The organism is Paenibacillus puerhi (assembly GCF_009846885.1).
Taxonomy (GTDB): domain Bacteria; phylum Bacillota; class Bacilli; order Paenibacillales; family NBRC-103111; genus Paenibacillus_G; species Paenibacillus_G puerhi.
This window is the reverse complement of record NZ_WUWM01000035.1, coordinates 1-57,671: the sequence shown is the minus strand read 5'-3', so window position 1 is coordinate 57,671 and position 57,671 is coordinate 1. Positions and strand designations below refer to the sequence as shown.

54 protein-coding genes (1 of these 54 running past the window's edge) are annotated in these 57,671 nt (G+C 53.0%); 48 read left to right on the top strand and 6 right to left on the bottom strand.

Annotation, left to right across the window (positions count from 1 at the left end):
* The 8 genes from GSF01_RS24770 to GSF01_RS24735 form a co-directional block, all read left to right on the top strand.
* Positions 1 to 1,886, top strand: partial view of an FtsX-like permease family protein gene (locus GSF01_RS24770; RefSeq protein ID WP_159887952.1) — the 3' portion only. It extends 601 nt beyond the left edge of the window; 1,886 of the gene's 2,487 nt are visible here — the last part of the coding sequence; its start codon lies off the left edge, out of view; its stop codon occupies positions 1,884 to 1,886.
* Entirely contained in the window at positions 1,879 to 2,691 is an 813-nt protein-coding gene (locus GSF01_RS24765) for a hypothetical protein (protein ID WP_159887951.1), read from the top strand. The genes GSF01_RS24770 and GSF01_RS24765 overlap by 8 nt, the downstream gene beginning before the upstream one ends.
* Positions 2,692 to 2,780: 89 nt before the next feature.
* Positions 2,781 to 4,124 carry a DJ-1/PfpI family protein gene (locus GSF01_RS24760; protein ID WP_159887950.1) on the top strand — a complete coding sequence of 448 codons (1,344 nt, stop codon included), beginning with the start codon at positions 2,781 to 2,783 and terminating at the stop codon, positions 4,122 to 4,124.
* 198 nt (positions 4,125 to 4,322) lie between these two features.
* Positions 4,323 to 6,020: an efflux RND transporter periplasmic adaptor subunit gene (locus tag GSF01_RS24755; RefSeq protein WP_159887949.1), complete on the top strand. Its 1,698-nt coding sequence runs from the start codon at positions 4,323 to 4,325 to the stop codon at positions 6,018 to 6,020.
* 22 nt (positions 6,021 to 6,042) lie between these two features.
* Positions 6,043 to 6,762, top strand: a complete 720-nt coding sequence (locus tag GSF01_RS24750; protein ID WP_159887948.1) for an ABC transporter ATP-binding protein — start codon at positions 6,043 to 6,045, stop codon at positions 6,760 to 6,762.
* Positions 6,759 to 7,934 (top strand): ABC transporter permease, encoded by a 1,176-nt coding sequence (locus GSF01_RS24745; protein WP_159887947.1) that lies wholly within the window; start codon positions 6,759 to 6,761, stop codon positions 7,932 to 7,934. The genes GSF01_RS24750 and GSF01_RS24745 overlap by 4 nt, the downstream gene beginning before the upstream one ends.
* A gap of 43 nt (positions 7,935 to 7,977) precedes the next feature.
* A complete protein-coding gene (locus tag GSF01_RS24740) occupies positions 7,978 to 10,155 on the top strand; it encodes a hypothetical protein (protein ID WP_159887946.1) in 2,178 nt (725 codons plus the stop codon).
* Between the two features lie 194 nt (positions 10,156 to 10,349).
* Positions 10,350 to 10,745, top strand: coding sequence for a hypothetical protein (locus GSF01_RS24735; protein WP_159887945.1), 396 nt, complete (start codon positions 10,350 to 10,352; stop codon positions 10,743 to 10,745).
* A gap of 75 nt (positions 10,746 to 10,820) precedes the next feature.
* Here GSF01_RS24735 and GSF01_RS24730 read toward each other — a convergent pair whose 3' ends face one another.
* Complete coding sequence (locus GSF01_RS24730) at positions 10,821 to 11,417, bottom strand: GNAT family N-acetyltransferase (protein WP_159887944.1); 597 nt, start codon at positions 11,415 to 11,417, stop codon at positions 10,821 to 10,823.
* 276 nt (positions 11,418 to 11,693) lie between these two features.
* Here GSF01_RS24730 and GSF01_RS24725 point away from each other — a divergent pair, with 276 nt between their 5' ends.
* Together GSF01_RS24725 and GSF01_RS24720 are read left to right on the top strand one after the other, a co-directional pair.
* The gene (locus GSF01_RS24725; protein WP_235941723.1) at positions 11,694 to 12,197 is read left to right on the top strand and encodes a DUF2243 domain-containing protein; all 504 of its coding nucleotides are present in this window, start codon (positions 11,694 to 11,696) and stop codon (positions 12,195 to 12,197) included.
* A complete protein-coding gene (locus tag GSF01_RS24720) occupies positions 12,194 to 13,027 on the top strand; it encodes a cytochrome c oxidase assembly protein (RefSeq protein ID WP_159887942.1) in 834 nt (277 codons plus the stop codon). The genes GSF01_RS24725 and GSF01_RS24720 overlap by 4 nt, the downstream gene beginning before the upstream one ends.
* Here the strand turns inward: GSF01_RS24720 and uraA are convergent.
* A complete protein-coding gene (gene uraA, locus GSF01_RS24715) occupies positions 13,024 to 14,301 on the bottom strand; it encodes a uracil permease (RefSeq protein WP_159887941.1) in 1,278 nt (425 codons plus the stop codon). The two genes, GSF01_RS24720 and uraA, sit on opposite strands and share 4 nt — an antisense overlap.
* Before the next feature lie 215 nt (positions 14,302 to 14,516).
* On the opposite strand from uraA, the gene GSF01_RS24710 reads away from it, so the two are divergent.
* From GSF01_RS24710 to GSF01_RS24615, 20 genes are all read left to right on the top strand, one after another.
* Positions 14,517 to 16,232 carry a glycoside hydrolase family 13 protein gene (locus GSF01_RS24710; RefSeq protein ID WP_159887940.1) on the top strand — a complete coding sequence of 572 codons (1,716 nt, stop codon included), beginning with the start codon at positions 14,517 to 14,519 and terminating at the stop codon, positions 16,230 to 16,232.
* 102 nt (positions 16,233 to 16,334) lie between these two features.
* Entirely contained in the window at positions 16,335 to 17,504 is a 1,170-nt protein-coding gene (locus tag GSF01_RS24705) for an iron-containing alcohol dehydrogenase (protein ID WP_159887939.1), read from the top strand.
* A 12-nt stretch (positions 17,505 to 17,516) separates the two neighbouring features.
* Positions 17,517 to 18,719 carry an MFS transporter gene (locus GSF01_RS24700; protein WP_159887938.1) on the top strand — a complete coding sequence of 401 codons (1,203 nt, stop codon included), beginning with the start codon at positions 17,517 to 17,519 and terminating at the stop codon, positions 18,717 to 18,719.
* Between the two features lie 145 nt (positions 18,720 to 18,864).
* On the top strand, positions 18,865 to 19,164 hold the full coding sequence (locus GSF01_RS24695) for a hypothetical protein (RefSeq protein ID WP_159887937.1): 300 nt from the start codon (positions 18,865 to 18,867) through the stop codon (positions 19,162 to 19,164).
* Between the two features lie 334 nt (positions 19,165 to 19,498).
* A complete protein-coding gene (locus tag GSF01_RS24690) occupies positions 19,499 to 20,275 on the top strand; it encodes a hypothetical protein (protein ID WP_159887936.1) in 777 nt (258 codons plus the stop codon).
* Between the two features lie 115 nt (positions 20,276 to 20,390).
* Positions 20,391 to 21,206 (top strand): fascin domain-containing protein, encoded by an 816-nt coding sequence (locus GSF01_RS24685; protein ID WP_159887935.1) that lies wholly within the window; start codon positions 20,391 to 20,393, stop codon positions 21,204 to 21,206.
* Between the two features lie 492 nt (positions 21,207 to 21,698).
* Entirely contained in the window at positions 21,699 to 22,703 is a 1,005-nt protein-coding gene (locus tag GSF01_RS24680) for a 2-oxoacid:acceptor oxidoreductase family protein (protein ID WP_159887934.1), read from the top strand.
* A 34-nt stretch (positions 22,704 to 22,737) separates the two neighbouring features.
* Positions 22,738 to 25,041, top strand: a complete 2,304-nt coding sequence (locus GSF01_RS24675) for a thiamine pyrophosphate-dependent enzyme (RefSeq protein ID WP_159887933.1) — start codon at positions 22,738 to 22,740, stop codon at positions 25,039 to 25,041.
* Between the two features lie 116 nt (positions 25,042 to 25,157).
* Positions 25,158 to 25,445 carry a hypothetical protein gene (locus GSF01_RS24670; protein ID WP_159887932.1) on the top strand — a complete coding sequence of 96 codons (288 nt, stop codon included), beginning with the start codon at positions 25,158 to 25,160 and terminating at the stop codon, positions 25,443 to 25,445.
* Positions 25,446 to 25,488: 43 nt separating this feature from the next.
* A complete protein-coding gene (locus tag GSF01_RS24665) occupies positions 25,489 to 26,010 on the top strand; it encodes a hypothetical protein (RefSeq protein ID WP_159887931.1) in 522 nt (173 codons plus the stop codon).
* 228 nt (positions 26,011 to 26,238) lie between these two features.
* Positions 26,239 to 26,928: a response regulator transcription factor gene (locus GSF01_RS24660; RefSeq protein ID WP_159887930.1), complete on the top strand. Its 690-nt coding sequence runs from the start codon at positions 26,239 to 26,241 to the stop codon at positions 26,926 to 26,928.
* A gap of 14 nt (positions 26,929 to 26,942) precedes the next feature.
* Entirely contained in the window at positions 26,943 to 28,286 is a 1,344-nt protein-coding gene (locus GSF01_RS24655; RefSeq protein ID WP_159887929.1) for a sensor histidine kinase, read from the top strand.
* 136 nt (positions 28,287 to 28,422) lie between these two features.
* On the top strand, positions 28,423 to 28,905 hold the full coding sequence (locus GSF01_RS24650) for a C40 family peptidase (RefSeq protein WP_159887928.1): 483 nt from the start codon (positions 28,423 to 28,425) through the stop codon (positions 28,903 to 28,905).
* A gap of 184 nt (positions 28,906 to 29,089) precedes the next feature.
* The gene (locus GSF01_RS24645) at positions 29,090 to 29,926 is read left to right on the top strand and encodes a DegV family protein (RefSeq protein WP_159887927.1); all 837 of its coding nucleotides are present in this window, start codon (positions 29,090 to 29,092) and stop codon (positions 29,924 to 29,926) included.
* Positions 29,927 to 30,151: 225 nt separating this feature from the next.
* Positions 30,152 to 30,676: an ADP-heptose synthase gene (locus tag GSF01_RS24640; protein WP_159887926.1), complete on the top strand. Its 525-nt coding sequence runs from the start codon at positions 30,152 to 30,154 to the stop codon at positions 30,674 to 30,676.
* 92 nt (positions 30,677 to 30,768) lie between these two features.
* Positions 30,769 to 31,539: an SDR family NAD(P)-dependent oxidoreductase gene (locus GSF01_RS24635; RefSeq protein ID WP_159887925.1), complete on the top strand. Its 771-nt coding sequence runs from the start codon at positions 30,769 to 30,771 to the stop codon at positions 31,537 to 31,539.
* Positions 31,540 to 31,608: 69 nt separating this feature from the next.
* On the top strand, positions 31,609 to 32,160 hold the full coding sequence (locus tag GSF01_RS24630; protein ID WP_159887924.1) for a hypothetical protein: 552 nt from the start codon (positions 31,609 to 31,611) through the stop codon (positions 32,158 to 32,160).
* Between the two features lie 51 nt (positions 32,161 to 32,211).
* Positions 32,212 to 32,763, top strand: a complete 552-nt coding sequence (locus tag GSF01_RS24625; RefSeq protein WP_235941719.1) for a sigma-70 family RNA polymerase sigma factor — start codon at positions 32,212 to 32,214, stop codon at positions 32,761 to 32,763.
* Positions 32,760 to 33,707 (top strand): DUF4871 domain-containing protein, encoded by a 948-nt coding sequence (locus GSF01_RS24620; RefSeq protein WP_159887923.1) that lies wholly within the window; start codon positions 32,760 to 32,762, stop codon positions 33,705 to 33,707. The genes GSF01_RS24625 and GSF01_RS24620 overlap by 4 nt, the downstream gene beginning before the upstream one ends.
* Positions 33,708 to 33,855: 148 nt before the next feature.
* A complete protein-coding gene (locus tag GSF01_RS24615; protein WP_159887922.1) occupies positions 33,856 to 34,620 on the top strand; it encodes an NUDIX domain-containing protein in 765 nt (254 codons plus the stop codon).
* A 97-nt stretch (positions 34,621 to 34,717) separates the two neighbouring features.
* Here the strand turns inward: GSF01_RS24615 and GSF01_RS24610 are convergent, their stop codons facing one another.
* A complete protein-coding gene (locus GSF01_RS24610) occupies positions 34,718 to 34,978 on the bottom strand; it encodes a DUF2533 family protein (RefSeq protein ID WP_235941718.1) in 261 nt (86 codons plus the stop codon).
* Positions 34,979 to 35,063: 85 nt separating this feature from the next.
* Here GSF01_RS24610 and GSF01_RS24605 point away from each other — a divergent pair, with 85 nt between their 5' ends.
* Positions 35,064 to 35,999: a D-2-hydroxyacid dehydrogenase gene (locus GSF01_RS24605; RefSeq protein WP_159887921.1), complete on the top strand. Its 936-nt coding sequence runs from the start codon at positions 35,064 to 35,066 to the stop codon at positions 35,997 to 35,999.
* A gap of 28 nt (positions 36,000 to 36,027) precedes the next feature.
* Entirely contained in the window at positions 36,028 to 36,666 is a 639-nt protein-coding gene (locus tag GSF01_RS24600; RefSeq protein WP_159887920.1) for an NUDIX hydrolase, read from the top strand.
* Positions 36,667 to 36,859: 193 nt separating this feature from the next.
* Here the strand turns inward: GSF01_RS24600 and GSF01_RS24595 are convergent, their stop codons facing one another.
* Positions 36,860 to 37,804: an aldose epimerase family protein gene (locus GSF01_RS24595; RefSeq protein WP_235941717.1), complete on the bottom strand. Its 945-nt coding sequence runs from the start codon at positions 37,802 to 37,804 to the stop codon at positions 36,860 to 36,862.
* Between the two features lie 57 nt (positions 37,805 to 37,861).
* Between GSF01_RS24595 and GSF01_RS24590 the strand changes: the two genes are divergently transcribed.
* Positions 37,862 to 38,563: an SOS response-associated peptidase gene (locus tag GSF01_RS24590; protein ID WP_159887919.1), complete on the top strand. Its 702-nt coding sequence runs from the start codon at positions 37,862 to 37,864 to the stop codon at positions 38,561 to 38,563.
* A gap of 367 nt (positions 38,564 to 38,930) precedes the next feature.
* Positions 38,931 to 40,340, top strand: a complete 1,410-nt coding sequence (locus GSF01_RS24585) for a PASTA domain-containing protein (RefSeq protein WP_159887918.1) — start codon at positions 38,931 to 38,933, stop codon at positions 40,338 to 40,340.
* 47 nt (positions 40,341 to 40,387) lie between these two features.
* Here the strand turns inward: GSF01_RS24585 and xerS are convergent, their stop codons facing one another.
* Positions 40,388 to 41,482, bottom strand: a complete 1,095-nt coding sequence (xerS, locus tag GSF01_RS24580) for a tyrosine recombinase XerS (protein ID WP_159887917.1) — start codon at positions 41,480 to 41,482, stop codon at positions 40,388 to 40,390.
* A gap of 217 nt (positions 41,483 to 41,699) precedes the next feature.
* On the opposite strand from xerS, the gene GSF01_RS24575 reads away from it, so the two are divergent.
* From GSF01_RS24575 to GSF01_RS24525, 11 genes are all read left to right on the top strand, one after another.
* Complete coding sequence (locus GSF01_RS24575) at positions 41,700 to 42,452, top strand: DUF2087 domain-containing protein (protein WP_159887916.1); 753 nt, start codon at positions 41,700 to 41,702, stop codon at positions 42,450 to 42,452.
* 40 nt (positions 42,453 to 42,492) lie between these two features.
* On the top strand, positions 42,493 to 42,855 hold the full coding sequence (locus GSF01_RS24570; protein WP_159887915.1) for a GIY-YIG nuclease family protein: 363 nt from the start codon (positions 42,493 to 42,495) through the stop codon (positions 42,853 to 42,855).
* Positions 42,856 to 42,940: 85 nt separating this feature from the next.
* Positions 42,941 to 43,492, top strand: coding sequence for a GNAT family N-acetyltransferase (locus GSF01_RS24565; RefSeq protein WP_159887914.1), 552 nt, complete (start codon positions 42,941 to 42,943; stop codon positions 43,490 to 43,492).
* Between the two features lie 134 nt (positions 43,493 to 43,626).
* Positions 43,627 to 44,013 carry a FixH family protein gene (locus tag GSF01_RS24560; RefSeq protein WP_159887913.1) on the top strand — a complete coding sequence of 129 codons (387 nt, stop codon included), beginning with the start codon at positions 43,627 to 43,629 and terminating at the stop codon, positions 44,011 to 44,013.
* A 263-nt stretch (positions 44,014 to 44,276) separates the two neighbouring features.
* Positions 44,277 to 47,744, top strand: coding sequence for a PAS domain S-box protein (locus GSF01_RS24555; RefSeq protein ID WP_159887912.1), 3,468 nt, complete (start codon positions 44,277 to 44,279; stop codon positions 47,742 to 47,744).
* A 228-nt stretch (positions 47,745 to 47,972) separates the two neighbouring features.
* On the top strand, positions 47,973 to 49,106 hold the full coding sequence (locus tag GSF01_RS24550) for a glycoside hydrolase family 88/105 protein (protein WP_159887911.1): 1,134 nt from the start codon (positions 47,973 to 47,975) through the stop codon (positions 49,104 to 49,106).
* A 9-nt stretch (positions 49,107 to 49,115) separates the two neighbouring features.
* Complete coding sequence (locus GSF01_RS24545) at positions 49,116 to 49,727, top strand: alpha/beta hydrolase family protein (RefSeq protein WP_159887910.1); 612 nt, start codon at positions 49,116 to 49,118, stop codon at positions 49,725 to 49,727.
* 44 nt (positions 49,728 to 49,771) lie between these two features.
* Positions 49,772 to 50,683 carry a pectinesterase family protein gene (locus tag GSF01_RS24540; protein ID WP_159887909.1) on the top strand — a complete coding sequence of 304 codons (912 nt, stop codon included), beginning with the start codon at positions 49,772 to 49,774 and terminating at the stop codon, positions 50,681 to 50,683.
* Between the two features lie 141 nt (positions 50,684 to 50,824).
* Positions 50,825 to 51,049, top strand: coding sequence for a hypothetical protein (locus tag GSF01_RS29890; RefSeq protein WP_235941716.1), 225 nt, complete (start codon positions 50,825 to 50,827; stop codon positions 51,047 to 51,049).
* A 162-nt stretch (positions 51,050 to 51,211) separates the two neighbouring features.
* On the top strand, positions 51,212 to 51,814 hold the full coding sequence (locus GSF01_RS24530) for a TetR/AcrR family transcriptional regulator (protein WP_159887908.1): 603 nt from the start codon (positions 51,212 to 51,214) through the stop codon (positions 51,812 to 51,814).
* A gap of 64 nt (positions 51,815 to 51,878) precedes the next feature.
* Positions 51,879 to 52,868, top strand: a complete 990-nt coding sequence (locus tag GSF01_RS24525; protein WP_159887907.1) for a quinone oxidoreductase family protein — start codon at positions 51,879 to 51,881, stop codon at positions 52,866 to 52,868.
* Positions 52,869 to 52,930: 62 nt separating this feature from the next.
* Here the strand turns inward: GSF01_RS24525 and GSF01_RS24520 are convergent, their stop codons facing one another.
* Complete coding sequence (locus tag GSF01_RS24520) at positions 52,931 to 53,338, bottom strand: SET domain-containing protein (RefSeq protein WP_159887906.1); 408 nt, start codon at positions 53,336 to 53,338, stop codon at positions 52,931 to 52,933.
* 213 nt (positions 53,339 to 53,551) lie between these two features.
* On the opposite strand from GSF01_RS24520, the gene GSF01_RS24515 reads away from it, so the two are divergent.
* The 3 genes from GSF01_RS24515 to GSF01_RS24505 form a co-directional block, all read left to right on the top strand.
* The gene (locus GSF01_RS24515) at positions 53,552 to 54,145 is read left to right on the top strand and encodes a TetR/AcrR family transcriptional regulator (protein ID WP_159887905.1); all 594 of its coding nucleotides are present in this window, start codon (positions 53,552 to 53,554) and stop codon (positions 54,143 to 54,145) included.
* Positions 54,142 to 57,309, top strand: a complete 3,168-nt coding sequence (locus GSF01_RS24510; protein WP_159887904.1) for an efflux RND transporter permease subunit — start codon at positions 54,142 to 54,144, stop codon at positions 57,307 to 57,309. The genes GSF01_RS24515 and GSF01_RS24510 overlap by 4 nt, the downstream gene beginning before the upstream one ends.
* Positions 57,296 to 57,671: biotin/lipoyl-containing protein (locus tag GSF01_RS24505; RefSeq protein WP_159887903.1), on the top strand; the 376-nt coding region annotated here is incomplete at its 3' end. The genes GSF01_RS24510 and GSF01_RS24505, both read left to right, overlap by 14 nt.

Here is a 57,671-nt window from a genome sequence, read left to right as displayed (position 1 = left end):
AATGGTTCAATTTAAACGGCAAAATTGAGAGCATTCAATTGAAAGTTCTCCCTAATGAAGATACAGCAGCTGTGACCCAGCAGATCGATGGGTTGGCGAAGCGTTATGACAACATCTATATGCAGCCGGTCATTATGGATTTCGATACGCAGTTCAAAGATGCGGATACTTTTTTTCTAGCGTTGTATATTGCGGGCTTACTGGGTATCGCTCTAAGTGCCTTTGTTATCTTTAACTCGTTGTACGTCAGCATCAATGAGCGCAGGAAAGAGTTTGCTGCCATGAAGACGATCGGATATACGTCAGAGCAGATACGTACTTTCGTTCTTATGGAGGTGCTTTTGCTTGCCTCGGTAGGAACGGTCATCGGCTTGCTTATCGGGTTCGCGCTGGGGAATTTGCTGAAATTGGCCATATTCATGCTGTTCAGCGTTCATGAAGAAGGAGGAATGGTGCTATGGAAGGGGGTTAGCGTTTCAGTCCTGTCTGGCCTTTTGGTACCGATTCTCGCTTCGCTTTACCCGGTTCAACAGGCTGGCCGAGTTAGCGTGATTGCCGTACTGAAGGAGGTACGGGCAGAGAAGGCTTCTCTATCACCATGGCGGGGCATCCTAGGCGTGATGTTCATCCTCTCCGGATTCTTTATTAAACATTTGCTGGTGATTGTGCCGCTGCTAATCGGAGTTGCGCTTGTTTTCCCTTATTTGCTTAGACTTTGTATTAAAATCTTGCAGCCGGCTTACCGTTTCGTTTTCGGATTCACCGGTGAAGTTGCTGTACGCAATCTAACCAGGAACCTTAGCAGGACGTCGACGACTTCCGTTATCCTCTGTATGGGTATCGCGATGATTTTGCTAATGAGTTCGTTGAATTCCGCGCTTGTGCAGTCCTATGAGAAGGTGATCTATTCCTCATATGGCGGCCAACTGGATGTAATGTTTCACCATACGGAGAAAACGGACTTGGAAGAGCTCCAGCAGCTGGAAGGGGTAGCTGATGCTCAGACTTATGCCCTCCAAGCAGTGATATGGAATTTGGGCGGAGAAAAGCGCAAGCTCCCCGTGTTTGGCGTCGGCGAGGAATGGATCGACAAGTTCCCGCTGTTCACAACTAAGGGAGCCGCGCATAGCGAGTTGGTTAAACAGTTAGCTCATGACGAAATCATCATGGATAAGATTTCTTACGAGATATGGGGAGGCAGTGTTGGAGAGCAACTAACGCTGGAGACGCTGCAAGGAACGAAATCATTCAAAGTCGTTGCCGTTGTCGAGACGATGAAAAATAGCGGATATGGTGCTTTCCTAAAGATCAGCGATTTTCGTCATCATTTTGGGCTCAAATTTGAAAGAAATGCCTTAGTTCTGAAGGACCCAAATACCTCACCGCTGCAATTGAGAGAAACGATCTTCAACCAATTCGGCATAAGGATTGAGAAAATGTTCGGACCCGAAGATTTTGTGTCGGTTGTCGGCGCCAAGCTCACAGGCTCCTTCAGCGTCATTAACTTCCTAGTCGTATTGGCGATCCTGATCTCAGGGATGGGCATTACGAATACGCTGATGATGAACATTATGGAGCGGATCAGGGAGCTAGCTATGATGCGAGCGGTAGGAGTGACGCGAGGGCAACTGATCGGCATGATCATGCTGGAGGGTTTCGGGATGGGACTCACTGCGACAGCTATCGGTTGCGGGCTCGGTATCCTACTGATCTATCTAACTTCGACGTTTATGGAAGTGATCTCCTTGACTTACCAATTCGAAGTTTCCGGTCTCATCCTTTCCCTGGTCATCTTCTTCGGTCTTCTCATTAGCCTGATTTCCAGCTTTGCACCGGCTTCCAAGGCTGCCAAAATCCATTTAAGCGAGGCATTGCGCTATGAATAAACGGATCTTTTGTATACTGCTGCTTACCTTGTTAGTATCAGCTTGCGGTTCCAAACCGGCATGGGATACAGAGCAAGCGCCTGCGGCTAGCCAAAGTCAACGGCTCGCGGAGGAAAACGTGATGGTGTCCTGGAGCTTGTCAGACGCGGCATCCTTGGATGCAAACCTAAGGAAGAGAATTCGGCTAGAGGTGAAGAAGGCTGATGGTAATCCTGTCGAAGGGTTCCGGCTCAATCACGAGAAGCTGCTGCATCTGATCGTGATCAGCAGAGACCTTTCAACCTTCAGCCACATCCACCCTGAGCATAAGGGAAACGGCGTATTCGAGATAGAGAACTCCTTTCCAGCGGGCGGAGACTACCGGGTCATTGCCGACTTCATACCGGAGAATGGCGACCCCATGGCCAAAATGGAGTGGATTCAAGTGGAAGGGAAGCAGGTTGAGACTCAACAGGTAGTACCTGATGAGGAACTTGCTCAGGTTATTGACGGTAAGAGGGTAGCCCTCGCTATGGAAGGGCTCACGGCCAGGAATCCAGTGAAGCTGACCTTTACTCTGACGGATGAAAACACCAATCAGGAGCTAGCGGACCTGGAGCCTTATTTGGGAGCCATCGGTCATGTGGTGATCTTGTCGGAGGACGGAGAACGTTATGTGCATGTTCATGCGGAAGAAGGGCAAGGTACAGGGCCGGATGCTGTCTTCGAAGCGACCTTTCCGCGCAGCGGAGTGTATAAAATCTGGGGGCAGTTCCAGAGGAATAAACAAGTGTTTACCGCTGGTTTTGTTGTGAAGGTACCGTAATCGGACCTATCCCTTACCATCCCTAACGAAAGATGTTCACAATGGGAAGCACTAAGAACAAATAAAGCCGACGGTTAGGAGAAATTGCGATGAAGAGATGGATGACTCGAATAATTATTTACTTATGTAGTTTCCTTGTTATTGTAGGTGGAGTGGGACTTTGGGGAATGAACAGTTCTCAGAAAAATTTTTGGAATGCTATACGCCAAGAACCGGTACCTTCTCTGGAAGGATTGGATAGGCCGAAGCACGACCCTACTAAACCAACTGTTGCAGTATTGCTGGGCAATGAAATAACAGAGGGGTTGGATTTCACCATACCCTATGAGATTTTCTCTAGGGCTGGAGAATTTAATGTATATGCTGTAGCAGCTGACCATAATGTTAAATCTCTATCAGGTGGAGTTGATGTACTACCACACTATTCGTTCAAGGAATTAGATGAGCTGCTGGGTAAAAGCCCCGATATTATAGCAATCCCTTATATAACCATGTATAAGAGCGGGTCATTTGAACCGCTGCGGCAATGGATTTTACAGCATTCAAGCACTATGATCTTAAGCATTTGCGCAGGGTCAGGCAACCTCGCCGATACTGGTCTATTGGACGGCAAGTCGGCTGCCACACATTGGCAAACTTATTCTGCCCTAGGCAGGCAATATCCCAATGTGAACTGGGTTAATGGTCAGCGTTATGTGATATCAGATCAGAATATGGTTACGTCAGCAGGCATATCATCGGGAATTGATGCGGTACTATACGTGATCTCACGAAAAGTAGGCGAACCGATGGCAGAAAAAATAGCCGAAGAGCTAAAGTATCCGTCCTATTCATTCGTGAAAAACCCTACGGTCATGCCATTCTACAAGGATTGGAGATTTTTCTCTACATACTTATTAAATAACGCTTTTCAATGGAACAAGAAAAAAATTGGAGCGCTCTTATATAATGGAATGGAAGAAATGGCGCTTGCTTCCGTGTTCGATATTTATTCAGACAGCGGAACAACGAAAGTCTTCTCGTTCTCTGAAACAGATGCTCCTATCGTTACGAAGCATGGCTTAAGATTGTTGCCCAGATACACTCCTTTTAATGCTCCTCATGTTGATAAAATGATCATACCAGGGACTCAAGCAAGATCCTTAGTTTCTAATCAACTGGAAGCCTGGAAAGGAAATAACATCAGTAAGGAGTTTCAGTTTGTTCACAGTGACTCTGTTGATAAATTTATATTCGAAGTGCAACTTGAAGATTTAGCCAAACAAGAAGATATGGCAACTGGCAGGCATGCGGTTAAGCGGCTTGAATATCGCGCCAATGATGTAGAGCTCGAAGGCAGACCTTTTTCTTATGAAACCTACTTAAATCTGTTTCTGACCATCATGATTGCCATAATGGCGGGAGCTTTCATTAATAAAAGAATGAAAGTGTAGACCATATTGAAGTCCGATTAATCCAAAAAGCTGTTATTCCTTATTGGGGGAATAGCGGCTTTTTTCGTTTTTATTCAGCGGACTTTCAGCTAATCTTAAGCTTTTCCAATGTAGTTTTAATCTAGGTCTGATTTAATAGGTACAGAGAACGAGGAGATCAGCATCAGTATCAGTAGCATATCGGGAGGTACGTAGCCTGTGAACAAGAAGAAGACGATTATGATTACGGTGGCTGCCCTGCTCGCCGCGGGAGCCGGAACGACGGTATATATCACCAAGGGAGCCAGCAAGCCGACGACAGGAGCTGTAGCTCAGCAGCAGACGGCCAAGGTGACCCGGGGCAATTTGCAAGCTACGATCACAGGCACTTCGCAGCTTGCGGCGGAGCAGCTTCAGATGATTACTCCGCCAAAGGAAGGAATGATCAAAACCATCAATCTGACCCGGAATCAACCCGTATCGCAGGGGGATCTGCTGCTCGAGCTGACGGATACCGCACTCGTCGAAAGGTTGGATAGCGCCGAGATATCGCTTGAGCAGTACCGTAAGGATCTGCAGGATCTGCAGGAGCAGCAAAGCTCGCTCAGGGTTAAGGCTCCGGTGGCCGGCAAGCTGATTTTATCGGCGAATATCAGCGAAGGCTCGAGCGTTTCCAAAACGACGAAGGTCGCTACCATCGCCGATACAAGCTCGCTTGTCGTCACGCTTCCCTTTATTCAGGAAGAAGTGGCGCAGCTGGCCAAGGGAGACACGATTCAACTGACGATTGACGGGTACCTGCTTTCCAAGTCCGGCGTGGTCGAGTCCATCTCGGCCGGAAGCAAGGCGGATGCCAAAGGAAATCGGCTAAGCGAGGTCAAAATCGCTATCGATAATGACGGGACGCTGGATGCCGAGCTAAGCGTTCAGGGATCGGTTGTGATCAACGGCCTTAAGGTAGAGTCTACAAGCCCCGAGAAGCTGCAATACAAATCCACAACCTCTGTTTTTGCCAATGTAACCGGCACGATCGGCAAACTGGATGTGACCGAATCTCTTAACGTCAAGGCAGGGGAGGCGCTCGCTACCATCGTCAACGATACGCTGGCCAAGGATATCGATAATAAGCAGAAACAGATTGAACAGCAAACCAAGACTATCCAGGACCTGAACGACCAGTTGTCCAATCTGAAGGTGTATGCTCCGTTCGATGGCGTGTTCTCGACGGATTTTGCGGATACCAAGACGAATGTGCTGTCGTCTTACCGTGTAGGCTCAACCATTAAAAGCGATGTGAAGCTTGGGGCAGTTGCCAGTCTGAACACCCTGCAGCTCGCGATCAGCGTCGATGAGCTTGACCTGCCAAACGTAAAGGTAGGACAGAAAGCGAGAGTCCGGGTCGATGCGATCTCGGGAAAAACCTACGAAGCCGAGGTTACTCAAGTCTCCACGGTAGGCACCACCTCCAATGGGGTTAGTACCTATAGCGTCATCCTCTCGATGAAAAGCAGCGAAGAGCTCAAATACGGCATGACGGCGAGCGCCGATATTATCGTAACGGACAAGAAGGGCGTATTGCTGCTGCCGACGCAAGCGGTACAATCGCGAGGCGGCAACAGCTCCGTTGCCGTTAAGAAAGCGGACGGCACGATTGAGCGCAAGAACATCAAGGTAGGCGTGAATAACAGCACGAATGTGGAGATTATCGAAGGGCTGGCCGAAGGCGACGAGGTTGTGCTCGGGGTTACGAGTCGCAGCAGCAATCTGTCCGAACAGCAGATCCAGCAGATGCGCAATCAGTTCCAGCAGGGAGCGGGCGGCGCGGGAGGCGGCAATGCCGGCTTCGGCGGTGGCGGATTCCCTGGCGGAGGCGCTCCAGGTGGAGGGGGCGGTGGCGGCGGAGGCGGTATGAGATAATGAGCCGGGGGTGAGGAAGCAAATGAGCTTGATCGAATTAAAGGACATTGTGAAGCAATTCAAGCGGGGAACCGAGGATTTGACCATCCTGCGCCGTGTATCCTTATCCGTGGAGAAAGGCGAATTTCTCGCTATCGTTGGACCGAGCGGATCGGGCAAATCGACTTTGATGAATACCATCGGCCTGCTCGACATGCCCACTTCGGGCTCCTATATACTGGATGGCGTCGTGACGGAGAAGCTGAAGGACGACCAGCTGGCCGAAGTGCGGAATAAAAAAATCGGGTTTATCTTTCAGCAGTTCAACCTTCTGCCGAGGCTGACGGCGATCGAAAATGTCGAGCTGCCGATGATCTATGCCGGGATCTCCAAGAAAGAGAGAAGGGAACGCGGCATGCGCATGCTGGAGACGCTCGGGATGGGCGGACGCTCCCATCACCGGCCGAGCGAGCTATCCGGTGGTCAGCAGCAGCGGGTAGCGATAGCCAGGGCGCTGGCTATCGGGCCGGCTATTCTGCTGGCGGACGAGCCGACAGGCGCGCTGGACTCGGCGACGGGCCAGGAAGTGCTGGAGCTGATGATCGAGCTGAATCAAGCGGGAAATACCATTGTACTCATTACACATGATCTACATATTGCCGAGCATGCCAAACGGGTCGTAACCATCCGTGACGGCGAGATCGTCAGCGACAAGCACAATAAGGTCCCGACCGAGCGCCAGGCGACGGAGGTAAGCGTATGAAAGCTTCCGAACTGATAGCGATGGCGCTTAAGACGGTCACGGCCAGCTGGATGCGGACGCTTCTGACTATGCTGGGCGTGATCATCGGGGTGGCTTCCGTCGTCACTCTGGTATCGATCGGACGCGGCACGACCGCTGCGATCGAGAAGCAATACGAGAATCTTGGGACGAATCTGATCACCGTCAACATCCTCGGACAAGGACGCGCCAACAGCCTTGATTATGAAGACGTGATGCTGTTCGAGGAATTTCCCGAATTCAATTATTTGGCTCCTGCCGTCAGTGCGGGCAATGTCAATGTCAAATATGACCGGACACAGGATACGTATACGATACTTGGCACCAATGACCGCTACTTCTCGATTACGAAAACCGAGTTGGCCAAAGGAAGGCTGATGTCCGAATCCGATATCAGCTTCCGCACGAACGTGGCCGTACTGGGCAGCACGGTGGCGACCGAGCTGTTCGAGTCTGCGGATCCGATAGGCAAAACGATCAATATTAAAGGATATGAATTTATCGTCATCGGCGTTTTGAAGACCAAGGGCGCTACGATGGGCATGTCGGTGGACGAATCGATCGTCGTCCCGTTATCAACCGCGCAGCGGCAGCTCGCGCTGGGCAACATCCGTACGACTTATATTGAGGCCAAGAGCAAAGAGCAAATGTCGCTGGCCCAAACGACCTTCTCCAACTACTTGACGACCACCTACAAAAGCTCGAACGGGTTCCGTATTCTGAACCAGGATTCCCTGGTCGAAGCGCGAACCGCTGCGACAAGCTCGCTGACCAGCCAGCTTGTCAGCGTAGCCTGCATCTCGCTGCTTGTCGGGGGGATCGGGATCATGAATATTATGCTCGTCACCGTCACTGAACGAACGCGTGAGATCGGCATCCGCAAGTCGATCGGCGCCAAGCGTCGGAACATCCTAATGCAGTTTCTGGTGGAGGCGGTTGTCATCAGCGGCTTGGGCGGTTTGATCGGCCTGATCCTGGGCGTAGGGATATCGCTTGCCTGGCCTTATCTGAATAAAACGCAAATGACGGTTATTTCTTGGGATATCAGCTTCTACGCTTTCCTGTTCTCGGTAGCTGTCGGTATCATCTTCGGCATCTACCCGGCGAACAAGGCATCCAAGCTGCGTCCGATCGATGCCCTACGCACCGATTAAGGTAGCCGCACTTTCGCAATGAGACACAAGGAGGTTTTCTACATTGAACAACGATCTGAATTACAGCGGGGACAAGCGCCGCATCAAATATCCGTTCATCGCCTGGCTGCTGACCATCGCTTGCCTGCTGTTGTACACGCTGTGTCCGAGCGTCTCCCATGCGGGCAAAGAGGGAGTTTTCGTGAACAACAGCGTATACTTTACGCTCGAAGAAGTCTCGCTGGCTAAGAGCTCGGACAGCCAGTCCATGCAGTTCCGCGTGATGCTGACCAACGGCGGGAGCTCTGCCATGGACTTCAACCATTACGGGGTGAAGGTTTCCGCTTCCGACGGCAGAAGCTACTATGCACAGCTCAGCGAGAAGGCAGAGGCGCTGGTAGCATCCCAGACCAGCCGTACGTTCGCCTTCGTGGCGAAGCTCGCTTCCGACTTGTCTGCGGATCAGCTGAGCGTAACGTTTTTCGACCGCAGCCGCAACCAGGCGGAGCTTGGTTCCTTATCGGTATCCAAGGCGATGTCCTTTCAGCAAAACGATCATCAATTCGTCTTTAACCTGGCAACGGTTGATGCAGCCTTGAGCGGCAGCACGTTCGTTTCGGTGCAGGCGGGCTCCGCGTTCGCCTATCCGGTGGACGGCAAGTGGAATGTAGCGCTGAATGCAACGGTGAAAGTATCAGGGACGAACAGCACATGGGATCCTACCGGTCTGAATTATGTCCTGAAGGACGAGCAGGGCCGAACGCTGGGACTTACAGCCGAAAAAACAGACGATACGAAGCTGGACGGCGCGGCAGTTGCCACTCTGCTGCTGACCGCCAAGCTTGACGCTCAGCCGGATCTTGACAAGTTATCGCTGGGCTTGGCTGTCAAGTCGACCGGTAAGGAGATTGGAACGATCGGTCTCCAGACGTTGTTCCAAAGGGTCAAGCTGGGAGAGAAGACCCCGCTGACCGGTCCCGGCAAGGAAGGCTTGACGCTCGAAGCTACGACAGCCGAGGAGGTTAATCAATCCGGCAAGAGGCTGGGTATTGTGAACGTCAAGCTTCATAACGGAAGCAGCCGTACCATCGCGAATCCCGTGCTTACCGCGTTGCTCGTATCGAAGGACCAGCAAAATTCTCTCGCTGCCGAAACGATCGTCAGTACCGATAAATACACGTCGGCCGGAAAGGAAGCTTCCTATCAATTCGTCGTGGAAATTCCAGACGAGCTGGTGTCAACGGGCTATGAGCTTTATATCTCAGAAAAAACATCGTCTGCTGGCGGCACCTCACCGGCAAGCACGAGTGCGACGACCGGCACAGGCACGTCCGGAGCGGCCGGCGCCGCGACTGGCGGTAATTCCTCGAGCAGCACGCTCAGTCTGCCGCTTGTTGCCTTGAACCTGGATAGCGGCTTGCAGTCTGGTGCAGACGGCGCGCCGGTAACGGATAGCGGACTTGGCGTTCCATTTGTATTCAAGACGGACAATCAGTCGGTGGATAAAAATCTCGAAGTCTCGCTTGTTGAAATTAATTCGCATTCGAACCCCGAAACGGGTTATCAGTCCGTGATTGCGAAATACAAATTCACCAATAAAGGCCAGGAAACGCTGAGTCTGCCGGAGCTGGCTACAGAGCTCTCGGACAGCAGCGGCAAAACCTACACGGGAACGAAGCAAACGACCGCGCTGAAGGAGCTTGTTCCCGAAGCCTCCTATGCTTACAGCTATTCGTACTTGCTGCCTCCCGGCGTCAAAGGGACCTTCAAGCTGAGTGTTCTGGAAGGCAACGGCTCGTCTACGCTGAAGCTTCCGATCGCGGCCAAGCAGGTGGAGATCAAGTCTGTGGACGGCGATAAGCCGGTGATTAACGAAACGACGCTGAAGCTGTACCCGTATGAGGTGGCCATCAACAGCTGGTCCTTAAACGGAACCTACAGCAACAACACGTGGGCCTATAAGCTGTCGCTGGATCTGAAGATCGCGAAGCAGCCTGACGTGATGGTCGACGATACGACGGGTTCGCTGGAATTCGAGCTTGTCGATCCTAGCGGCCGCGCGCTGGGCAGCAGCATCTACCCGCTGCAGGGCACCAATAAGCTGATCAATGATTGGCAGAACGTGACGCTGGCGGACGTCAATAACAATCAGTTCCAATACCCGCTCAGCATTCGCGTCTACGAGACGGTGCAAACGCCGAACGGCGCTGCGAAGCGCTTGCTCGTAACGCTGAAGCAGTAATTTCTTCCATAGCTATGCGGAAATATAAAGCCGTCTGGGCATTGTGTCCAGGCGGCTTTGTCTGTCCGGACGATATGAAGAAAGGACATGACGCAGGGCAGGCATCTATGATATGCTGAATGGAAAACCTAAGCCGGACGAGGCAGGTCGGTCAATCTGCACCCAACAAAACCCGGTTGAAGGAGGAAGGCCCTTTGAACGAAAATTTCATCCGGATCAAAGCGCTGGAGGGAGAGCTGAAGCTTTCTCACAAAAAAAGCGATTTTGGCTTGACGGTTTCGACTAAAGAACTGGTCTTTCAGAAGCCGCATGCGAATTATTATATCAGGCTGGAGGATATTATCAGCATCACGCCGTTCGAGTTGCCTGTCGGCTCCAAACCCATGCGCATCCGCCGCGAAAGCGCAGGAGCAAGCGAGACGGTGAGCATGCTGTCCGGGATGCAGCATTACCGGATCTATGCCAAGGAGGCGACGCTGCATAACCGCAGCGGCATCTTCAAGCTGAATACGGTGCAGTTCATTCTTCCCGTGTTGAGCGATTTGCTGCATGCGATTTCGCGTTATGGAGGCTTGGACGCCGTAACTTAGTTGTGAAGGACTTATAAATAGGCAAGGCAGGACAAGCTTCCGCGTAAGAAGGGGCTTGTTTTTGTTTGCTCTATTCTAAAAGCCTGTCCAATCCTTTTTATCAAGTTTATAATAGTTATATTTTTCATTATCAATCTCGATAATACTCTGAAAGCTAAAACCACATTTTTGTATTACCCTATTCGACGGAACGTTATTTAATAGAGCAATAGCACTAAGCACCTCAACGTTCGTACTTTCAAATAAATAATTTATCATTCCTTGTAAGGCTTGGGTTGTATATCCTTTACCTCTATGATCCTTAGAAATTGCATACATGATTTCTCTGTTTGGCGGTGGCAATTCGTCTTTAATTCCTGAACAACACCATCCGATAAATTCTCCTGTCTCTTTCAAGATAATTCCCAAACGAAGACGGATATCGCCAATGTCTTCACCTTTCGATACAGCATTGAAAAACCCCTTGTTCTCAGGGATTTCATAGTTGATTAACCAATCTTTCCGTTGATCTTTCGAAACGTTCCAACCTGGCGAATATTCATATACTTCAGGTTGCCAGGTGAGTAAATGAAAAGTATCTAAATCAGTATCTATGAATTCTCTTAGAATTACATCCTTACAGTCAATAGTAAAAGTGTTTTCTTCTGAAATGGAATGAGTGTTAGTGTCCATGATTATTACCCTCCATTCCCTGTACTACTGATAATAATAACTCTCAAAGAGAACCTATTGCGAGAGTAAAATCACTATAATTATTTTTTATTTATAGGTTGAACTTAAGATGGTAACAATCGGCTAGAATCTTCGTCGGCAAAATCCACCATGTGCGAACCTGCAGTTACTTTGGCATTTTTTCTACCTAGATTATGGCAGGCGTTATCCGGGTATATTTAGGAGATGGGAGAGAAGTGAGCGGATGCACGGAGGAGGAAAATAATGACCGCAAGAATGGCTGAACGAAAACAGGACCGCAGGGAAAATCGATCCATTCCGGACGATTCGAGACGAAATCTAGGGTCTGGCGTGCTCTTTGGTCTGGGATTAGTCGGCTTTATCGATGAAACGGTGTTTCATCAGCTTCTGCACTGGCATCATTTCTATGATAAATCCACATCGGATATAGGTCTACTCTCCGATGGCTTTTTTCATGCTTTCAGCTGGTTCGCGACGATCTGGGCCTTGTTTCTATTTGCCGAGCTTCGCGGGCGGAAAACGCTAGTCCTCAAGAGATGGTGGGGAGGCGTACTGCTGGGGGGCGGAGGATTTCAGCTGTACGACGGAACGATTCAACACAAGCTTATGCGCCTGCATCAAATTCGGTACGTGGAGCATGTGATCATCTACGATATCGTGTGGAACGTGATCGCTGTCGCGATGATCCTCGCCGGATACATGCTAATTCTTTACGCGCGGCAGGAGCTGTCTTCAGAACGGAGGAATTCCGCTCTATGAATCAAACGCATCTGCATGCATCCTCTCATGGGTTTGAGGAGCATTTTTATGTCGTTATGCTTCTTGGAGCTCTTAGCCTGCTTTTGTATGCATATGCGGCTATCCTGTCCAATCGCAGGTATTCGCCGTGGCCTCCGATCCGTTATTTCCTCTGGTTCGCTGGCAACCTGAGCGCCGTGGCTGCCTCAGCCGGTCCTTTGGCAGCGAAGGCTCATCTTGATTTCACCGCACATATGATCGGCCATCTGCTGCTAGGCATGCTGGCGCCGCTGCTTCTCGTGCTGGCTGCACCTATGACGCTGATGCTGCGAGTTCTGCCTTTGGGTGTGTCCCGCAGACTGGCCAGGTTCCATCGAAGCGCGCCGATTCGTGTTTTGTGCGATCCTGCAACAGCTTCTATACTTAACGTTGGGGGGCTGGTTGTACTCTACACGACTAGCCTGTATATGTGGATGCAGCAATCGGTGGCGCTGCATCTGTTGGTTCATGTCCATGTGTTTCTGGCCGGCTGTCTCTTCACGGTAGCCCTGATCGGCGTGGACCCGACGCCTCACCGGACAAGCCGAACGTATCGTGGCATCGTGCTAATCGTTTCCTTAGCCGCTCACGGTCTGTTGTCCAAGTACATCTATGCTCATCCTCCTGCGGGTGTGCCGGCCGCGCAGGCGGAGACAGGAGGCATGGTCATGTATTATGGGGGCGACGTTATCGACGCCGTACTCATTTTTATGTTCTTCTATCAAGGCTACAAGTCCGGCCGAGCCTGGAAAGCCCAAAGAACCGTCCGGACTACGGACGGTTCTCGGTGCAGAAGCGAAGGCAGGAGCTAAGACTCATTGGACAGCTTCAAGATCTCGATCACTTTAAAGAACAAACTGAGCACGATAGCCAGCACAGTAGCAAGCGCCATGCCTTTCATGGAGAAGCTGCCGATCGTCAGGCTCATCCCGCTGACGCCGACGACCAGAACGATGCTGGTCAAGATCAGATTGGAGGTTTTGGCGTAATCGACTTTGGTTTCGACGAGCATCCGAATACCCGAGGAAGCGATGACGCCGAATAACAGCAGCGACACGCCGCCCATAACCGGTGTAGGGATGGTACTGATCAAGGCGGTCAGCTTGCCGAAGAACGACAGGAAGATGGCAAGCACTGCTGCGCCCCCGATCACCCAGACGGAATAGACCCGAGTGATCGCCAGGACACCGATATTTTCCCCATAGGTCGTATTCGGGGTGGAGCCGGTAAAGCCGGAGATGATCGTTGAGATCCCGTTGCCGAGCAAGGAACGGTCGAGTCCGGGGTCCTTGGATAGATTGCGGCCGACAATATTGCCTGTCACGATCAGGTGGCCGATATGCTCCGCGATGACGACAAGAGCAGCCGGGGCGATGATTGCGATGGCCGACCATTCGAACTGCGGCGTGTACCGGGTAGGCAGCTGCAGCAGCGAAGCTTCCGAGACCGTATCGAAGTTTACATAACCCATCCAATAGGCGAGGGCGTAACCGCCTACGATTCCGATAAGTATCGGAATAATTTTGAGGAATCCCCGAAACATCACGTTGCCGATGATAACAATGAGCAAGGTTGCGGTCGAGATCAGAATCGTATCGGGATTAATCGCCCAGTCCTCGCCAGCATCTGCAGGCTTGATGAAGCCGGCCATCTCGGCCGCGACCGGAACGAGCTCCAGGCCGATAACGGCGACGATAGCGCCCATGGCAGCCGGAGGGAATACCACATCGAGCCACCCGGTCCCCGAGGAGCGTATGATGAGGGCGACCACCGTGAAGATGATACCGGTGACGATAAAGCCGCCAAGCGCCGCCTCATAAGGCATTCCTGCCGCGAACACGGCGAATACCGGCGAGAGAAAGGCGAAGCTGGACCCGAGGTAGGCGGGAATTTTACCTTTGCATAGAAGCAGATACAAGAGTGTCCCGATCCCGTTCATCAGCAGGACGATGGCCGGGTCGATCTTGAACAGCACTGGGACCAGCACAGTCGATCCGAACATGGCGAACAGATGCTGCAAGCTAAGCGGGATACTTTGAAGCAGCGGCGGACGTTCCGCCACCTGAATTTCTCGATTTTGACTCAAACAGACGCACCCTTTCGACAAGTAGGTAAAGTACCGGAATTTATCATATCAAAATGCGACAAAAATGCTATATCTTTTTTCACTATTATCGACAATTTTCGTGTCCGGTATAGCAATAAATGACACCATATTGGTCAACAGCGTCTGTTGTTCGCCATGAGGTTACCATTTACGATGAGGGAATAAAGAAAACTGACTTAGATAGGAGCAGACCCATGCAGACGAAATGGTGGAAAGAAAGCGTTGTCTATCAAATTTATCCAAGAAGCTTTATGGACTCCAACGGTGACGGGATCGGAGATATCGGAGGTATTCGCTTAAAGCTGGACTATTTGAAGGAATTGGGGATCGATGTGATCTGGATCTGTCCGGTCTACGAATCTCCCAATGACGACAACGGGTACGACATCAGCGATTATTACCGGATCATGAAGGAATTCGGCACGATGGAGGATTTTGAGTTATTGCTCAAGGAAGCGCATGACAGAGGCATGCGGATCATTATGGATCTGGTGATCAATCATACATCGGACGAGCATCCGTGGTTCGTCGAATCCCGCAGCTCGCGGAATAATCCGAAGCGGGATTACTATATCTGGCGTCCGCCGGGCGCGAATGGAGCAGAGCCTAACAACTGGGAGTCGATCTTCGGCGGATCGGCCTGGCAGCTTGACGAGCAGACCGGCGAATACTATCTGCACCTGTTCTCGGTTAAGCAGCCCGACCTCAACTGGGAGTATGAGGAGGTCCGTCAGGAGCTGTACCGGATGGTGCGCTGGTGGCTGGACAAAGGGATCGACGGTTTTCGGATCGACGCCATTACGCATATCAAGAAAATCGCCGGCTTGCCCGATCTCCCGAACCCCGACTCGCGTACTTATGTCCCTTCGTGGGACGGTCATCGCAACCGGGAAGGCATTCTCGATTATTTGCGGGAGCTGAAGGAGGAGACGTTCGCCCGCTACGATATTATGACGGTCGGAGAAGCGAATGGCGTGGAGCTGGAGCAGGCCGAACAATTCGTCGGGCCGGATACGGGCGTGTTCGATATGATGTTCCAGTTCGAGCATATGGCCGTGGATCACGGTCCCGGAGGCAAATGGGAGTACAACCCGAATTGGAAGCTGTCCGACCTCAAGGCGATTTTGAGCCGGTGGCAGACCGGCCTGGAGAATCGGGGCTGGAATGCGCTGTACCTGGAAAATCATGATGCGCCGCGCTCCGTCTCCCGCTTCGCCGACGACGGGACGTTTCATAGCGAATCGGCAAAAATGCTGGCCGTCTGTTATATGCTGATGCAAGGAACGCCCTATATTTATCAGGGACAGGAAATCGGCATGACGAATGCCCCGTTCTCGGATATTCAAGATTACCGCGATGTGGAGATAATGAACTTCTATCGGGAGGCGAAGGCGGCAGGCTTATCCGATGAACATATTTTGCAGGCGGTGCATGCGCAAGGACGCGATAACAGCCGCACGCCGATGCAGTGGAGTGCCGATCTGCACGCGGGATTTTCGGAAGCGGAGCCATGGATGCGGACGAATCCCAATTACACGGCGATCCATGTCGAGGGGCAGCTGGCCGATCCGGAGTCGATCTTCCACTTCTATAAGAAGCTGATTGCCTTGCGCAAGTCAATACCGCTCGTTCTCACCGGCAGCTACGAGCTGCTGATGCCCGAGGACGAGAAGCACTTCGTCTACGTGCGGCGCGGCACGGAAGGCGTACTGCTTGTCGTCTGCAGCTTCTCGCCGGAAGCCACGGAACTGAGACTGCCGGAGGAGCTGACCGGCCGGGAGTCCCGTCTGCTGCTTACGAATTATTCGAACGGGCAAGCTGATGCAGAGGGGGACTGCTTAATCTCAATTCCCGAGGTTTGGACGCTGCGGCCCTATGAGACAGGCGTTTATTTGTTCGATCCGAAGTAAAAGGATGAATGGTTAGCTGCTAACGGATTTTTAGTTGTTTTAACTCTGGAAGAATACTTGCTATAATGAGGTTGGCTGTTATTCATAAGGAGGAGATTGACGATGAATTCGTTTGCATTTTATAACCCGACCCGGATCTTGTTTGGCGCGGGGATGGTGGACAAGCTCGGCGAACAGCTGGCTTCTGTGGGCAGCAAGACGGTGTTATTGGTATACGGAGGCGGCAGCATTAAGAAAAGCGGCTTGTATGACCGCGTGCTCCGGCAGCTCGAACAAGCGGGAGTGAGTGCCGTCGAGCTGCCCGGCATCGAGCCAAATCCGCGCGTAACGACGGTACGCAAGGGCATCGAGCTGTGCCGTGCCCATCAGGTTGATTTTATTCTTGCCGTCGGGGGTGGCAGCGTGCTGGATGCGGCCAAGGCTGTCGCCGTGGGCGTGCCCTATGAGGGCGACGTGTGGGATTTCCTGATGAGAAAGGCGGAGATTCGTTCCGCTCTGCCGCTGGGGACGATCTTGACGCTGTCCGCTACCGGCTCGGAGATGAATGGCAACTCGGTGATTACGAACTGGGAGGAAAACCTGAAGAAGTCATTCGGCAGCATTCATGCCTATCCGAAATTTTCTATTCTCGATCCGACCTTGACGTATTCCGTTCCGGCCAACCAGACGGTTAACGGAATCGTGGATACGATGTCCCATGTGTTCGAGCAATACTTCAGCTTGACGGAGAATACCCCGCTCCAGGAGCGCTTGTGCGAGTCGATATTGAAGACGGTGATCGAGAACGGAGAGAAGGCGCTGGCCGAGCCCGATAATTACGAAGCGCGCGCTAACCTGATGCTGTGCAGCACTTATGCGCTGAATGGCGGAATGATCAGTGTGGGGATGGAGCAGGACTGGGCTACGCATATGATCGAGCATGAAGTCAGCGCGCTGTACGACATCGCGCATGCGGCCGGTTTGGCTGTGCTGTTCCCTAACTGGATGAGTTACGTGCACGGCGAGCGGCTGGATCGCTTCGTCCAATATGCGGTACGGGTGTGGGATATCGACCCGGACGGAAAGTCCGATGAAGAAGTCGCACGCGCCGGCATCGAAGCCACTCGGAATTATTTCACACGGATCGGCGCCCCATCGCGGCTTGGCGAGCTGAACATCGGCAGCGAGCAGTTGGAGAGAATGGCCGAGGAGACGGTCCGTTTCGGCCCTGTCGGCTCCTTCCGCAAGCTGCAAGCCGGCGATGTCCTTGAAATTCTCAAGTCGAGTCTGTAGTCTGGCTTAGGTATGAACAGGACAGAGCCGGGACGTCTTAATCGGGCACTTTTTATTACAGTCACGCTGCTTTTCTGGTGCTCGCTCTATGTGTACATGCCGGTGTTGTCGCCCTATCTGGAGCATCTGGGGATGTCTTATACCTGGATAGGCATCGTGCTGGGCAGCTATGGCTTTACGCAGATCGTGCTCAGGCTCCCGCTGGGCATTGCCTCTGACCGGATGAAGAAGCGCAAGCCTTACGTGGTCATTGGCATGCTGACGGTCAGCCTGAGCTGCGTATGCTTCGCCATGGGGGAACAGCTGGAATGGGCGCTTGCCGGCCGCATCATGGCAGGCATCGCCGCATCGACGTGGGTGGCATTCACGGTCATGTATGCGGGGATGTACGCCAAGGAGCAGGCAACGCGCGCGATGGGAACGATCAGTTTGCTGATCGCTGCGGGACAGTTGCTGGGCATGGCCATCAGCGGCATGCTTGTCGATGCCGGCGGCTACGGTCTGACGTTCAAGATGGGAGCGGGGATCGGTCTGCTTGGATTTGCCCTGTCTTTCTTCCTGAAGGAAACCCAGGGAGAGCCGTCAAGACCGGCGATGAGCTATAGCGACTTATGGCCGGTGATGAAGGACCGGCTGCTGTGGAAGGTGTCGATGCTGTCCATCTTGGCCCATTGCGTATTATTTATTACCATGTTCGGCTTTACGCCGTCCTATGCAATATATTTGGGCGCTGACGAGGTCGGACTTACGGTGCTGGTTCTGGCGTTTATGATTCCTCATGCGCTGACGGCATATATGTCGGGACGCGTCTTTGCGCCGAGATTCGGGGCCTGGCAGATCGTATTTACCGGCTTCCTCGTCAGTGCGCTTTGCTCGGCAGCGACGTCGCTGGTTCCCGGCTTCGCTCTGCTTGTGATCACGCAGGCCTTGAATGGCGCGGTCCAAGGGCTTCACTTTCCCTTGCTGCTCGGCCTGTCGATCGAGCATATCGAGGAAGAGAAGCGCGCTACGGCGATGGGCTTTTACCAGGCGGTTTATGCCATCGGGATGTTTGCGGGACCCTTCGTAGCCGGGAGCCTGAACGAATGGGGCGGCTTGAAGAGCGGCTTCTACTTGGCCGGCGTGCTGGGCTTGCTCGCCGCAGTTTTGACCAAACGCTGGTTTATAGGGCGGACAGGCAAATCCCATAGTCGAAGCAGTCATGCTGGATTCTAGCGAAAGCGCGGACGGCGTGGCGGATCGCGGATAAGAAGCGCCTCATCCGCTGCCGTCCGTTCCATGTGTCGGGGCTGTTCGGACCGGGTAAGGAGGTATAGTCCGTTTCTCTTTGCGCGAGAATAGGGGCGAAGGAGATGGTGATTTGTACATCCTGCTCATTGCTGGCTCGATCATGGTTCCGGGGGTACTGTTTATCTTTCGTTGGTTTGCTCCCCGGCTTGCGTTGTTTTTCGATGTCATGGCGATTGCCGCACTATACGGCTTTGGCTGGATCGCTACTGGCGCAATATACAAAATATTGCGGGACGACATGGTTATGATGACGGAGATTCATCGCGTATTCTACAATTCGCTATTCTTAGCGTGCGGGGCGTACCTCGGAATGTATGCCCTGTATGTCGTCCTATGGAAGCTGTTCAGCGGCTGGCGGGAGCATACTTGACCAGCGACAAAGACTTGCGCTGCACGGACTGCCGGTTTCGTTAACCGTTCATGCCGGTGTAAGGGGCAAGAGGAAAAACTGTCAAGAATCTTTCTGGCAGTTTTTTTGTTTTTCTGGCTATCCATCGTTATTGTGATGAATAACGAACTCGCTGGATAGAAAAGATGCAATTCTTAAAAAAGCTCATTTCATGGTTAAAAAACAGCATTTACTAGGAAACGGACCTGTCCTACTCTTATGGAGAGGCGTGCATGTCACCCTAGACGTAAAGGAAAGGAGTTGACTGAAAGCGATTTCACTAAGTCGGTATTATCAAAAATACGAAGGAGGCAGGATGATGAAGGAAGGTGCCAAACGAATGAATGGCAAGGGATGGAGGAGCATGACGCTGGTAGTAGCCGTAACAACGCTACTAAGCGCCTCTCCGATCACGCACGAGGACGCCCATGCGGCGACTTTTACTCACACCGGCATACTCTACAGCCAAGAGGACTTTGACCGTGCAAAGACGAACGTTGCTTCCGGAGCAAGCCCTTGGATCGAGGCTTGGGAGGTGGCCAAGCTAAGCAAGTATGCCTCGCCGACTTATACGCCGAGCGCAGTAGCTGCTCCAGCCCGGTATGGCTCAGGGGCTTCCTCCGGCAATCAGCAGCTGTTTGACGATTCCACAGCAGCGCTTACGCAGGCGATTATTTGGAAAGTATCCGACAACGCTGCCGAAGCCGCAACCGCCAAGACAAGGGCGCAGCTGATTCTCGATACGTGGGCCAACACGGTCAATACGGCGGTCGGTGGAGACGAGAATCATTTGCTGGCCGGATTGACAGCCTATAAGCTGGCGGCCGCGGCCGATATCATGCGTGCAGACGGCACTTGGGTGAGCAGCGGAAAGCTAGCGAAGGTGCAGACCATGCTCAAAACGTACTTCTATCCCCCTCTCAAGACTTTTCTCGCCAACCATCAAGGGAAAAATAACGGCACGGCCTACCCCTATTATTATAGAGGGAACCAAGATCAGGCTGCATTAATCAGCATGATGGCTATCGGCGTGCTGTGCGATGATCTGAACATCTACAATGAAGCGGTAACCGGCTATAAGAGCGGCGCATAACGGTAGCATCCATAATTATCTCAAGGTCAGCAGCTCCAATTCCAATTTTGCCCAAAATGAGGAAAGCGGACGGGATCAGCCTCATGCTCAACTGGGCATAGGGCTTCTGGCTACAATGGCCCAAATGTCTTATGTGCAGCATAAGGGAGATTCGAGCTTTGAGGATTTGTACGATTATGCAAGCAAGCTTTTGCTCAAGGGAGTCGAGTACACCGCCTCTTATAATTTAGGGAACACCGTGCCGTTTACTCCCGTATACACGTCATCCAACAATACCTGGAACCGTGTGGAATCCGTCGTCTCGACCGTCAACCGCAGCCAGAATCGCCCTGTATATACCATGGTTTGGAATCATTACAAACATGTCAAAGGGCTTGCAGACAGCACTTCGAGTCATCCGGTATACTACACCCGCCTCATGAGCTCCGCCATCTGGCCGGAATCCACTCACACCGATCATCAGCCGCTGTCGACATTAATGTACTCACGCGCCTCAAGAGCGGCCAACACATTATCCCATACCATTTCCATCAATGTGAAGGAGACGACCAATTACTTAACCGCGCCCGACAGCGGAGCGAATCCGTTGCTCGCCGATGTGTCTCTGGCTTATTACAAATCGAATGCGACCAACACCGAAAAATTTCTTGCCACTTATGTTGGAGGCGGTGCATGGACTTTGAAATCAAATGCCAACAATAAATATGTATCCGCTTCCAGTGAAACATCACCTCTACAAGCTTTGGATACAAGCGTAGTCGACAATCGAAACAAATTTCTATTTATTGACCAAGGCAACGGCGGAGTCGCCATCAAGTCGGTTGCTACCGGCAAATACATTCAAGTCGTTTCAGCCACAGGCCAGCTTCTTGCCAATGAGACGAATTTATCCTCGTCAGCGGTTAATAAATTCAGATTAATGTATCATTGAGACGGCTTTTGGGAGGCTCAGCCAGCTCAAAAATGATGTTAGGTAATGTGATATGAGTTTGGTCGAAAAGAGATACTGCGGAAAATCTGACGTGTACAGTTAGATATCGGCTAAGAATAAGGGTGTGACGCTATTTGGGGCAACGAAGAACATCCCCATGCTGTCATGCCCGATTTCTCTATGTTTTAGAATCGTTGAAATAGGGGGAATATTCTGAATCCAGACGCTTGGCCTCGTCTGCTTGAAGATATATCCCTTTGTAAACTTGTGATTTATATCACATCAAAATCATGTAAATCTGTATTAGTCGTATTGAACGAAACTACTATACAGTGTTAATTATGTCCTGGATATCCTCGTATAAACCTTGATTTCATACGTTTTTTTAGAAAAAATGTATCCAAAACACTATGCTCTACTCCCATATGCTGTTATACTGATCCCAAGGTTTTATATTCCATTCCACGATTATTTTGAGGGGGCGATAGGTGCATGACGATTCTACCCAAAATGAACGAGCTCGGCTTCTTCGAGATCAGACTGGAGTCTATCGGCGGTCTTGGGGCTAACCTGGCTGGCAAGATGCTTGCTGAAGCCGGTGTTGTGGGAAGCGGTTTCAATGGTGTCAGCTTCTCTTCCTACGGTTCGGAGAAGAAAGGCTCCCCGGTGAAGGCGCATATTCGATTCTGTGACCTGGATACGAATATCCGCGATACAACGCCGGTCGAACGGCCGCATGTCGTAGGCGTGTTTCATGAGAATCTCTCTAAAACCGTCAATGTCGTAAGCGGAATCTACGAGGATAGCGTCGTTCTGGTCAACTCCAGCAAAACTCCTGAGGAATTGAAAGAGAAAATGAAGCTGATCGGGGGCGTCGTAGCCGTAGTCGATGCGACCGGCATTTCCCTGGAGGAGAAGAACCGGGTTAACATGGCTATGCTGGGCGGCTTATTCCGTTTGTGCACCTTCCTCGACTTTGAACATATGAAAGGCATCATCCGCAAGAGCCTGGAGAAAAAATATCCCGGGGCTGTAGAGCCTGCTCTGAGGACGTTTCAGCGAGGCTACGATGAAGTGAAATTCAAGACGTTCCATCTGCCTGAGGGAGCAACCATGCCGGAGCCGAAGCGCTGGGACATCCCGGTATACGGGTATTTGACTCAGCCGATCGGCGGTATGGTCGCCAATCCGGGCAATAGCATCCTGAAGGATTTGAGCATTTCCCGCAACGGGATGATGCCGCACTTTGACGACGAGAAATGCATCCACTGCGCAGCCTGTGATACGGCCTGTCCCGACTTTTGCTTCGTATGGGATGAGCAGCCGGACAAGAAGGGCCGTCCTCAGATGTTCCTGCAGGGGATCGACTATCAGTACTGCAAGGGCTGTCTGAAGTGTGTCGTGGCCTGTCCGACGGAGGCTTTATCCTCGAATCGGGAAATGGACGGGTATGCGGAAGCGAATCGCGTAGCGCACCGTTTCCAGCTGGCGGAATAAATCATAATCTATACGGGAGAGGTGAAGGTTACTTATGGCTATCGAGATAAATAAAGAAGTGAGCACGGGTACGATCGAGCAGCGTATGGTGTACGAATCGGGCAACGAGATGGCCGCATACGCGGCGCATCAGATCAACTACCATGTGATGGGCTATTTTCCGATCTCGCCATCAACGGAAGTCGCCCAATTCCTCGATCTGATGAAAGCGAACGGTCAGCACGATATTAAGCTGATCCCCGCTGACGGCGAGCATGGTTCGGCCGGGATTTGTTACGGAGCTGCGGCAGCCGGGGGACGCGTCTTCAATGCCACTAGTGCCAACGGCTATCTGTATATGCTGGAGCAAATGCCGGTGCAGTCCGGTACCCGCTTCCCGATGGTTATGAATCTGGTATGCCGCTCGGTATCCGGTCCGCTGAACATTCATGGCGATCACTCTGACTTGTATTATGCGCTGAATACAGGATGGCCGATCCTGATGAGCCGCGACCCTCAGGCTGTTTACGATATGAATATTATGGCTATCAAGCTGGCGGAGGACCCTGAGGTGCGCCTGCCGGTCATCGTCGCTTCCGACGGTTATTTCACCTCCCATCAGAAGCGCCGGGTTCAGACGTTCGCCCATAAATCCGACGTCCATGCTTTTATCGGCGAGCAGCCGAAGCAATTCCCTCATGTGCTGGACCGCAACAACCCGATCACGGTCGGGCCTTATATGAACGAACCCGACTATATCAATAACTGCTATCAGCAGTCCGAGGCGATGTATAGAGCCGGGGACGTATTCGACCGGATCCGCCAGGAGTATAAGATCCTGACAGGCCGGGACTATCCGATCCTGGATCTATACCGGATGGATGATGCGGAGGTTGCCGTCTTCCTGATGAACTCTTCATCCGAGATCATTAAGGACGTGGTCGATCAGCTGCGCGAGAGAGGGATTAAGGCGGGGTCCATCGCGCCGAACATGATCCGCCCATTCCCGGCCAAGGAAATCGCGGAGGCGCTGAAGACTGTGAAGGCCGTTACGATCGGCGACCGCGCGGATTCTTACGGCGCTCACGGCGGCAACATGTCGCTAGAGATCAAGGCTGCGCTCTTCACGGCCGGATATACCGATACAATGGTTATCAGCCGCGTGTACGGCTTGGGCGGCAAGGATTTCTACGCGGAGGACGGGCATGCCTTCTTCCAGATGGCTTTGGATGCCGTGGATGCGGGGAGCGTGGCGGTACCTTTCGACTACTACGGCCATACGCCGGGCGACCCGAACAAGAAGCCGCAGCGCGTTATAGAGCCGATGAAATATGAAGACCTGACAACGGGCCTGATCACCGTCAATAAAGATGAGGCAACCGGGCAGCTGAAAGTCAAGGTTCCGCCGATCCGTCAGCTGACCAAGAAGCCGAAGCGGCTTGCTCCGGGACACGGCGCTTGTCCGGGGTGCGGCATTTTCTCCGGTCTGGAGTTATTCTTCAAAGGAATCGAAGGGGATATCGTTGCCTTGTTCCATACGGGCTGTGCCATGGTCGTTACGACCGGCTATCCGTATTCATCCCATAAAGCAACTTATATCCATAACCTGTTCCAAAGCGGTGCGGCCACTCTCTCCGGCGTCGTAGAGATGTTCTGGGAGCGGAAGCGTCGTGGGGACCTCGATCATCTGAACCTGCCCGCCGACTTTACATTCGTCATGATTACCGGCGATGGAGGGATGGATATCGGGATGGGGCCTGCGATCGGAGCGGCCTTGCGCAATCATAAAATGATCATCCTGGAGTACGATAACGAAGGCTACATGAACACCGGGGCTCAGCTTTCGTATTCAACGCCTCTCGGCCACCGTACGTCCACGTCCAACGTTGGCAAGCACCAGGGCGGGAAGCTGTTCCATCACAAGGATACGCCTCAGATTATGGCGGCTACCAATATTCCATACGTCTTCACCGGCTCCGAGTCGCTGCCTCAGGATCTGCTGAAGAAAGCGGCCAAGGCGCAGTACTACGCTCAAAATGAAGGATTGGTCTACGGCAAGATTCTGATCACTTGTCCGCTCAACTGGCTATCCGAGGAGCAGATCGGGCAGACGCTGATCGACGAAGCCGTGAACTCCTGCTTCTTCCCGATGTACGAGGTCGAGAACGGCATCACCTCGATTACGTATAATCCGGAGGACAAGAGCAAGCGGATTCCAGTCGGAGACTGGTTGAAAAATATGGGCAAGACGAAGCATCTAACCAAGCCGGAGTATGCGGAGGCGCTCAAGTCGTTCGAGGACGAGGTGGAACGCCGTTGGAGCCGTCTTAAGGCGAAACACGAGAATCCGTATTTGTAAGGGGAAGTAGGGGACGGGAAAGGCGCAAACTCGGGTTCGAGCCTTGCGCCTTTCTTGTCCTATCCTCCATGTACCAATGGGGGATGAATCAGGAGTTTAATGTGGAGGAATCTGACATGAGCTATGTATTGAGGCATGCCGATACCGGAGAAATCGCTGCATGTCTGCAGAAGAACCACTACGACCTCCACTATTACGGGATCAGGCAGTGGGAGAGCGAGGAGGAAGCTCTGGAGCACAAGAAGCGGTTTCTGGAGCAAATTGGCCATGACGATGACCATCGCTGGCTTGTTCTTCGGCTCGACGAAGCCCGAGTTAAGCTTGGGAATGTCAAGCTGAAAAACGACCCTTCCCGCCGTCTGATTATGCATCCCGAGGGTGCGCTGGAAGCTGACCGCCGATAAATGCTACAATTTTGGCAATCACAAAGGAACAAGGAGAGCGAGGATGACGAACCCTTTTGTCAAGTTTGAGCAAGCGGCTTCGGAAGACGAACTGCAGCAGTTTCAGCAGATGATCGTAGAAGGCGGTTTTACGGCTTTTCGGCGTTTCCTTGATGGCTTTCGAATCAAGCTGAAGGAATATGTGGACGAGGAATACGCAGAAATGTCGGATCGAATTGCCGCCGCCAAACGATTATTTCCGGAGCCCGCTCGCTTCAGCCCATCCTGGGCGCACATATGGGACGAGTTTGAAGCGATCCATACTTATAAGCGTACCGTTCTGGAAACGATCGCTACGGAAAACCGAGACGGAGAGTGGCAAATTCTGATCGACAATCCGTATACCAATGCCGACCTTGTTTGTTACCCTTCGTTGACTTTCCTTGAGGGGGCTTACATGTATGCCTACTTCCGCGCAGACTTGAAGCAAAATGAATTTATTCGCCTGCAGAAGATTGAAACGGTGATTCTGGCGTTCGGCAGCGAACACGTGAAAGAGCAGGAAAGGCAGTCCAAGGAGCCTTAACGCACATTAGAAGAAGGTGGAGGCCCAACGGGCTTATTCACCAAATGTAGCAAGACGAGGATATGGGAAACCATGCTCTCGTCTTGTTGGCGTGAGAATCTGTTACGGCTTCCGTAGCCATGTCGGTTCCGAGGTCAGTGGACGGGACGGTCTGGACGGGCGAATAAACCGCCTGCCGTCAGGGGACGCTATCCGCATGATCCCGATTGACAGGAAAGAGCCGCCCCTATGAATCGTTCCATTCTAATTGTCGAGGATGAACCGCATATCGCCCGGGTATTGGAGCTGGAGCTGCAGCACGAAGGGTATGAGACAGCGCTTGCCACGGACGGTACGCGAGCGCTGCCTCTTGCTCTAGCACGCAGCTGGAGCCTGATTGTGCTGGATGTGATGCTTCCCGGATGCAGCGGGCTGGATGTGCTGGAAGGCTATCGAAGCGGAGGCGGCGAGTCGCCGGTGCTTCTGCTGACGGCCAGAGATGTTACCAAAGATATTGTCCAAGGGTTCGAGTTGGGCGCCAATGATTATGTGACCAAGCCGTTCGCGATCGAGGAGCTCCTTGTGCGGATACGAAACTTGATCAAGCTGACAAGCGACAAGGAGGAGAGCGACGGATTGCTGGAGGCAGCGGACTTGACGCTGGATCCGAAGAGCCGCAAGGTGATGCGGGGCGACTGCGTCATCGAGCTGACGCCGACAGAATTCGAATTGCTTCACTATATGATGAAGCATCAGGGGCAAGTTTTAAGCCGCGAGCAGCTGATCGGGGATGTGTGGGGATACGCTCACGCCGGAGATACGAACATCGTCGATGTGTACGTTCGTTACTTGCGGTTGAAAGTCGATAAAGGATTCAGTCCGAAGCTGATCCGTACCGCACGCGGAGTAGGCTATTCGCTGACCCCTCCAAGCGTATGAGTCTAAGAACCCGGTTGATTTTGCTTTCTACGGTATGGGTGCTGCTCCTGGTCATTGTGTTCAATGTAACAATCTACTTCTACATATTGGGCAAGATGACGACCTCGGAAACCCGGCTTCTTTGGAATAAAGCGCAAGTCATCCTTCGCAATCCCGAGACTCACGATCCGGGGAGCTGGGGGAAGCCTGAGCTGCTGAACGAATTTTACGAGCCCGATATTTTGGTGCGCATCATCGACAAGGAGGGCGTCGTACGCGCCAGTGTGTCCACTAACGAGCGGCTTTCGGCATATCCTTCCGTGTATAGATCCTACTATGGGAGCGCGATGGTGAATGAATTCGGGGTTCGCATGCTCTTTGTCCAAGTGCCAATCCTCGCGCAGGGCTCACAGCTTGGCACGCTTGAGCTTGGCAAGTCGCTCAATGTGATGAGCGAATGGCTGGAGCTGCTGGGGACGGGGCTGTACATGACGACCGGGGCCGTGCTGGTAGTCGCGCTGGTGAGCGGATATTTTTACTCCCGGGTTCTTATCCGGCCGATCCGCGAGCTGCTGGACACGATGAATGAAATCAAGAAAAACCGTTATTTCGTTACGCTGAGTCCGCGATATGCTTCCCAGAAGGATGAATTGGGTCAGCTGGGGCAAACGTTTAACGACATGATCGAAACGCTGAAGGAAAAGGATGAACGGCAAAAGCAATTTGTAGCGGATGCCTCGCATGAGCTGCGTACGCCGTTGACGGTCATTGAGAGCTACGCTTCGCTGCTGCGGAGGTGGGGTGGAGAACGGCCCGAGGTTCGGGAGGAAGCGGTTCAGGCGATTCATTCGGAATCCGTGCGTCTCAAAGGATTGATCAAGTCCCTGCTGCGGCTGGCGGAGCTAGAGCGCGGGGAGGAGACGCCGTTTCACCCGGTGCCGCTGCTGCCGCTGCTGCAAGAAACGGCGGGACGGTTATCGATGGCATTCAAGCGCGATATCCGTCTGGACGTGCAGCCGGGGACTTCCCCGATCTGCCATGGCAGTCCGGAGCAGCTCAAGCAGCTGCTGATTATTCTGCTTGACAACGCGGTAAAGTATAGCGAAGACCCTGTGTATATCCGCTGCCGGGAGAGAGAAGAAGAGATCATCCTAACGGTGGAAGACAAAGGAGTGGGCATTCCCGAAGAAGAGCTTCCCCATTTATTCGAACGCTTCTACCGGGTGGATAAAACGCGGCAGAGGCGCAGCGGGGGGAGCGGGCTGGGCTTATCGATCGCCGAGCAGATTCTGGAGCGGCACGGCGGGACTATTCGCATCCAGAGCGCAGCCGGAGAAGGGACACAGGTGCAGATTACGCTGCCCAAAGCGAAATTTTAATCGTATTCTCATAATCGTTTCCGAAGGTCCGTCATGCCTGGGATCCTAGCTTTTCTGCCAGCTTCATCCAGAGGCGGCGTGTGGTATAGTGGCTTCAGGCCATGAGCCAACTCAAACCCAAGGAGGACGAAATCTTATGACGAAACGGTTCCCACAACGTCTCATTCAAACTTTCGTGTCCGTCAGCTTGAGCGCGGCGCTGCTTATGACCGGGACACTTGCCATACCTGCTGCTCCAGCCAGCGCGATGTCAAGCTCGCAAGCGAAGGATGTCATTGCTACAGCCAAGCAATATTTAAACAAGCCTTACAAGTTTGGAGCCGCTCTAGGACAGACGCGCAATTTCGACTGTTCTTCCTTTGTCTGGACGGTATTTCATAAATACGGAAAATCGCTGCCGCGTACGGCCAAAGAGTTGTCCAAAGTAGGTACTTACGTATCTAAGAGCAATCTGAAGCCGGGCGATCTGGTGTTCTTCTATTCTCCAATCCATCATGTTGGCATCTATATCGGCGATGGTAAATTCATTCATACGTACGGGAGCCCTGGCGTGACCATTACGGATATGAATAAAGACTGGTGGAAGAAAAACTATGCCACTGCACGTCGTGTGATGTAGGACAAGCTTAATGTTATTAAATAAAATCGGCCCCGTCTGGGCCGATTTTTTTGCGATGGGGTCTCGGATTACCCGATCCGATCAACGATTGTCGGTCAACTTGTCGAATGAAGTCGTTATATGTCATAATAGAGAGAAGATAGATTCAATAATGGAATAGACATTCAGAAAGAGAGCGAAGCTAATGGCCATTCGGCTTATGACTGACGGAGGCGTAGACTATCCGGCGGAGTGGAAGGAAGCAGGGACGGTGCATGGCATCCCGCTGTATGTCACCTTCGACGGGAAGCCGTTCGATGAAACCAAGGGCGGTCCAGATTTCTACCAGCTCATGAAAACGCATACGCATTTGCCCAAAACGGCGAGCCCCTCGCCGGAGGATTTTCTTCGAGCCTTCGCGCAATATCCGGAGGACGACCTGGTCCTGATCACGCTTTCCTCCTCCTTGAGCAGTACGTACACCCATGCCAAGCTGGCCAAGGAAATGGCGGAGGAAACCGGCGATCGATCGGGGAAAATTGAAGTCATTGATTCTCTGACGGCTTCGCTTGGGGCCGGACTGATGCTGTACCGTCTGCTGGAGGATATGGAGGCCGGATATTCCTTTGAGGATCTTGTGCTTCGCGCACGAAGGAGAGTTCGCGAAACCCGGACCTATTTCTATCTGGATACGCTGGAAAACGTCATTAAGGGCGGGAGGCTGGACCGGACTAAGGGAGCTATCGCTTCGGTTCTGAATATCAAGCTCGTCATGCAGGCCAGCGACGAAGGGGCGGTCGAGGTGACCGACAAGGTCCGGGGAAGAAAAAATGCCCTTACCCGATTGGTCGAGAAGCTGGGGAGCATCCATGCCGAGAAGCTGGTGCTGGGCATTGCGCACAGCAACTGTCCGGAGGATGCGATGTCCTTGAAAGAGCGCATCCTGAGCCTTTATCCTTTCGCCCATACCATTATCACCGATATGGGCCCTGTCATCGGCACTTACGCCGGGGAAAACGGGTTGTTGATCTGCTATAATTAAGTACCCGCTCTTATACATGTATGTATTCCCAAACAAGAAATGGCTGCCGGTTGACGGGCAGCTTTTTTTCTTGTCGGCTTCATGAACATCGTTCGGGCGGCTCCAGCCGTCTATATCCCTGGCATGACTTACGTTCCTGTCGATGGACATTTCCGATTATTTATGTTATGAAAGAATGAGGCCGGACAAGAAGGACGGACGCATCATTTGAAGGAGGAATCAAGCATGTCCCGGCGATTTGTTATTGAAGCGGTATTGGTTGCCATATACGGAGAACTGATGGCGCCCAGTCAGCCCGTGGAGTATTTGATCCCATACAATACGATTATGGAGCTTTATGAGATGAAGGACAGCCCGGAGCCGGTGATGCCGGAAGCGAGTGACGACGCCCATGTGAAAGGGAAAATTGTCGAGCTGATCGCCTTCTTCGACGATTCGTTCAACAAGAAGAAGCTGGAGCGTGCGCTGCAAGCTCCATGGCGGCTTAGTCCGCCGCTGCCGATTAACGAGCATGTAACGTTCACCGTCGTCAATGCGATGGAGAATGCTCAATACGGCGAAGCGATCGATCCGATCGAAACGGAGGTCATCCTGACGTCACTCCGGGAGCAGGCTCCGGTCATCACCGATCAGGTCGAATTTATGGATAAAATTATTCAGGCGGAGATCCCGGTTCAAGTATACGATGTGTACGATTTTGATTTTGCCGTAGAACAAGGGATCAGTGCCGATGATTGGATGACTCCCTAATCCAGCTTGCAAGCTTGCCTATATCTCCGGTTGCTCCGGAGATTCTTTTTTTATTTTCGCAGATTATGAAAAAAGGAAGGGGATCGACAAAGATGGACGTCTATATCATTACGGGAACGACAAGAGGACTAGGCGCCGCGCTTGCTGCTGGCTATATCCGGGAGGGAGCGGCCGTCATCGGTATGGCGCGCCAAGATGACGGTTCTCTTGGAGCGCTTGCGGCCTCGTACGGCGGCAGCTTCGAGTTTGTCCATGCCGACCTGGAGCGTTCCGAGCTTCATCCAGGGATAATGGCCGATGCGATGCAGCGCGTTCCTTTCAATGAGGCGCGGCGGCTGACGCTGATCCATAACGCGGGTATTCTAGAGCCGATCGGGCCTTTGGAGCTTGCGGACGAGCAGGGGCTCGCTCTTCATATGGCGGTGAATCTGACGGCGCCGCTCGTGCTCAGCTCGGCCTTCATCCGGCTAACGGAGTCCTACCGGGCTTCGGTTGATCGAGCGATCGTAAGTATCTCCTCCGGAGCGGGACGCAAGCCTTATGCGGGCTGGAGCGCTTACTGTGCAGCCAAAGCGGGGCTCGACATGCTGACCCGCTGCATAGCAGCGGAGCAAGGAGAGGGTCCCGGAGCGGTCCGCTGCTTATCTATTGCTCCTGGCGTTATCGATACGCGTATGCAAGAGCAGATTCGTGCGACAGAGGACGGAGTTTTCCCGGACAAGGGGAGATTCATTGAGCTGAAGGAAAGCGGGAAGCTGCAATCTCCCGAGGATACGGCCCGGAAGCTTATCGGGTTCATCCGCTCGGACGGCTGGAGGCAGGGGGCTGTGCTTGATCTGAGGGATATACAAGCCGAATCCTGATGGGCCCCGTACCGGGTTATCCGCGGGGAGAATTGTGCTGCCCAACTCGTGTATCAAAGGAGAATGGTCATGTTTGATCCTACGATTTTTGATAATTTGAAAGTAGTTATGGAAGGAAGGCTGTACGATCTGGACTCGGAGGGCAGCGTACGCATCACGGGGCGCGAGGATTTGGTTGATCTGGCCGCGATGTCTCGTACCTTCCGTATGCTGCTGCGTCAGGGGAGCGGGCATTGCCAAGCGGTTATCTCGCTATCCAGCGGACTGACCGACTTTGCGCTGGAGCGGAGGATAGCGCGTTCTGCGGACCTGCGCCCCGGTGCGGTGCTTCAGCTGATCCTGGAGCTGCCGGCGGCGTACAGCGAGCGTATCAATGCCCTGCACGACTATTTGGTCCGACTCTGGGGCGAAGAAGCCGAAGTCCGGCATGAGCTGGCGGTTTCCCTGCTGCCCGAGGCCGATGCCGAGCGGGGAAAGCCATCCTCCGTGCCGGATGCCTATCGGATAAGTATCCGGTTCGATCACAAGATCGATGAAAGTCATATCGAGGATCTGGAGCAATGGCTCGATATCGCCGCGATGTGCCTTGAGCATGTAGAAGAACGAAAAAATTGGGAATAAACCGGGAACGAAACCTCCCTTTGCTTTGTCTATTTGGTAGAGGTGATTAGCTTGGAGCCCCATTATTTGCAGCATCTGAGCCATACATCCGATAAGGATGCAATTTTACGTGAGTTAATGGAGCGTTATGGAGAAGATGTATGGCATTATGCGTTCTTTATCACGCGTAGAGCGGATGCCGCAGACGATATCTCCCAGGAGGTTTTTCTGAGCGTTTACGAAAAGATGCTCACCTTCCGAGGAGAAAGCAGTATAAAAAGCTGGCTGCTGTCGATAACTCGAAACAAATCCCTGAATGTGTTGAGAAGCGCTTTCTTACGGAAGGTGACGCTGGTTGGCGAGGTATTCCGCAAAGAAACCTCGCCGTCGGCGGAGGCGGCTCTATTCGACCGGCTGCAGACACGCAGCCTGTGGCAGCTGGTCATGGGATTGCCGCAGAAATTCCGGGAGGTGCTGGTCCTGGATGCTTATTACCGGTTCACCTCTGCCGAGATTGCCCAGCTTCTGCAAATCCCCGAAGCTACGGTCCGAACGAGGCTGTATCGGGCCCGCCGCAAAATATCGGCACAGCTCGAAGCCGGCATAGAGGGAGGCGAACGATGATGAACGAGAACAGACCTTCATGGAGCGACCAGCTTGGCGACTCCCCGTTTCTGACCAAAAAATTTAGCCGGGAACTGGCAGAAAGAATCGAGTCCGAGGCAAGGAGACGCCAGGCATCCGTCAGCAGACGGAGAAGCGGCCGCCGTGTGGCCGTCCATCTGCTCAGCGGGCTTCTGGTTGTCGGCGGATTGGTCGCTGTACCGCTGGTCGAGCCGAACAACAAGCCTCTGCCGGCGGGGGTGGGCTTCCACGGAGGAGAACGACTTGTTTATCAGAAGGACGGCCAAGCCTTGTTCGCAGTCTTTCCCGATCCCGAGCTCAAAGCGGGACGTCCGTTTGGGTATTTGTTCAGTTTCGAAGCATCCTTCTCCGAATTTCAAGGAAAGCGGCTGTCTGTGCAGGCTATCCATGAACGTACGGGAGAAGCGATAACGGCTGTAGCGGGTGTTCCCATAACAGCGCCCAGCCCAGGGTATGAGAGACTGGAGCGGTGGACGAGTTCGTTTGCTCTGCCTATCGACGGACTATGGCGGCTAGTAGTTATGCTGGACGGGCAGGAGTATGGGGATGTCATCGTCTCGGTGCGCGACGGGGATTGGGAGGCAAGTCCGCTGTTCAGTTCAGGTGGTTACCGACTAAGAGGGACGGAGGGACGGGCAGGCTTTATCGACCCCGGATTTAGAGCCGGAACGGCAAATAAATACATGTGGCATTTCTGGGGGAGCCCCGAGGCGCTTCGGGGAGAGTTCCGGATTCGAGCGGTCAGGCAGGGCTCCGATCAGCTCATTGATGTTTTTCAAGGCAGCGAGCTGGGCGGCTCCAATAACGGAGCGGATCGCCATCTGCCGGCCATGATGTCGCTTCCGGAGCCAGGCAAGTGGCGTCTGCTCGCCATGATAGACAACCGGCTGTATGACAGCATCGTGGTAGAGGTCCAGCCTTGAAAAGCCGCTGCTTGTAACGGGAAAATCATGCGGCTCCTCCGAGGAAAAATACCGGGCGATCAAGAGGGGGTTAATCCTGCTTTTCTTGACAAGCGTGTTTTATATGTCATAATGACAATATCAAACGCGGCTCAGGAGGGGTTGGACCATGCAAGAAAGCGAAACGAATTATTCGCCAAAACGATACAGGACGCCTGACGGAGCTCCGGCGGATATCGTGATCTTCACGATTACGTCTCAGGAGAAGCAGAGCGGCAAGAAGTCGCTGCCCTTGCGGCAGCTGGAGGTGCTCCTGATTCAGCGGAAGAACTGGCCTTTTGAAGGACATTGGGCGCTCCCTGGAGGTTTCTCAAGTCCTACGGAATCGATGCATGCGTGCGCGCGTCGTGAGCTTCAGGAAGAGACCGGGGTCGACTCGGTTCATCTGGAGTACTTCAATGTGTACAGCGAGCCGGGGCGAGATCCGCGGGGGTGGATGATCTCCCATGCTTTTTTTGCGCTGGTGAAGGAAGAAGCGCTGGTGGCTCGCCGAGCGGCGGATGACGCTTCCGATGTGCGGCTGTTCTCCATCGGGGAAGCGCTCGCACTGCCGCTTGCCTTTGATCATCGCCAGATCATCCGGGATGCGCTCGAACAGATCCGCCGAAGCATGATGACGACGACGATCGCCAAGGAATTTCTGCCCGAGGAATTTACGCTGAGCGAGCTGTATCAGATCATACAGACCGTCGTTCCCGAGTTCGAGGAGAAGAATTTCATCCGCAAGGTTACCTCTACGCAAAGCCGCAAGGGGATTTTGGAGGCGGTACTCGATGAGAACGGGAATCCTAAAAGCTCCAATCGCTATTCCCAGCGTGCTGCTCAGCTCTACCGCTTCACGCAGGAGGAGCCGACTCTGTCGATCTACGGGTAAGATTGCTTCAAGCAAATAAACAGCGCCCGTCCTTCGCCGGTTCATGGCGGGGACGGGCGCTGCTTCGTTGAGCCGACGGCAGGCCGCTAGGGATAGCTTAACGCCGGAGGGCAAATTCGCGAATCATCTGCTCCGTCACATGAACCCGTGTTGGAGAGATACCGTGATTCGCATGCTCGTTAATCAGGTCTGTCCAGCCATTAATGGCTTCGACCTGAACCGGGCGGCCTTCCCGGGCATCGGCCAATGCGCGGTCAATCGCAAGCTCTCTTGCCTCTTCCAGCTCCAGAAACCGCTGCAGGTGAGCGTGCTGTTTGGAAGTATGTGCGGTTATTGCTTCATGTACGTTCATGTTCATGCTCCTTCTCCTCAAGCTTTTCCATGAAATTCATGATACACTATCCGGTGTAAAGCTGACAATGACAAGAACGGGGAACTATGATATGAAAATCGAACGCATCTTAGTAACGGGGAGGCTTCACTCCGAACTCGAGCAAAGACTCAGAGCCGTGATCGGCGCCGAGCTCCGCTGCATGCCTGAGCAGGACGTGAGCGAGCAGGACCTTGCCTGGGCCGACGCCTATGCAGGCTTCCGGCCTGTTCCGGGCTTCCGGTCGGAGCAATACCGGTGGGTACACGCCTTGGGGGCGGGAGTCGATGCTTTCATCCACCGCAGGTCATGGCATCCTGCAACGGTGCTGACCCGGACCACAGGCGACTTCGGACGGCAGATCGCCGAATATTGCCTGGGCTATATGCTGGCCGATGCCCAGCGCCACGATGCGTTCCGGCACCGGCAGGCCACCCGCGAGTGGGGGCCGCAAGCCGCCGTCCCGCTGGCCGGACAATCGGCCGTCGTCTTCGGCACGGGCTCGATCGGCCAGACGGTTGCAGGCGCGCTGAGAGCGCTTGGCGTGAAGGTATGGGGAGTATCGCTGCAGGGCAAGCGGGACCCGGCATTTGACGGAAATTCCGCTCTGGAGGAGGCGACCGGCATCCTGGGTCAGGCAGACTGGCTGATTAATACGCTCCCGCTTACGGAGAAGACAGAGGCTATGTTCAATGCCAAGCTGTTCCATGGATTAAAGGACGGATGCGCTCTAATCAATGTCGGGAGAGGGGGCAGCCTCGTGGAGAAGGACCTGATCGCTGCACTGGATACGGGTCGCATCCGGATGGCTGTGCTGGACGTAGTATCCGAGGAGCCTCTTCCTGCGGAGTCTCCGCTCTGGAGCAGGGAAGAGGTCAAGATCACCCCGCATATTGCCGCACTTACGGGAGGGAGAGAGGCGGCGCTGCAACTGCTGGATACTTGCAACGCTTTGCGCCGGGACCAGATGAAGCTACCTAACCGAGTACAGATCGAACGCGGGTATTAGGTGAAGTTATTCCGAAGGAGAGAGACTATTGGCAACTAGCGACGAGCTGTTCGATATTTTCGACGAGCGGATGAAGCCGATCGGCACCGCGTCCAGGGCAGAAGTTCATGCGAAGGGATACTGGCATCAGACGTTTCACTGCTGGTTGTGGCGGGAGTGGGAGGGGGAAGTTCAGGTGCTCTTCCAGCTGCGTCACCCGGAGAAGGATATTTTCCCGGACTTGCTCGATATCTCTTGTGCCGGGCATCTGCTAACCGGTGAAAGCGTGGAGGATGGGGTCCGTGAGCTGGAAGAGGAGCTGGGAGTAGCCGCGAGCTTCCACGATCTGATTCCTTGCGGGGTGTTTGCAAGTGAAAAAGTGATCGCTGCCGACTGCATCGACCGCGAGTTTTCCCACGTCTTTCTGCATCGCCACGATCAGCCGCTCGAACAATACACGCTGCAGGCCGATGAGGTAACCGGCTTGTATGCGTTGGGGCTTGACCAACTGGAGCTGCTGGCTGCCCGGAAGCTCAGCCAGGTAGACATCCGCGGGGTGAGGCCGAGCGGGGAGGGAAAGCTGATCCCTGACATGCGGAGGGCAGACCTTGTTGATTTTGTGCTGTATCCGGAGGCGTATTACCGCCTCATAACGGATGGGATTGCCGGGCAATGGAGCGGGAAATAATAGCTGGCAGCCGTTCATTTCCCGGGTAAGCGCAGGAAATGATTTGTTTTTCGATTTTTCAGACATTTTCGACAAAAGAAGGAAGGGCCGGACTTGAAAAAAGAGGCAATCCGTCATAATCGCGTGTGTTGAAACCGCCGATCTGACAAATTGCCCTTTGATTTGAGCTTCGGTCCTATGAACCTGCCGAAGCTTAGGATGCTGAAGTGCTTTCTATGACAAGCTCGGCTAGTACGCTCTTACCCGTAGGGACAAACGTCAGCTCCTGCTTGCGATTGATTTCGTCGGGCATCGCCATCCAGGGCTCGACGCATATAAAGGGCTTCCCTTTGATCGACCAGAGGACGACGAACCGGAATGTTCCGCTGTACGTCATCTCGACATGCTGGCGGCCATCGAAGGTTACGCCGATGACCGGCTCCTTCGCATTCTGGAAGACGACAGACTCAGGCAGCTCGTCCAGATTGATAGAGCCTTCATAAGGCTTGACCTGATGATCGTTAAAGTCGAAGAGCAGGTCCGCATCCGTACGATAATGGGCTTCCTTGCGGTCCGCCAGGAAATACGGGTGAAAACCGGGATACATCGGCATAGGTTCTTCCGAGTAATTGACATATTCCTGCTCGATGGTCAGCTTGCCGTCCAGCAGGCGATACGTAAAGCGCAGCTCGAAGTCGAAAGGAAACGAGGCGAGCGTTTGTTCATTGGCGCGAAGCGTGAGAACTATAAACACGCCCCGGTCTTCACCGGTCCTCTCAACCGTCCATGCATGATTGCGGGCGACCCCGTGATTTTTGATCGAATACCGCTGCCCGTTCCATTCGTAGCTGCCCTCCGTTACAAAGCCGCTGAAGGGAAACAGCACGGGTATTCCTCCGCGAATGTTGGCCTCTGGGTCGAGCAGTGTCTCCCGCTCCAGGTAAAGTCGTTCTTCGCCGGCTGTTCCGTAGCTGGTTACAATGCCGCCGCGCGCGGGGACAATGCGGAACCAGGAACCGGTAGCGGTCTCTCGTAATTCATAGACCTTGTATGTATCCTCGTACTCATGGATTTCGTAAGCCCTCATCATCCAAACCCCCTTCTTGATCTCCACCTCGTATCTTATCATATCGGCATAAAACGTTGTCAAACCCTGCATAATTTTTGGCTCCGGGAAGATACTGGAACAAACGAGCCAAATAAAGGTGGAGTAGACATGTGCAAACGATTTTCTTTGACAACACCGCTTCCCGAGCTGTTCGAACGTTTCGATCTTCAAGATGCGCGAGTGAAGCTCCGCCCAAGGCATGATTATTCGCCCAACCGAGAGGTGCCCATTATCGTTAATGATGGCGGTAAACGGGCGCTCGAGAGCCATCGGTGGGGCCTGGTTCCATTCTGGGCCAAGGATGCCATCCTGGCGGACAGCGCAGAGATTCAGGAGAAGCGGGAGTACCGTAAGTTGTTTGCCAAGCATCGCTGCGTATTCCCTTGCGACAAATTTTATGTGTCTGCGACTATCGGGAAGCGTCAGCAAAATTTCGAGGCGGCGGCCGAGGATGGGACGACACTAGCAGTGGCTGGCTTTTATGAGATATGGCTGGATAAGCAGGGGGGCGAATTCCGCACCTGCACGATGATGACTACCGTATCGAACCGGCTGCTTTATGATTATACGGAGCGGATGCCGGCGATCTTGAAGGAAAAGGACTGGCAGGAGTGGCTGGATGAGGGGCGTAACGGCGAACCGGATTTTTTGCAGAGCCTGCTCACGCCTTTCCCTCCGGATCGCATGCGTCTTCGCGCTGCATTGGAGGAAGAATGGAATGCTTACCTGGGGTCCGGTGAAATGGAGGAAGGGGAGCAAACAAAGCCGGCGCGTGGCGTATCGCTGCTCATGTCCTCCCTGAGAAAGTAGTTGGAGCAAGTTGGCAGCTGCTCTGCGAACGGGTCATCCGCCGGACATGCTCTACCGGCAGATGGCCTTTTTGCTTCGTGCCGAGGCGATGAACCGGAACTAATGTATAGAGGGCCCTACAGGTTTGATGTTCATGAAGGATTACGCTAAGATAGTAAGGAGGGAGCAAGGTCTTGTTTAGGGAAATTAGGGAAAGCAAGACAAGGTTTCATAATTCATATTATGTCAACTTATTGGGTACGGCACGAAATCCTTTCTGCGTACCGAATAGTATGAGAACGGACTTTTCTCTGTGTAAAATCGTACGTTTGAACGAACAGGATAGAGGTTAATCCCTAGATAAAGTACAAGGTTTGGAGGGGGTCAGATGGAAAAGACGCTCCGTGCCCGATATGTGCTGCGAAAACCGATCCTACCTGCCCGGAACGGCATGCTGTTCGCAGGAACGGATTTGTCCCTTCGACGGGATATTGCCGTTTTTGTATCCGAACAGCCCAGCCGGATCGAGCAGCAAGCTTATTTGAGATTACTTCAGACGGTAGCCCATTATAATGACAACCGCTTTCTCCATCTGCTGGATGTAGGAGTCGAGGACTTGTCTATCTACGCCGTCTTGAAGGCTTATGAAGGCAATCCATTGTCCTTCCAGCTGAAGAAGACGGGGTGGTCTCTTACGGAAATGGCTGCCGCCGTCTCTGAGCTGGGCCTTGGCATTGTGGATGCGGCGAGCAAGCACATATCAGGCTTTTCGATCTTAGCGGATAATGTATGGCTGGATGAAGAAGGCCGGTTGAAGATTATCAATTATTGGGAAAAGACGGAGGACCACGCGCAAGGTGTTCGCGGCTTAGCTGGCCTCTGCTATCAGCTTGCGGCTGGCAGCGAGGCGATTCCCGCTGATGGTGAAGAGCGAGAACGCAAACTACGTGCCGCGTTGGAGGATCATGGCCAATCCGAATGGACGGAATCTTTCATCGACTTGCTCCGCCGCTCCAGCCGGGGCAGTGAGACGCTGAGCAGCTTCATCGATCAGCTAGCTGTTCTGGCCGGCAAGTCGTTGGCGGAAGAACGGCCTAATCCTTTGCTGGCAAGGGGGATGCGGGAGGCGGATGCTGCCTTCGGAACCTTGCAGCCAGCGGTATCCGCGGCGCTGACGTCGCTCAGAGTCGGGCTTGAGCCGCAGCCAGGCGGACCTGCATACCCAGCGCGTGCAGAGCTTGCAGCTAACCGGTCAAGCCAAGAATTTGAAGAGGAACAGGAAGCAGCTGAGGAGGAAAGCGAACCGCGCCGACCGGTGGTACGCCGGGTCATGCGCAAGACCTTTTTTGGGTTCGCGTTGATGGGAGTCGCGCTGGTTAGCGCTGTAGGGGTCTTCTTTCTGTTCCTGGAGCTGGGTGCCCGCTTAGGCAAGGAACCCGCGGCGGAGGTAACGGAGGGGGGCAGGAGTGTGCAGGCTGTAAGCCCGCATGCTCAAACGGCGCCGCTAGTTAGCGGCAAGGTAACCGAGCAGAAGCAGCAGCCTGCCGCTCCGCCAGTTGAGCCTGCCGAAGAGGCTGAACCTACTCTTGCCGACGATGCAACGGTACCGGCGCCGAAGCTTGTCGGACTTAATAAGCAGGAGGCGGAGAAGCGGGCATTGGACTCGGGCTTGAAGTATGAATATTTCCTCGAGAAGAATCCGAACTCAGCCAATACCGTTTTCCGTCAAAGTCCTGCTCCCGGCACGGTGCTGGCCAAAGGCGAAAGCGTATCGTTCTGGATCAGCAAGGGGCAGTAATTCCTGTTAAACCTGCACTTGTACACCTGTAATCGAGAAAAAGACGGTCACCCTTCGGTGCCGTCTTTTTGTTTGTCGATCGCCTCCGACATCGTCTTATCTGTCAGATGAGCATAGATTTGCGTCGTTTCCGGGGAAGCATGGCCCAGCTGCTCCTGGGTTCGATACAGATCATTGCGCAGATAATAATCAGTCGCAAACGAATGCCGAAGCTTATGGACCGAAAGATAGGGCTTGCCGAAACGCTTGGCGTACTTGACCACCATCTCCTGAATGGCTCGCTTTGTCATACGCTCGCCTTCCGCTTTACCGTTAGCCAAGGCAAGGAATAAGGCTTTCTCGCGTTTGGGAGCTTTGTACGTCGTGCTGCGCAGCTCCAGGTAGCGGAGGAGATCGTCGACCGCATCCTGCCGGAAATATACCGGAGTCTTGAAGGTTTCATCGTTCTTACCCTTGCGGAATACGTAAAGCAGCTTTTTCTTCATATCGACATCCTCGATATTCAGATTAACGACTTCGGATACGCGAAGTCCGGAGTTCAAGATGAGACTGACCAGGCAAGCGTCTCGCGTTTTATTGATCTCGTAAGCGTAAGTCGCCTGTTTGTTTTTGACGACATCATGCCCATAGCCGGACTTCACATACTCGACGAACTCGACAATCTCCGCTTCCTGCAGCAGCTTGCCCTCCAGCTTGGCTGCCGTGTCCTTGGGCTTATGGGTGCGCTTGATTTCCACCTTGGCCATGACGTTGCGCTTTAGAAGCGGATAAAACTGCTCGTCCTCGGCAATTTGACTTAAATAATGAAACAACGAGCGAAGCGAGGACAGCTTGCGTGAGATCGTGGTCTTCGTATTGGCATTCGTCTTGCGCATGGACAGAAACATCTTGAAGTGATCGATGCTTTCCATATGCAGCTTCTCCAGCGCGGTCAACGGGATATCCTGGATACGCGCGGCGTCCCCGGCCAATCCTTCGGCCAGCATCCAGGAGAAGAAGGTCTCGTAATCTCTGGCATACTCGAGAAGGGAGGAAGGTGAAAGATCCGGCAGCTTGTAATTCATGAATTTCTCGACATACCACGGCATTTCGGGTATTTTTTTCTCGAGCTCTAGCCGGTCTTTGGCTTTGATCACATTCATCAGGCTTGCTCCTTTCAACGGAGTTTTATAAGTTTACATAATATTTATTATGTATAGAAATTGCGAATACCTCTCCCTATTAGTATACCGAATCCAGGCCGACAATCCAAAGAATCAGGACGTTTGTGCAAGAAGCAGAGCTCATACTTGACTGTTTATCAAACAACAACTTATAATATCTATATATTTACGAACGAATAGAGGATGTGTTTGTTTAATGGAATTGTCTGAACGGTTCTGGAACGCCTCTTTGGAGGAGTTGAAAAAAGGCTATAGTCGGCTTGGAGATCAGTATGTCTGTTTGCTTTGCGGAAGTACCTGTGAACAAGGGGTCATCTATCCGGTAGAAGATGTCCTGTACGAAGCGGAACGATATATGCGGTTGCACATCAGGATGGCGCATCAATCGGTTTTTAGTTATCTGATTCAATTGAATAAGAGACTGACGGGCCTAACCGATCATCAAAATAGTTTGCTTCGCTTATTTTACGAGGAGTATACCGATGCGCAGATCCAGAAGGAGCTTGGGATCGGCAGTGCTTCCACAATCCGCAACCATCGATTCGTACTGAAGGAGAAGGAGCGCCAGTCGAAGATTTTTTTGACCTTGATGGAATTGCTGAAAGAGAAGGACAGCCATGCGCCGCGCTTCGTAGAGGTTCACCAAACGGCGACGATGGTCGATGACCGTTATAATATCACCTTGGAGGAACAGGAGAAAGTACTCAAGAAGTATTTCCCGGAAGGGAAGGAAGGGCTCCTGAAGGCATTCCCGTCCAGGCAGAAGCACAAGCTGATCGTACTGCGTGCAATAGCGGCACGCTTCGAACGCGACCGCAAGTATCATGAGAAGGAAGTCAATGAAGTATTGAGCGCTGTCCATGACGATCATGTTACGCTGAGGCGCTATCTGATCGAATACGGCTTCATGGATCGCAAGCCGGATGGAAGCGAGTATTGGCTGACTTGACGGGGCGGAATGAGATAGATACGAAAGAGAGGAAAACAAGATGAGCACGAAGGATCGGAGAAAAGAACTGCAGCAGCAATATAGTGAAATTAAAACAGAGGCTGGTATTTATCGAATCGTAAATACCGTTAATAAAAAGAGCTATGTCGATGGAAGTCCTAATCTGCGAAATCTGAACGGGTATCGGTTCGCGCTTAATTCCGGTGCGCATATGAACAAGGAATTGCAAAGCGACTGGACTAAATATGGGGAAGATGCATTCGAATTCGAAGTATTGGAGATATTGGAAAAGAAGGACAACCCGTTCTTCCGGATCAAGGACGAGTTGAAGAAGCTGGAGGAGAAATGGCTCGAAAAGCTTCGGCCTTATGGGGAGCAAGGTTATAATTCGCCACCTAAATGATTAATGATATTAATAATAAACGAACCACAAATATGATTAATAATACTAATAATTAACTACATTAACATATGAAAGGGAACCCTCAATGATCCGAAATGCCGAGATTCAGGATAGCCGCGAAGCATCGCAATTGATAGCTATGATTGTCCGGGATATGGGCCTGCCTCTCGTAGATAGACTGTCGGAGGAAGAGCTGCTTTCCTTAATCGAAGAAGCCTTCCTCACAGAGGACAACCGCTTCAGCCGGTCGCATGTCCGAATCCTGGAGAGCGGAGGCCGGGTGGCAGGCCTTGCCTTGATCTATCCCGGCCGGGACGCCTCAAGGATGGACCGGCATTTGTCGGAGCTGATCGCCCGCCGCTACCCCGGAGAGCTCATGGTGTTCGACCGCGAAGCCGAGGAAGACGAGCTTTATGTGGACTCCTTGTGCGTGTTCCCTGAGTTCCGAGGCCAAGGCATCGGCACGAGGCTGCTGGAGGCGCTGATCCGGGAAGCCGAGGCATCCGAATGGAACAAGCTCTCGCTGAATGTCGAGCGTACCAATGTCAACGCCCGTCGGCTCTATGAGCGTATGGGCTTTCGTGTAAGGGGCGAGACGACGATAGCGGGGCATCTGTATGACCATATGACGCGTTAAGTTCTCCTGTTCGTCAACATTCGTTCACAGCTTAGACAAGCCTTAGCCCGGACGGGTCACCCTTATCGTCCAAAAAAGAGGTAGAATGTACTTAAAGGACTGATAAGGTCATTCAACTGGGAAGGAGCATAAGCTTGAAACGAATAGGGATCGTTGTAAGTTTGACTCTGTGTTTTCTGTTAGCGATGACGGCCTGTTCCTCAGGTGAACAGGGACAAGATCCGGCGTCTGTGAAGGTGGAGATGACTACGGAACCGGCAGCGCCCGTCGCTGCGTCGGAGGTCGACTTGATCGCTAAGCTGACGGGGCTTGTGAAGGCGGATGGGGCCAAGGTACAGTTCGATATTCGAAGCGAGAATAAAAATGCGCTGCCGGATGTAGTGACAGCCGAGTCTCAAGGCAATGGGGCGTATTCGGTTAAGAAGACCTTCGACAAACCCGGCGTCTATACGATCTATATTCATGTCTATCAAGGCGATCTGCATATCACCAAGAAAAAAGAAGTGACGGTAACTTCCTAAACGATCTCCGCTGCGCTTGATGGCGGGAGAACAAGGAGGAAGAAGAATAACAGCTCGAACGTGTGTGTCCAACGGACGCCCGGCCGGGCTTTTTTGGCCTGAACGGGCTTGGCTGAGAAAAAACGATGAGAAAAACAGACAAAACCCTTCTCCTGCGAGCAAAATCCGTTACAATATAGATTAAACCTGATCGCCTTAGGGTAAATATGGATGTTAAGCAGCGAAGGCAGTTAGGAGGTAACCCGGTGGAGGTCTCCCAATCTATGGACAGAAGTATGTACGCACAGATCTATCGATTTTCCCTGACTGGCATAGCGATTTTTTCGGTACGGGAGGGGGTGATCAGCCAAGCGAATCCGGCTTTTGCTGATTTCTTCGGCTTGCAAGCGGAAGCCTGCGAAGGTACGGCCTTCTGGCCACTGTGGCACCCGGACGAATGGGCGGAATATGAGCAGAACTGGCGGCGATGGGCAGACCATCCTCATCGTTCACATGCTTCCGAGACGTATAGGGGGGAGCTGCGATGTTTGCATCGGGACTGTCTCAAATGGGGGACTGTTCAGATCCGGTTCCTAGAGAACAACCAAGGCGAGTCCCTTGAATGGGCCGTGGCCGAACTCATAGATATTACCGAAAAAAAAGAGCTTGAGCAATGGAAGCAGGAACATCAGAGCTTATACCGGCTCATAACCGATAACAACGAGGATCTCATCTCATACAGCGATGCTGACGGAAAGATCCTCAGCGTGTCCCGCTCCTGCAGCACGGTTCTCGGCTACGAGGCCGATGAACTGATAGGTCATAACCGGACCGACTTCTACCATCCGGATGATGTGCAGGATATGCTGGAGAACGACAGGCTCTATTCGGAGCAAGAAAAGTATATAAGACGCCTCCGCCATAAGAACGGGCAGTATTTATGGATGGAAACGTCCTTTCAGGTTATTCGGGATGCGTCAGGGCAGGTAGAGAAAGTGATCTCGATGGGCCGGGATGTTACCGAACGCAAGAAGGGTGAGGATATGATGGCCGCTGCTCAGCGGATCGCTCATCTGGGCACCTTCGAGTGGGATATCGCTAGAAACAAGCTGTCCTTCTCCGAGGAAGCGCAGCGCATCCTGGGGCTTCCGGAAAGCTCTTGCTCTGAAGCCTTGTGTGACGCCATCCACCCGGACGACAAGAACAAGGTTCAGGAGATGATGGACAAGGCCGTCCTTGACGGACAATCCGGCGAGCTCATCTACCGGATCCTGCTGCGGGATCAGACGGTCCGCTTTATCACTTCCCAATGGGAGGCGACGCTGAACAAGTCGGGACGAGCCGTGCAGGTAATCGGGCTCGTACAGGATATCACGGAGCGGATGGTCATGCAGGAGCGGCTGAGCAGCAGCGAGCGCCATTACCGTCTTATTTCCGAGAACTCGCTGGACTTCATATCCCGTCATGCCGGGGATGACCAGGCCACGTTTCTGTATGCTTCACCCGTATGCCGATCTCTCCTCGGCTACGAGCCTGAGGAAATGCTGGGCAAGTCCGCACTCAGCTTTGTCCATCCGGATGACGTATTCCTCGTTCAAGCTTACTTGAAAGATGTCTTATCACAAAAGGGCACGGCGGCTTTTACTTACCGGTTCAGGCGGAAGGACGATAGCTACGTGTATTTTGAGACGGTGAGCCGTTATCTGAAACATGAGGAAACCCAGACTTGGGAGATTATCGCGACCTCCCGGGACAGCACGGAACGGCTGAGGGCGGAAGAACGTCTTAAGGAGAGCAAGAGCCGTTATAAATCGCTGTTCGAATACAATCCGGCCGCTGTCTATTCCATGAATACGAAAGGCGATTACCTGACAGCCAACGCGAATCTGGAGCAGCTGACGGGTTATTCGCTCGACGAATTGATCGGCATGTACTTTGGACCGATTGTAGCCGAGAAAGACATGGCCAAAACGCTGTATCACTTCAATATGGCCCGCCAGGGGTATCCGCAAAATTACGAAACTACGATCATCCATAAGAACGGACATCCCATCGAAATCAGTGTCGCTAACATTCCGATCGTCGTCGATGACAAGGTTGTCGGCGTGTACGGGATTTCGAGCGATATTACCGAGCGCAAGCGATATATGGAGCAAGTCGAAAAGCTCAGCTATGAGCACGGGATGATCCTTAACGCAGTTACCGAAGGGATCTTCGGCATGGATATGGAAGGACGCACGACTTTCCTGAATCCCGCCGGCGCGGCGATGCTCGGCTATACCGCAGAGGAGATGATAGGACATTCCTATCTGGATGTGATTCAGCAGACCCGCGGAGACGGAAGCCAGTACGCTGCAGGCGAAGCTCCGATCTATCTGTCACTGAAGGAAGGACGGACTTATGAGAGCAAGGAAGCGGTGTTCTGGCGCAAGGACGGGTCTAGCTTCCTGGTGGAATACCGGGTGACTCCGCTAGTGGATAACGAGCTCACCGTAGGCGCGGTGGTAGTGTTCCGCGATATGACCGATGAGAAGGAGATAATCAGGGCCAAGGAATTTGCGGAGCAAGCCGACCGTGCCAAGTCCGAATTTCTGGCGATCATGAGCCATGAGCTGCGCACGCCGATGAACGGGATCATCGGCATGACGGGCCTGCTGGCGGAGACGGATCTAAGCGAAGAGCAGCTTAGCTATACGGAGATTATCAGCCAAAGCAGCCGGGCGCTGCTGCATATTTTGAACGAGATACTCGATTTTAGTCGAATTGAGGCCGGTAAAATGGTGTTGAACCAGGAGCCGGTTGAGGTTAAGCAGGTTATTGCCAGTGTGATGGAATTGTTCTCGTCCAAAATAACGGAGAAGCAGCTTGAGCTGATCTGGGATCCGGACCCCTCGATACCTGAGGTGATTATCGCGGATGAAGTCCGTCTTAGACAGGTGCTCGTCAATCTTATCGGCAATGCCGTGAAATTTACGGACAACGGGACGATCTCCTTGAAGGTTATTGCAACGCCGGAGCCGGCTGACGGCCACATCTGGCTTCACTTTACGGTGAAGGACTCCGGGATCGGCATACCGTTCGAGCGGCAAGGGCAGCTGTTCCAGTCGTTCTCCCAGCTCCATCCGTCTATTAACCGGAAATATGGGGGAACAGGCCTGGGGCTTGCCATCAGCAAAAAGCTCGTCGAGCTGATGGGTGGCACTATCGGCGTGGAGAGCCAGAAGGGGGAGGGAGCCACCTTCTACTTTACGATTCAGGCTGCCCTGCCCCCGGATAAAAATAGGGAGGAACGCAGCGGCACGAATGGCGTCTCGTCCGTTCCACCCGCTGTCGTTCCGCTTCTGCCCCCGGCACAATTCGGGCCGATCCGCATCCTGATAGCCGAAGACCACCCTGTGAATCAGAAGCTGTGGACCGCCATTCTAAGGAAACGAGGCTACGAGGCGGATATGGCTCAGAACGGCGAGGAAGCCGTGAAGGGGGTACTGAATGGCAACTATGACATCGTATTTATGGATATACAAATGCCTGTCATGGATGGGATCGAAGCTACGAGTGAGATCCTGAGAAGCATGCCGGCGTCGCGGTGCCCGGCGATTATAGCCGTGACCGCATTCGCCCGCAAGGAGGACAGGGAGATGTGCCTGGCCAACGGGATGCACGACTTTATCAGCAAGCCGATCCTGGTGGCGGAGGTCGACCGCTTGTTGAAAAAATGGTCTCCTGCCTCGAAAGCATGGCGGGAGGGATAAGCCGTAGGTGTGGATAGGGCGAGCAGGCCTACAAAGCTCAAAGCAAAAGAAGACCTTGTACAGGAAATGTACAGGTCTTCTTTTTGCTTTGGGGGAAGCAAGCGTTATTGAACAACTATATATAACTATATGTAATATAGACAAGGAACTTACAAGATTCTAGTTCTTCTTTGCTCTATAATAACTTTAGGTTACGACAGGAGCTTGAATCAAAAGGAGGAAAAAGGAATGAAGCAAACCGTGATCCAACCGTGGTCCGTGCGCATGGCGCAGCAATTTATGAACATGCAGGGGGAGGACGGGTATCATCCAGAGCTGATTAAAAGATGGGCTTATGTGCCCGGGATGATGCTGAAGGCGATCCAGTGGCTCGGAGAATGGACGGGGGATCCGGTTTATGCGGCATATGCGAAAAAGCATATGGATCTATTTGTCCGGGAAGACGGCTCGGTAAGGACCTATAGAGTGGAAGAATATAACCTGGATCAGATCAATCAGGGCAAGCTGTTGTTTACGCTATGGAAGCAAACGGGGGATGACCGCTATGCGAAAGCGGCGGATCTGCTGATTACCCAGGTGAAGAGCCAGCCCCGAACGAGCGAAGGCGGCTTTTGGCATAAGAAAATATATCCGTTTCAAATGTGGCTCGACGGTTTATACATGGCTACGCCGTTCGTGGCGGAGTATGCTGCCGTCTTCCAGGCGCCGGAGCTGTTTGATGAGGCAGCGCGTCAACTGCTGCTTGTCGAGAAGAAAACACGGGATCAAGCAAGCGGTCTGCTTTACCACGGGTGGGATGAGAGCGGTGAGCAGATGTGGTGCGATGCCGCTACCGGGAAATCCCGTCATTTTTGGAGCCGAGCGATGGGTTGGTACGCGATGGCCGTAGTCGATGCGCTGGAGCATTTTCCTGCGGATCATCCGCAGCGCGGGACGATCGTGGGCATCTTCGAGCGAATGTGCCACGCGCTGGAGCGGGTTCAGGACGCTAACGGATTGTGGCACCAGGTGCTCAATATGTCCGGACGTCCGGGCAATTATCCGGAGGCATCGGGCTCCTGCATGTTCGTCTATGCACTCGCCAAAGGACTACGTCTAGGCTACTTGTCGGGAAGGTTTCGGGCAGCGGCTCTCGCCGGTTATGAAGGCATTGTCAGCCAGCTGATCGAGGAGGACGAGGACGGGTTGCATCTGACCGGCATCTGTCACGGGGCGGGTCTTGGCGGAACTCCATACCGCGACGGCTCGTACGAATACTACGTCGGGGAAGCCGTCGTTCGGGACGCCATGATGGGCGTGGCTCCCTTCCTGCTCGCGAGTATGGAGATTGAAAAATTAAAGGCGGAATGGAACGCTTCCTAAGGAGCAGGGATGTTTGTGCTCGTGCCCGAGCTGATCGGATTCGGCGACCGCCGTCTGCAGGCCAGCCTGGAAGCGAATCCGGACGCGACAGATACGAGCTGTCTGCCTATCTCGCTCATGCTGCTGATGTGCGGCATGACGATCGCCGGACTTCGCGTCTATGAAGCGAAGCGGGCGCTGGATTATATCGCCGCCAGGCCGGAGGAGGACGCCGGCGCGATCGGAACGCTCGGCTTCTCGGGAGGCGGGCTGGTGGCCTCGCTTACCGCGGCACTGGACGAGCGTATCCGCGCTGTTGTATTATGCGGCTATGCAGGCACCTTCGAGGGCAGTATCCTGAGCCGCCCGCATTGCCTGGATAACTATATTCCGGGCATCTTGAAGCAAGCGGAACAGCCTGAGCTGCTCGGGTTGATCGCTCCGAGGCCCTTGTTTATCGAGTCAGGGGAGGAGGATCGCGTATTTCCCGTACAGTCTACGCGCGAAGCGATCCGCAGGCTCGGCCTCTTGTACCGCGCTGCGAACGCTGAGGAAAAGCTGGACTCGGATCTGTTCCCGGGCAAGCACGAGATATCCGGGCGCCGCTTCTGGGATTGGTTAAAGCGGCAGCTTGCGCCTTAGAAGCGATGCGGCAGAACCCGACTTAGTAAAGGAGAGGAATAAGGATGCAAGAAAGGCATATCCAGGTCAGACAGGATGGAACGGGAGATTTCGTTCGCGTTCAGGATGCGATCGACGCGGTCCGCGTGCTGCCGCTTGAGCCGGCTATCATTACGATCGGTCCTGGCTTATACCGCGAAAGGATTGTTGTACCGGACAATAAACCTCATATTACGCTAAGAGGAGAAAGCGCGGAGAATACGATACTCGTCTATGGCGACTATGCCAAAAAGCTGGGAGTGAAGGAGCTCGGCACATTCCGAACGGCCGTTCTCAAAGTGGAGGCCGATGATTTCCGCATGGAGCAGCTAACGGTATGGAATGACGCAGGCTTCGGGGACGCCATAGGACAAGCGGTGGCTCTCTATACGGCCGGGGACCGGCAGGTGTACCGGGGCGTGCGGCTGCTCGGCAATCAGGACACGCTCTATACGAGCCGGGGCCGTCAATTTTTTGAGAACTGCTATATCGAGGGGCATGTCGATTTCATATTCGGCTCGGCCACGGTCCTCTTCGAGAACTGCCATATTCACAGTCTTCGCTCCGGGTATATTACGGCAGCTTCGACACCGGCTCATCAGGCGGCGGGCTATGTGTTTCGCAACTGTCGCCTGACCGGCGAAGAAGAGAAGCAATCCGTCTATCTCGGACGGCCTTGGAGAGGCTGGGCCCATACTGTATTTATCGACACATGGATGGGGCCTCATATTCATGCGGCAGGCTGGGATAATTGGAGCAATCCAGTCAACGAGCAAACGTCGCGTTATGCGGAATATGGAAGCACGGGCCCCGGTGCAGGGGAGCGAGTGTCTTGGGCGCGCCAGTTGTCCGAGAGCGAGGTACAGGCGCTTGAAGGCTTCGCCGTATTAACGGGTCACGACGGATGGAATCCTTCGCCGGGCACCGGCAACGATTAGCTGTAGGATGGCACGGATAAACAAGCTTACGCTTCTTTTGAGGCTAAGCTTGTTTTGCGTGGGAATTTATGGATGTTGTTTTGGCGAAGCTCTCCCCGGTTAATAAAGGGTATCGGTTTAATTAGATGGGAGGCGAAGCTTATGGCCAATAAGGAGTATAGAAACGAAGATTTACAAACGGTAAAGGAACACGAGCGATTTGCGGAGAAAAAAGGTTCCGATAATCCGATCACGGAAATCATGAACGGCTCTATGGCGCCCAATATGGAGGAAGTCAAGCGTCTGGGCAAGGATATGCAGTATGTCAAGACCGAAGGCGAATTGGAAAAAGAAGGACTGGTCTCCGATCCGATCCAAAAGGATTAACTAACGCTCGGAGATGGGTTGAAGCAGGCGGCGCTTCTCGAAAGAGGAAGCGGCCGCTTTTTGAGCTGCTTGCTACAGCATGTAAAGTGGTTGTTGACACTGGTAATAGTTGGACTTAATATATAGTTGAGTGAACATCTATTAAATAGGGGGGCAGGTAAATTGGGAAGACGAAGCGATGCGAGGGAAAGACTGCTGGAAGCGGCTGCGACATTGGTGCCCGAACGGGGCTATCACGGGGTTGGCGTTCAGGAATTATGCCAAACTGCGGGCATAAAGCCAGGCAGCTTCTATTATTTATATCCTTCGAAACAACAACTCGTCATAGCGGTACTGGACAAGGCGTGGGAAGATACACAAGCCTATATTCTGGATCCCATTCAGGCTTCAGATGCCTCTCCTTTGGAGAAAATCCGTGATTTTTACTTGCGCACGTATCATCTTCACGCTCTTCGAAGTCAGGAAGGCAAGCCTGTACTGGGCTGCACGTTTGCTGTACTCGGCGGTGAGCTTGCCACTCAGGACCCCGTCATCAGCCAGAAAGTTAAAGAGATCTTTTCTTCTCTTACCGGCTATTTTAACGAGTGGTTGACTTCGGCCTATGAGCAAGGATCGATTGCCCTCGAAAAAGAACAGCTGCCAGACGCAGCCAAAGCTTTGCTTTGCTACACAGAGGGGACGTCCTTGATGGCCAGAGTACATAATCAAGCTGACCTTTTCGAAAGGCTGGCTGAAGGAGCGCTTCGCTTGGCAGGTGCCAAGTAATTTTTTTTTGATCGTTTAATAGATGATCACTCAACTATTATTATTTCGAAGGAGGAAAACGGGTATGAAAGTTGTCTGCATGTATGAATATGGCGGGCCTGAGGTTTTGAAAGTTAAGGAGGTAGAGAGGCCATCTCCAGGAATGAACGAGGTGCTGATCCAGGTCAAGGCCATCGGCATCAACTATGCGGAAGTCCAGCAAAGAAAAGGAGTCTATCCATATCCCTTGCAGCTGCCGACAGTCCTGGGGCAATGGGCGGAGGTGGCCGGTGAAGTCGTTGAAGTGGGCGAGGGTGTTTCACAGCTGCAGGCAGGCATGCAAGTAATATCACAAGTTCCTCAAGGGGCTTATGCGGAATATGTCGCAGTCCCTGCGGGCTTCGTGCTTCCAGCTCCTCCGAGCCTAACTCCAGCTCAATCCACGGCGCTTCTGACACAGGGTCAGACGGCTTACCATACTTTGAAGACAGCCGGCCGCCTGCAAACCGGTGAAACGGTACTCATCCATGCAGCAGCGGGAGGAGTCGGCCATCTGGCCGTTCAAATAGCCAAAGCGTTGCATGCTGGCCAAATTATAGGTACGGCGAGTACGCCCGCCAAGCTGGAAGTTGCTCTTTCATTAGGAGCCGATGCTGCCATTAATTACACCGACCCTAATTGGACCGAGCAGGTGCTGGCATGCACGGGAGGAAGAGGGGTAGATCTCATCCTGGACATGGCCGGAGGAGAAATACTTCAGGGCAGTTTGCGGGTATTGGCTCCCTTTGGCCGACTGGTTTACTTTGGCTCGGCAAGCGCAGTCCACGACAAGTGGGACCAAGCCGACCTTGTCCGTTTGCTTGAGAATAAATCGATCATAGGATTTAACATCGCTCATCTGCTAACTTCACGGCCTGAGCAAGCAAAAGCCGGCTTGGAGCATCTGTACGAACTGATGGGTACAGGCCGGTTGAAGCCCCTTGTGCAGCATAGGTTCCCTCTTGATCAAGCCGGTGAGGCCCATCGCTTGCTTGAAGCCCGTCAGACTTCGGGAACGGTTGTTCTGGTGCCCTGACAGGAAAAGGAGCTTGCTTTATGCCGGGTAGCACAGAGCAAGCTCCTTCATGACGGGTGGACTCAAGGTTGTCCATCCTTGTCTTTAGTGTCTTCTTCCTCATAAAACCAAAGCGGATCATCGCAATCGACTTCACCGTTGTAGTTGATAAGAATTTCTTCCCCGGCCTGGATGTCGGTATAGGCAAAGAAATCTACCGTGTGGTTGTCAAAGTTGAGATCATAGTAAGCATTGGGCGTATAGGAGTGGTTAAACAGCATGCCATAGCCCAGCAGAAGAGCGGTGTGATTGGCGCCATATTCGAAAGCATAATCGGCAAGCAAGGTTTTCTCGATATGGACATGTTGTTCATTGGGGTAAGGAATGACGGGAGCTTCGTGAATCAAGTCGCCTTTGGATATGTTACATGTCGCAAATACGCCTCTGTTAAACTCTCCATTGCTAAGTGCGGAAGTCTTGACCTCTATCATATTCGTCACCTACGCGATCTTTAGTTGAACTACTCAAAGTATTAAATATAGCGCATTTACGAAATAATGGCAAGTCAATCAACCGCTATAGAGGCTGCCGTAAATTGGTTACTTACTGTTGAATATTAAGGAAAATCATGCTATTCTAGAAAATGACTGACTAGTCAGTCACTAAATAGACGTATAGAACGTATATCGGGAGGGGAATCGCACTTGGCACCAGACAAGAGAGAGATCATCATCGCTTCTGCTTTAAAGCTGTTCGAAGAGCTTGGGTACCATAATACCAAGATATCCCACATCGTGAAGGAAGCGGGCATTGCTCAAGGAACGTTTTATTTGTATTTCAAAAGCAAGGAGGATGTATTCCGGATCGTCATCGAGCAATGTCTGGAGGAGATCCTTGTTGCTCTGAGTCCGGAGCCGTTGGCGGCTAGCGGCTTGAGCGAGCGAGAGCAGCATTACCAGGTGATTCGGGCCTCGCTGGTTATTTATTATCACAATAAGCCTATCCTTCGTATCTTGAAGCGGAATGGCGCGGCTTCTCCGGAGATCGAGGATATTGCGACTCAATTCTATAGCAAGATTTGTTCGGTTCTTATGGATCTGATTCGGCCTTTTATTCCCCACTACTCGGAAGAAGAGTTGGAGGCCCATGTCTACGCCACGATCGGGATGGTGGAAATGGCCGCTTACCAATGGTTTATAAGCAAAGGTCATGGTCTGGAGAAGCTGGATATGCTGACTCAAGTGCTCATGGAGATCAATATGGAGTGCGGAGGACCGGACGGAGGAGACGCACCATGATCGCCAAGCTGCTTCAATACCGAAAGGTAACGCTGTTGTTTTTCGCCATGGCCGTCTTGCTCGGCGTATTCAATCTTACTACGTTAAAGCAACGGGAAAATCCGGAAATCGAGGTCACCGTCGCGATAGTCAAAACGATCTACCCCGGCGCTTCGCCGGAGAAAGTCGAGCAGTTCGTCACCCGTCCGCTGGAGGAGAAAATAAAAGAAATTAGCGGAGTCGCTGTACTAAACTCGACCTCAGCCGCCAATGTATCCGTTATTCAAATCGAGTTGAAGTCGGATACCGATGTGAGACGCGCCTGGGACACGCTGCGCCAGAAGGTGCAGGCTGCCGCCGGCGATCTGCCGTCTGACGCGCACCAGCCTGAGGTTGAGGACGACCTGGGACAGATCGCGGAGCAGATCCTGCATTTTACCGTGAACACTCAGGAAGAGCTGGAGCCTTTGCGGCCCACGCTGGAGCATTGGAAGAAGCAGCTCGCTACCGTACACGGGGTAAGCAAAGTGGAAATCGTTGGGCTTCCTGAACAGGAAGTAGCGGTAACTCTGGATACGGAGAAGATGAAGACCCTCCGGCTGCCATGGGGACTCATCGCGCAGACGCTCCAAAACAAGCAAAGTCGTGTTCCGCTCGGCAACATGGACGTGGGAGCCCGGCAATACTTCGTCAATATGAGCGGGGAATGGCAGACCGCCGAGGACATCGGAAATACGGACATTCTGGGACTGCCGCCCGGCGTCAAGCTTAAAATCAAAGACGTGAGCGAAGTATCGCTGCGGGCCAAAGAGAAGGACGTGTCTATTCTACATAATGGCAAGCCGACGCTGGATCTGGTCATCAATGCGGAGAAGGGAGCCGACATCCCGTCCCTCCAGAAGCGCATCGATCAGAAAGCGGCGGAATTAATGCCTAAGCTTCCGGCCAATGTTCAGCTGGAATCACTGTTCACGCAAAAAGAAAGCTTGGATCATCTGTTTAAAGACCTTAGCCAGGAGCTGCTGATCGGCATACTTGTCGTTATTGTGGTGTGCTCGCTCGGTCTGGCCTTCGGCACCTCGCTCATCGTGGCATTGGCCATTCCGATCTCCATAACGGTCGGATTTATTCCGATGGAGATGATGGGAATTGATTTGAATCAAATTACAATCGTTGCCATCGTCATCGTGCTTGGAATATTGGTCGACGATGCGATCGTCGTCAATGATAATATCCAGAGGCGGCTGCAGCTCGGAGACGATCCCTCGAAGGCATCGCTGGAAGGCAGTCGCGATGTCGCTATATCCATCCTGACGGCTACGATCGCCACGGCAGCCGCTTTTCTGCCTTTATTTTTCCTGAAGGGCAATATCGGCAGTTTTATACGGCCGCTGCCTGTCGTTATCACCTTCACGCTGGCGGCTTCCATGATGATGTCTTTGACGATCGTCCCTATTTTCCGCCAATGGCTGGGAGAGCGGCAGCTCCGGCGGAAGGGGAGCGGGGCAGGGACGCCTGGGGGAAGCAAGCGGGCTGGAGAACAGCAAAGCGCCGGGGAGGTTTCCGGATTTCTGGGCAAACCGATTCAGCGGCTGAGCTCCTTCTACGGCAAGCAAATTTACAAGTTTCTGCGGCGACCGCTGCTAACCGGTATCGTCGCCCTGCTGGTCGCGACCAGCGCCTTCGGCTTGCTCCCGCTGCTGGGCGTCCAATATTTCCCGCCGGCAGAAAAGGAGGAGATGCTGGTTGACTTTAAGCTGAACTCTCCTGATCTTCAATTTGCCGAGACGGAGTATACGATGAGTAAAGCGGCCGCCTGGATGACGGAGCAGCCGGGTGTGAGGTTCGTTTCGGCGTATGCCGGCAGAACGACGCCGCATTTCTATTACTCGGAGTCCGACCAGACCGGTACCCATATCGGACAGCTGTTCGTGAAGATCGATCCCAAGCTGATTCATGCCGAGGAGGTCGTCGTGAAGTGGCGTGAAGAGCTGAAGAAGCTGTTCCCCGACGACGTGGAGATCACCCCGCGCCAACTGGAGCAAGGTCCGCCGGTCGGTGCGCCGATCGCCGTCCGGATCAGCGGGAGCGAGCTTGGTCCGCTGCGCCAGATCTCTTCGGATGTGCAGGAGATGCTGAAGTCGATCCCCGGTACGGTCAGTGTCGCAGACGATATCGGCGTGGATATGAGTGCGATCCAAATCATGCCCGACCCGGCCAAGCTGAGTTTGTTCGGTGTACATGAGAAAGACCTGTCCATGACGATGCGTATTGCTACAGAGGGTCTGGAAGTCGCCGAGATGCAAAAGGGCGAGAAGCTGCTCGACGTCACTTTGTATGCCAAGCTGCTGGCTTCCGATCCTTTGCAGACGATGAAGCAAATGCAGGTGCTGACGCAGCATGGCACGACGGTAGGGGTGCAGGAGCTGGGCGATATTCGAAGCGACAAGATGATCCGATCGATTCATCACCGCGATCAGACCCGGACGATTACTGTGCGCAGCTTTACGCAAGACCGGCTAGCGGATGACATCGTGAAGGAGTTTCAGGCCGAGCTGGCCGGATATGCGCTCCCCGAAGGTTATTCCATCGCCTTGGGAGGCGAGAACGAGGAGCGGAATGAAGCGTTTGCCTCTATCGGAAAGCTGTCGCTGGTTGTCGTCCTTCTGATCTATGTCGTGATGGCGATGCAGTTTTACTCGTTGTCTATTCCGCTGCTTATTCTGTCCACGGTTTATTTGGCTGTAGGTGGGGCGGTGATCGGACTATTCCTCTCGAATTCGCCGATCGGGTTCATGGCACTGATGGGCCTCGTCAGTCTTGCCGGAATTGTGGTAAGAAATGGAATTATTCTAATCGAATTTATCGAACAGTCTCGCGAACATGGACTGCCCCTGTACGAAGCCGTGGCTGAGGCGGGAAAAGCAAGGCTCCGGCCGATCTTGCTGACGACGGCGACGGCCATCGGCGGACTTCTTCCCATGACGCTTATGGGAGGCAATTTGTGGCGCCCCATGGGGATAACGATTATTTCGGGACTGTTGTTTTCGACGCTTCTCACACTGATCGTTGTTCCCTCGCTCTTCGTTATTTTGGCGCAATGGCGGGATAAGCGGGCAGTCAAGAAAGGTTCGTCCATTCATCTGCAAGGAAAAGGAGAATCGATCATCCATGAATCCGTCTAAGAAAAAAACGTTAATCAAGTCCGGCTCTAAGGTGCTGAACGCCGTCGTGATCAGCACCGCGCTGGTTGCCGGCTGCTCGGCCCAGCCGGAAGGGCAGCCGGCTGCCGCTTCAGCCGAGTCGCAAGTGAAAACCGTCAAGGTGGCTCCGGTAGAGAAGAAAAAAATCGGCGAGCCGTTGGAGCAGGTAGCCGATATCTCCGCCTCCGTGCAGATGGATATCGTAGCCAAGGTCAACGGGGATGTGCTCCAGGTCTTGAAAAAACGCGGCGAGTTCGTCGAGCAGGGCGACATTCTGTTCCGCATCGATCCGACTGACCTGCAGATTCAGAAGGAAAAGGCGCAAATCTCGGTAGCGGGCACCC

Coding starts and splice junctions, on each gene's coding strand:
- GSF01_RS24765 (WP_159887951.1), top strand. CDS start 1,879: ATGAATAAACGGATCTTTTGTATACTGCTGCTTACCTTGTTAGTATCA.
- GSF01_RS24760 (WP_159887950.1), top strand. CDS start 2,781: ATGAAGAGATGGATGACTCGAATAATTATTTACTTATGTAGTTTCCTT.
- GSF01_RS24750 (WP_159887948.1), top strand. CDS start 6,043: ATGAGCTTGATCGAATTAAAGGACATTGTGAAGCAATTCAAGCGGGGA.
- GSF01_RS24745 (WP_159887947.1), top strand. CDS start 6,759: ATGAAAGCTTCCGAACTGATAGCGATGGCGCTTAAGACGGTCACGGCC.
- GSF01_RS24730 (WP_159887944.1), bottom strand. CDS start 11,417: ATGGACACTAACACTCATTCCATTTCAGAAGAAAACACTTTTACTATT.
- GSF01_RS24725 (WP_235941723.1), top strand. CDS start 11,694: ATGGCTGAACGAAAACAGGACCGCAGGGAAAATCGATCCATTCCGGAC.
- GSF01_RS24720 (WP_159887942.1), top strand. CDS start 12,194: ATGAATCAAACGCATCTGCATGCATCCTCTCATGGGTTTGAGGAGCAT.
- GSF01_RS24710 (WP_159887940.1), top strand. CDS start 14,517: ATGCAGACGAAATGGTGGAAAGAAAGCGTTGTCTATCAAATTTATCCA.
- GSF01_RS24705 (WP_159887939.1), top strand. CDS start 16,335: ATGAATTCGTTTGCATTTTATAACCCGACCCGGATCTTGTTTGGCGCG.
- GSF01_RS24700 (WP_159887938.1), top strand. CDS start 17,517: ATGAACAGGACAGAGCCGGGACGTCTTAATCGGGCACTTTTTATTACA.
- GSF01_RS24690 (WP_159887936.1), top strand. CDS start 19,499: ATGATGAAGGAAGGTGCCAAACGAATGAATGGCAAGGGATGGAGGAGC.
- GSF01_RS24685 (WP_159887935.1), top strand. CDS start 20,391: ATGGCCCAAATGTCTTATGTGCAGCATAAGGGAGATTCGAGCTTTGAG.
- GSF01_RS24680 (WP_159887934.1), top strand. CDS start 21,699: ATGACGATTCTACCCAAAATGAACGAGCTCGGCTTCTTCGAGATCAGA.
- GSF01_RS24675 (WP_159887933.1), top strand. CDS start 22,738: ATGGCTATCGAGATAAATAAAGAAGTGAGCACGGGTACGATCGAGCAG.
- GSF01_RS24670 (WP_159887932.1), top strand. CDS start 25,158: ATGAGCTATGTATTGAGGCATGCCGATACCGGAGAAATCGCTGCATGT.
- GSF01_RS24665 (WP_159887931.1), top strand. CDS start 25,489: ATGACGAACCCTTTTGTCAAGTTTGAGCAAGCGGCTTCGGAAGACGAA.
- GSF01_RS24660 (WP_159887930.1), top strand. CDS start 26,239: ATGAATCGTTCCATTCTAATTGTCGAGGATGAACCGCATATCGCCCGG.
- GSF01_RS24650 (WP_159887928.1), top strand. CDS start 28,423: ATGACGAAACGGTTCCCACAACGTCTCATTCAAACTTTCGTGTCCGTC.
- GSF01_RS24645 (WP_159887927.1), top strand. CDS start 29,090: ATGGCCATTCGGCTTATGACTGACGGAGGCGTAGACTATCCGGCGGAG.
- GSF01_RS24640 (WP_159887926.1), top strand. CDS start 30,152: ATGTCCCGGCGATTTGTTATTGAAGCGGTATTGGTTGCCATATACGGA.
- GSF01_RS24635 (WP_159887925.1), top strand. CDS start 30,769: ATGGACGTCTATATCATTACGGGAACGACAAGAGGACTAGGCGCCGCG.
- GSF01_RS24630 (WP_159887924.1), top strand. CDS start 31,609: ATGTTTGATCCTACGATTTTTGATAATTTGAAAGTAGTTATGGAAGGA.
- GSF01_RS24620 (WP_159887923.1), top strand. CDS start 32,760: ATGATGAACGAGAACAGACCTTCATGGAGCGACCAGCTTGGCGACTCC.
- GSF01_RS24615 (WP_159887922.1), top strand. CDS start 33,856: ATGCAAGAAAGCGAAACGAATTATTCGCCAAAACGATACAGGACGCCT.
- GSF01_RS24610 (WP_235941718.1), bottom strand. CDS start 34,978: ATGAACATGAACGTACATGAAGCAATAACCGCACATACTTCCAAACAG.
- GSF01_RS24605 (WP_159887921.1), top strand. CDS start 35,064: ATGAAAATCGAACGCATCTTAGTAACGGGGAGGCTTCACTCCGAACTC.
- GSF01_RS24595 (WP_235941717.1), bottom strand. CDS start 37,804: ATGCAGGGTTTGACAACGTTTTATGCCGATATGATAAGATACGAGGTG.
- GSF01_RS24590 (WP_159887919.1), top strand. CDS start 37,862: ATGTGCAAACGATTTTCTTTGACAACACCGCTTCCCGAGCTGTTCGAA.
- GSF01_RS24585 (WP_159887918.1), top strand. CDS start 38,931: ATGGAAAAGACGCTCCGTGCCCGATATGTGCTGCGAAAACCGATCCTA.
- xerS (WP_159887917.1), bottom strand. CDS start 41,482: ATGAATGTGATCAAAGCCAAAGACCGGCTAGAGCTCGAGAAAAAAATA.
- GSF01_RS24575 (WP_159887916.1), top strand. CDS start 41,700: ATGGAATTGTCTGAACGGTTCTGGAACGCCTCTTTGGAGGAGTTGAAA.
- GSF01_RS24570 (WP_159887915.1), top strand. CDS start 42,493: ATGAGCACGAAGGATCGGAGAAAAGAACTGCAGCAGCAATATAGTGAA.
- GSF01_RS24565 (WP_159887914.1), top strand. CDS start 42,941: ATGATCCGAAATGCCGAGATTCAGGATAGCCGCGAAGCATCGCAATTG.
- GSF01_RS24555 (WP_159887912.1), top strand. CDS start 44,277: ATGGACAGAAGTATGTACGCACAGATCTATCGATTTTCCCTGACTGGC.
- GSF01_RS24550 (WP_159887911.1), top strand. CDS start 47,973: ATGAAGCAAACCGTGATCCAACCGTGGTCCGTGCGCATGGCGCAGCAA.
- GSF01_RS24545 (WP_159887910.1), top strand. CDS start 49,116: ATGTTTGTGCTCGTGCCCGAGCTGATCGGATTCGGCGACCGCCGTCTG.
- GSF01_RS24540 (WP_159887909.1), top strand. CDS start 49,772: ATGCAAGAAAGGCATATCCAGGTCAGACAGGATGGAACGGGAGATTTC.
- GSF01_RS29890 (WP_235941716.1), top strand. CDS start 50,825: ATGGCCAATAAGGAGTATAGAAACGAAGATTTACAAACGGTAAAGGAA.
- GSF01_RS24525 (WP_159887907.1), top strand. CDS start 51,879: ATGAAAGTTGTCTGCATGTATGAATATGGCGGGCCTGAGGTTTTGAAA.
- GSF01_RS24520 (WP_159887906.1), bottom strand. CDS start 53,338: ATGATAGAGGTCAAGACTTCCGCACTTAGCAATGGAGAGTTTAACAGA.
- GSF01_RS24510 (WP_159887904.1), top strand. CDS start 54,142: ATGATCGCCAAGCTGCTTCAATACCGAAAGGTAACGCTGTTGTTTTTC.